Origin of the sequence: Halomonas tibetensis (assembly GCF_042643535.1) — a bacterium.
Taxonomy (GTDB): domain Bacteria; phylum Pseudomonadota; class Gammaproteobacteria; order Pseudomonadales; family Halomonadaceae; genus Halomonas; species Halomonas tibetensis.
Map to the genome: position 1 here is coordinate 1 of NZ_JBHRSQ010000017.1, position 55,095 is coordinate 55,095.

Genomic DNA, 55,095 nt, shown 5'->3' on the forward strand with positions numbered 1-55,095 from the left:
CCATGCCGAACTCAGCAGTGAAACCGCTCAGCGCCGATGGTAGTGTGGGGTCTCCCCATGTGAGAGTAGGTCATCGTCAGGCACCTATTCAGAAAAACCCCCGAACTCTTTGAGTTCGGGGGTTTTTTGCTTTCTATCACCTGGGTTTTTCAACCCCACGATCTCGTCGGAGGCCGGGGGCTGTGTTGCCCGGATCCCTCCGCATTGTGCCGTAGCCAAAGATGTTGAATGGGTGACTCAAGGAAAAGGCCCGGGCTTTTATAGCCCGGGCCTTTTTGTTCCAGTGACGTGAAGGGGAGAGATTACACCACTCCCTGGTCGATCATGGCGTCGGCCACCCTCCGGAAACCGGCGATATTGGCACCCAGCACCAGATTGGTCGGCTCGCCGAACTCCTGAGCGGTGTCGGCACACTGTTTGTGGACATTGGCCATGATTTCCTTGAGCTTGACGTCCACCTTATCCAGCGGCCATTGCTCCATGCCGCTGTTCTGGGCCATCTCGAGTTGGCTGGTGGCCACGCCGCCGGCATTGGCTGCCTTACCGGGGCCATAGGCGATCCTGGCTTCCAGGAAGAGGTCTACAGCATCGGCGGTAGACGGCATATTGGCGCCCTCGCTGATGCAGGTGATGCCGTTGTCCAGAAGGGCGCGCGCGTCGGCTACCGTCAGCTCGTTCTGAGTGGCGCTGGGGAAGGCGGCATCGGCCTTGATGCGCCAGACGGCGTGGCCATCCTCCGGGTAGTTACTGGCCGGGATATAGCTGGCCTCGGGGTGCTTGGCCAAATACTCCTCGAGAGAGGCGCGCTTTACCTCCTTGAGTTCCTTGAGCAGCTCCAGGTCAATGCCGTTTGAATCATGGATGGTGCCACGGGAGTCGGAGCAGGTAATCGGCCTGGCGCCCAGTTCGTAGAGCTTCTCGATGGTATAGGTGGCCACATTGCCGGCACCGGAAACCAGGCAGGTCTTGCCTTCGATGCTTTCGCCGCGAGCTTCCAGCATGCTCTGTGCAAAGTAGACCGCTCCATAGCCGGTGGCTTCCTTGCGCGCGAGGGAGCCGCCCCAGTTCAGGCCCTTACCGGTTAGCACACCTTCATAGCGGCCGGTAAGGCGTTTGTACTGACCGTACATGTAACCGATCTCCCGGGCGCCTACGCCGATGTCGCCGGCGGGAACGTCGGTGGTTGGGCCGATATGGCGATGGAGTTCTGTCATGAAGGACTGGCAGAAACGCATGATTTCGCCGTCGGACTTGCCCTTGGGATCGAAGTCGGAGCCACCTTTACCGCCCCCGATAGGCAAGCCTGTCAGAGCATTCTTGAAGATCTGTTCAAACCCCAGAAACTTGATGGTGCCCGAGGTGACGCTGGAGTGAAAGCGCAGGCCGCCCTTGTAGGGGCCCAGGGCAGAGTTGAACTGCACGCGGTAACCCTTGTTGACCCGCACCTTGCCGTCATCGTCGGTCCAGCAGACCCGAAACATGATCTGGCGTTCGGGTTCGACAATGCGTTCGATGATGTTGTGGTCATGGTAGTGCGGGCTGCGCTGAAACAGCGGACGCAGACACTCGAGGACTTCCTCGGCAGCTTGATAGAACTCGGTCTGGGCTGGGCTGCTCTTGCGAAGGCCTTCGAGAGTATCGTGAACATAGGGCATCAGCGTATTCCTGTGTAACAAGGTGACTTCTTGCCCGCCAGGCGCGGGTAGATTGAAAGCGATTTCCACTGGGCTGACAATATAAAGCAATGCACCATTATGCAGCAACTGTATGGGCCATGCGCTAGTTAGACATTCATATGAGTCTAAATGTCTTGAAAAAGCAGTTTTCGTCCGCACCAAAGCATTGCATTAAATATATTTCATAGATGAAAATTAAACTGTTGGTCTTTCTCGTGCCGTAACGCTCCTCGCTGGTATCATGGGATTTGATATTCGCATTGGAGAGTCCCCTTTGACGCTGACAACGCCGGCGCTTCTGTTTCCGGCCATTTCTCTGCTCTTGCTGGCCTATACCAATCGGTTCCTGGTGCTTGCCCAGCTGATTCGCAAGCTGGCCCAGGAGGAACGTGACGAGCACCTGGAGACCAACACGCGTCAGATTCTGTTGCTGCGTCGGAGGATCTCTCTTACCAAGCGGATGCAGCTCGCTGGGGTGTTCAGTTTCCTGCTGTGCACCCTGTCGATGTTTGCCCTTTTTCTGTCGCTCGAACTCACCGGTATGGTTCTGTTCGGCGTCAGCTTGGTGACACTATCGGTTTCGCTGATTTACTCACTGTGGGAGATTCAGATCTCCACCAACGCCCTGAACGTGCAGCTCAAGGACGTAGAAGATCAGATGCGGTCAAGTCGTCCCCGCGCCGGGAACCGGGGAGGTGACACTTGAGCCAGCCAGCGTCGGAACTACTGCTTTACTGCCGTCCCGGGTTCGAGCGCGACATGGCTGAGGAGGTTGCCGAAAAGGCAGCTGAAGCTGGCTGGACTGGCGAGATCATCCATGCAGCGGGGGGCGGTTTCGTCCGTTTTTGCTTGGCGGATGAGCAGCCGGCCAATGGCCTGCATCGAGCCCTGCTGCTCTGCAAACTGGTGTTTGCTCGGCAGAGTCTTGTGGCGCTTCCACCGTTGTCGATGGATCGGGAAGACCGTCTCTCACCAATCATCGAGCAGGTGGTCGAGTCCGGCTGGACCTTCGAGAGCATCTGGCACGAAACGCCGGATACCAATGATGGGAAAGCTCTGGGAGGGCTGGCCAAGGCACTCTCGCGTCCACTGGAATCGTTGCTCATGAAGCGCGGCGCTTTGCGCCGCAAGGCCGGCAGGCGTCGCCTGCACCTGCTTTGGAGTGCCGGCGACTGCGTCCAGCTCGGCATGAGCTTTCCAGGTAACCGCAGCGAGCAGCCGGGAGGAATTCGTCGCCTTCGCTTTCCCAGGTCTGCCCCGAGTCGCTCGACCCTCAAGCTCGAGGAGGCATGGCATGAATTCGTGCCGGAATCAGAATGGGAAACGCGCCTGGCACAAGGGATGCAGGCCGCCGATCTGGGTGCGGCTCCCGGCGGGTGGACCTGGCAACTTGTTCATCGCGGTATACATGTCTATGCCATCGATAACGGCCCCATGGACAAGGCGCTGATGGCCACCGGGCAGGTTGAGCATCTGCGCGAGGATGGTTTCATGTGGGAGCCTCCCTATAGGCTCGACTGGCTGGTGTGCGATATCGTCGACAAGCCGTCTAGGGTCGAGGCCATGATGGAGCGCTGGCTGGTACGGCGCTGGTGCCGCGAGGCGGTGTTTAATCTCAAGTTACCGATGAAGCGCCGCTGGCCAGAGGTATCGGCTTGTCTGGCGCGCCTGGAGAAAGCGCTGGGCAGTGCGGGTGTCTCCGCAGAGATTGGCTGTCGCCATCTCTACCATGACAGGGAGGAAGTCACGGTTCATGTGCGCCTGCGCGATTAGTCTCCGCAGGCTCCGATGGGACGGTCAGTAAGAATTGACGCCGACCGATTTCTTAGTGAGTGGTGGGTTCGTAGATGCGAATTCGCTCCTCTTCGGTGAGTATCGGCAGCAGACGCTGCATCACTCGGGAGCGCTCTTCGCTGGTGTACCATTCCTTCCAGGCGCGCAGGTCGCGCCACTTGGTGATCATCAGGCGTCTGTCGCTGTGGCCGAGTTCGACAAGGCTCTCGCCACCCACGAAGCCGCGTGCACCCAAGGAATGGCGCATGGCTTCACGAGCGGCTTCCTCATATTCTTCCTCGAGCCCCGGCATGATGCGACGTTCGATAATGATCTTGATCATCTAGCTTGCTCCCAACAGTATTTATCCAACGACGAGGCCATCGATGGTTGATTCCCGTGACGTGCTGCCCGAGGTGGCACCCGATTTTCAAGTCGAGCTCGATACCACGGGGCTCTACTGCCCCGAGCCAATCATGCTCATGCACAACAAGGTGCGCGATATGAGCTCCGGCCAGGTGCTCAAGGTGATTGCCAGCGATCCAGCCACGACGCGGGATGTGCCGAAATTCTGCCAGTTTCTGGGCCATGAACTGATTCGCCAGGACGAGTTCGAGGGCAATTATCGCTACTTTATCCGTCTGGGGTAGTTCTCTTCTGTAAGGTTCAGCCCGGAGAGTTGTTGTCGTCCTCCGGCATCACCATCAGGGCTAGCGCCTCTAGAGTCGCAGGATCTTCATGGCGGATACGGTTGGCGATCTGACGCTGGAAGAAGTAGACCATGCGGTGACGTGTATGGCCTGGGTAGAGACAGGAGTCGCCGGGCAAGATCGGAGTGGACTCGACCAGTCGTTCGTCTGCGAGCAGCGCTTCGACGGTGCCATCGCTGTAGAGCCGCCAGCCGAATACCTGCTTGAGCTGCCAGGGTGAATCACCCTCGTCCATGCACAGGGCGTGGGTGCCCTGGTTTTCCGGGATCTGTTGAATGAGGGTGACTTGATCGGTGTCTTCGTAGTCGAAGTAGGTAGCGGCGTGTTCAAGCTCGAACACCTTGTGTTCCGGAGCCTGCTCGAACAGCTCCTCGGTCTCGGGGTCACGATAGCCGACGAAGCTGCCGTACTCCGGGTCATCCAAGCGATGGCAGGGAGTCATCGCCTCCATCCAGGGCACCATTCCAACGACTTCGCCATCTTCGCGCAGCCCCCAGGCCAGCAGTGGCATTCCGTAGAGGGTGTCGGGGCTAGACGCTAGCCGATACACCATCTCGAGTCCGTCCAACTCGGGGGCCAGGCGGATCAGACGCCGTTTGGCTAACAAACGTTGGCGCATCGTTTCCAGGTCAATGACCTGTGCTGGGCGGTTTGACAGCGGGGTTCCCATGACGTCTCTCCAAATGCTGCATGATCACGGCATCGGCGCGAGGAGTCATGCTCCACGGACCGCTCGGGAGCGCACTGCGTCACTCTTGTTCTCACCAATAGCACAGACGGTGGGGTAGGTTAAGCCCTCCGGGTTCCCTGTGACTCAACGGCAGCGTCTCGCCAGGGCCTCACGCAGCTCCTGGTGGTGATTCCAGGCGGCCTCGAAAGCGGGTAGCGGTGCTGACGGGTCGTGACGCGAGAGCCACTCTCTTTGGTAGGCATCGACCGCTTCGGGCGGTGAGGCAAGTGAGTCGAACAGAGGGCCGAGCTCGGCCAGCCAAGCGTGTGCGGAACCGTTGAGCATCTCCAGCCACTGCGCGAGGTGCTCGTCGTTCGCGTTGTGTTCCAGGCCGGATGTCAGACAGCCGCCGTGGCGAGCCAGAGCACGCTCGGCCAGGTCCGATGCCTCTTCCAGGCGCTGGGTGGCCAGCGTAAGAGTGCGCAGCAGTTCGGCAGTATAGGGGCGCTGGTTGAGGGCGTGCAGGTGTCCCTCCAGGGCTTCCAGATCGGGCGGCGGGGTATCCTTCTCGCCTGTCGCCATCAGCGCCCGCAGGTAGCCGAGAGATTGCAGTTGTGCCTCGGGCGGAGAGAGAGCGTCCACAGGCAAAGGTGAACTCACTCGAGAGAAGCTGCCGGCCCACTCCTCGGAGCCAAACAGGCCGTTCCAGGTTGCCCGGGGCAGCTGCTCCGTCTTGGTGGCTGTCAGACGCTCGAGTCTCTCACGGTCCGCCTTGGCGAGGCGCTCGGGCACCTCGCTTGCCAGGCAGTCGGTCAGGCGTTGCCAGAGTGTCAATTCATAGCGCCACAGCTGGCTGGCCGGGGCGACCCTCCCCAGGGTGCTATTGCGCTCCGCGACCAGGGTGGTGACATGGCACTCCCGCAGGGCAAAGACATTAAGCATGCCTTCGCGGGTCTCGGGGATCGACACTAGCCGCTCACGCTGTTCGGGAAAGGCGCCGATATTGCTGGGTCTGGCCGGCGCCGGGGGCGCCAGATCGAGGCGCTGGGCCAGGTCTCGCTGGTAGTCGATGAGCAGTTTGTTGCTGTCGCCGTCATTGCCACAGGCGGTCAAGAGGCCGCTGAACCCCGCGATCAACAGGGTCAAACGCCCCTTTTTGCTAAATGCCCAATGCATTGTGTTCTCCTGCCGCCGCTGCTCGGCTGACGCGCCTGAGACGTTCGCCGAGAAGAACTGTCGCCACGGTGAGACCGCCGATGAGGCCGATCCAGTAGCCGTGAACGCCCATTGGCTCGATCACCCCCAAAAGCCCACGAGTTCCCAGCCAGTGGCCTCCGGCGAGGCCGACCAGCCAGTAGGAGGCCAGGGTGATCAACATGATGATGCGCGTATCCCGGTAGCCGCGCAGAGCGCCCGCCAGGTTGACCTGCAGTGAATCCGAAAGCTGGAAGATCATTGCTAATAGGACCAGCGAAAGGGCCAGGCGTTGCACCGCTACGTCGAGCGTATAGAGGCCGATCACCGATTCCGCAGTGAACCAGAGCAGGGCGCTGTTGAGCATGGCGACCAGCACGCTTGACGCGATGCCGAAGGCGGCCACTTGACGGGCATGGGTCGGACGCTGCTGCCCCAGGGTGTTGCCGACCCTTACCGTCAGCGCCATGCTCAGCGAGAGCGGCAACATGAAGAGTATTGAGGTGTAGTTGAGTGCGATCTGATGGGCCGCCACGGTGATCTCGCCCAGGCTGGCGATGAGCAGCGCGATCACGGTAAACAGGGTGACCTCGACGAAGATCGCCACGCCGATGGGTACGCCGACATACAGCAGTTCGCCGATCATCTTCAGGTGCGGCAGGGAAGGAGAGTGCCACAGCGATACCTCGCGATAGGCCCGGGCGCGGCGGGTATAGAGGGCCATGGCCAGGCACATGATCCACAGCGACAGCGCCGTGGCGATACCGCAACCCAAGGCGCCCAGCGCCGGCAGCGCTTGCACCCAGGCTGGCAGCCAGTCACCGAACAGGGCGGTGAGGCCGTCGCCCCCGTGGATCAGCACATAGTTGCTGGGAATGTTGACCGCCAGACCGATCAGGCTGATCCACAGCGAGGGGCGGGTGTGGTTCATGCCGTCGGAGAAGGCGCGCAGTGCCTGGAACAGCGCCGCGCCTGGCATGCCAAAGGCAACCGCGGCCAGATAAGCCGTTGAGCGTTTGGCTACCTCTTCGGGAACCGCCATCAGCACGAAGATCGGCTGGACGGCAAACCACAGCAGGGCTGCCGTGACCGCGCCCAGCACCAGAGACACCCACAGCGCCTGATGCACATTGGGTCGAATCTCGGTCAGGCGTCTACCTCCCATCAGCTGAGCCACGATGGGCGTCAGTCCCATCAGCGTGCCGGTCATGAACAGCATCAGCGGCATCCACAGGCTCGAGCCCACCGAGACGGCGGCCAGGTCAGTAGCGCTGAGCCGGCCGGTCATCATCACATCGGCCACGCTCATGCCGGCCTGGGCAAGCTGCGCGCCGCAGATGGGCAGCGTCAGGGCCATCAGCGGGCGAATTTCCTGGCGGCCGGTAGCGAGCAGGCGGGCGATAGGACTGAACAAGGTCGGGCGCTCCATGCGGTCGAGCTTTCGAGTAGGGCAACGAAACCGCTCACTATAGCAATGCCCAAGGGGTTTGGCCCGCTCGGCCGGAGGACTATAATGACGGCCATCCTTCGCCCATGGAGCCTGTGTGAATCATCGACTCGAGGATGTCATCGCGCTGTTCGACGGCCTGTTCCAGGACACTTTCGCCACGCGTCTGGTGCGCGGGGGCGACGAGCCACTTTACCTGCCGGCCGATGCCGACACACCCTACCACCGGGTGATCTTTGCGCGTGGCTTCTATGCCAGCGCCCTGCATGAAATCAGCCACTGGTGCATCGCCGGCGAGGAGCGTCGGAAGCGCGAGGATTACGGCTACTGGTACCTGCCGGACGGGCGTGACGCGGTTGCGCAGCGCGACTTCGAGACGGTGGAGGCGGCTCCCCAGGCGCTGGAACGGCTCTTTTCGCAGGCCTGTGGCCTGCGCTTTCATATCAGCGTCGACAACCTGGGCGGCGACGTCGAGGTGGACCGTGAGGCCTTCTGCGTCACGGTCAACGCCAAGGCCGAGCGCTACGAGCGGGAAGGGCTGCCGCTGCGCGCCGCCGCCTTCCGGCTCGCCCTGCAGCGCTTCTATCGGGAAGGCGATGCACGCAAGGCAGCCATCGCCGCGGGGCGTCGCCTGCTTGAGCCGGCCCCTGTGGCTCTGGTCTGATCGCAGGCGACCGGGGAGGGTGAAGTCGGCTAGGCTGAAGGCGTTTCCCCCAGCCGGAGTTCACCGTGGCCACCTCTTCCTCGTCTTTCTCCCGTGAGTCCCTCCCCCAGGAGCAGCGATTTCTCGATGCCCTCGACCAGGACCAGTGGCCGGAGACCGAGCGCGACTGGAGTCTCGATGAGGTGTCACTGACCCCTGAGGCACTGATCGAGCTGTTCGAATCCCAACTGATGAGTCGCCATCTGGATCTGCAGGCTCGCCGTCTACAGGCGAGAGGCGAGGCTTTTTACACCATCGGCAGTGCCGGCCATGAGGGAAATGCGGCGATTGCCCGCGCCCTGCGCCCGACCGATCCCGCCTTTCTGCACTATCGCGATGCCGCCTTCCTGATCGAGCGCAGCCGCCGGGTGCCTGGCCAGACACCGCTGTGGGACCTGCTGCTGAGCTTCGCGGCGTCCCGCGACGATCCGGTTTCCGGCGGGCGTCACAAGGTGCTGGGCTCGAAGGTGCTCAACATACCGCCCCAGACCAGTACCATCGCCTCTCACCTGCCCAAGGCGGTGGGGGCTGCTCATAGCCTGGGGCTGTGGCGGCGCCTGGGTGGCGGCGGTGAGTGGCCCATGGACAGCCTGGTGATGTGCAGCTTCGGCGATGCCTCCTTCAACCACTCCACCGCCCAGGGAGCGCTGAATGCCGCCGGCTGGGCGGCCTACCAGGGGGCGCCGCTGCCGTTGGTGATGGTCTGCGAGGACAACGGTATCGGCATCTCCACGCCCACGCCTGCCGGTTGGATCGAGGCCAGCATGCGGGCCCGCCCCGGCTTCCACTACCTGGCCTGCGACGGCCTCGACCTGCTCGACACCTGGCGTGTGGCTCGGGAGGCAGAAGTCATCGCTCGCCTGCGCAAGCAGCCGGTGTTCCTGCATATGCGCTGCGTGCGGCTGTTCGGCCACGCCGGCTCCGATGCCCAGCAGGGCTATCTCTCGGCATCGCGCATCGCCGCCGAGGAGGCCCGTGACCCGCTGCTGTTCAGCGCCGGCCTGCTGCGCCGCCACGGGGTGCTGTCGAGGGATGAAGTCGCGGACCGTTATCGGCGATTCGGCGAGGAAGTGGTTGGGCTTGCCAAGGAGGCGATTCGTCGCCCGAAGCTGGAAAGTGCATCCGAGGTGATGGCCAGCATTGTGCCGCCCTACCGTCCCGGGCGTCGTCAGCCTGCCTGGGCCGAGGACGAGGTCGAAGCCGCCCCGGGTACCATGGCGAAACTGATCAACCAGACCCTGCAGCGGCTGATGGCCAGCCATCACCACCTGGTGATGGCCGGCGAGGACATCGGCCGCAAGGGCGGCGTTTACGGTGTGACCCAGCGGTTGCAAGCCAGGTTTGGCCCTCACCGGGTGATCGATACCCTGCTCGATGAACAAAGCATCCTGGGGCTGGGCATAGGCCTGGCCCACAACGGCCTGGTGCCGCTTCTGGAGATCCAGTTCCTGGCCTACCTGCATAACGCCGAGGATCAGCTGCGCGGCGAAGCGGCCACCCTGAGCTTTTTCTCAGGTGGCCAGTTCACCAATCCCATGGTGGTGCGTATCGCCGGGCTCGGCTATCAGAAGGGCTTCGGGGGCCATTTTCACAACGACAACGCCATCGCCGTCCTGCGTGACATCCCCGGGCTGCTGGTGGCCTGCCCGTCGAACGCCTCCGATGCCGTGGGGCTGCTGCAGGAGGCGGTGCGCCTGGCCGACGAGGCGCAGCGGGTGGTGGTCATCATCGAGCCGATCGCGCGCTATCACACCCGAGACCTGTTGGAGGAGGGCGATGACGGCTGGTGCTTCCCAGACCCGGGGCCCGATTATCGGGTATCGCCCGGGGAACTCGGACAGTGGGGGGAGGGCGACGACCTGGCCATCATCACCTATGGCAACGGCGTCTATTTGTCCCGCCAGGCGGCGGCGGAGCTCGATCCGGTGGGACAGCGGCTGCGTATTGTGGATTTGCGCTGGCTCACGGGTATCAACCACGACACCGTGTACCGCGCAGTGGCCGGCTGCACGCGGGTGTTGATCGTGGATGAGTGCCGGCGCTCGGGCTCGCTGAGCGAGGAGTTGATCACCGGCCTGGTGGAGAGGGGCGTGGACGGCGAGCGGCTGGCGCGGCTGACGGCGGAAGACAGCTTTATCTCGCTGGGGCCGGCAGCCACCCTGACGCTGCCCACGCGAGTGCAGATCGCCGAGCGCATTCGGGCTCTGCTGGCCGAGGGATGAGACTGCCTCAGCTCTCGTTGTCGGGGTCGCTCATGCGCTGGTGGAGGTGCAGCATCACTTCCACCTCATGCTCCGGTCGCAGCGGTTCCAGCCCCAGTTCGCCGAACAGCTCACCCCGGGCCCGGGACCATTCCCCGGGGGCAAGGCCGCTATAGAGGCTCTCGGCGGGGGCCAACTCCACGAAGGGATCCAGTCCGTAAGTATCAAATAGCCGCGACAGGGCGGCTTCGTCGTCGCTGACGCCCGCCGTATAGAGGGTGTCGCTGAAGTGGTCGTTCTCCAGCTCACGGATGACGTCCAGCGGGCTCACTCCCATGCTGTTGAGCTCCTCCAGGCTGTATCCCCCAAGCGAGATCATTTCCGCTTCCAGCCAGTCGTCCTCGGGTTGGATCAGGGTGTGCTTGACGCGCCCGTCGGGCAGCGTCCAGGCAATGGCGAGCGGCAGGCCTCCTTCCTCGCCGGTCTCCACGGCGATAAAGCCGGGCAGTTCGGACATGATCAGTTCTCCTGGTGAATCGATTGGGGATTCGCTGGCAGTCGAAAGAAGGCGCGAGCCGTGTCGCTGGTGGCGTTAGCCAGCGCTTCCTCGCCGATGCCACGCCAGTGGGCAATCTCCCGCACGATCCAAGGCAGCAGCGCCGGCTCGTGACGCCTACCCTTGAGTTTGGCAGGTAAATTACGCGGTAGCAGGTAGGGGCAGTCGGTTTCCACCATCAGGCGGTCGAGGGGAATCTCGCCCACCAGCTCGCGCAGGTGGTGGCCGCGGCGCTCATCGCAGAGCCAGCCGGTCAGGCCGATATGCAGATCGAGATCCAGGTAGCCAAAAAGCGTGTCGCGCTCGGCGGTAAAGCAGTGCACCACGGCGTCGCCAATATCGTCTCGCCAGGCATGCAGCATCTCTCGCATGCGTTGGCCCGCGTCGCGTTCATGGATGAACAGCGGTTTGCCGCAGCTCGCCGCCAGGCCCAACTGAGCCTCAAAGGCCCGCTCCTGCTCGGCGGGCGAAGAAAAGTTGCGATTGAAGTCGAGCCCGCACTCGCCCACCGCCACCACCTCGGGCTGTCGGTGCAGATCAGCCATGGCGGTCGCAAGGCCGGCATCCCAGCGGCTGGCGTCGTGGGGGTGCACGCCGGCGGTGGCGTAGAGCGCGAGCCCGGCTTCGGTGTACTGCCGGGCCATCGCCACCGCCTGCTCGGCGTGCTCGCGGTCGGTGCCGGTGAGGATCAGGGTAGTGACTCTTGCCGCCCGGGCGCGGCCTAGCACCGCCGCAAGATCGCGGGTGAAGCTCTCGTGAGTCAGGTTGGCGCCGATGTCCACCAGTGGGGCCGCAGCGCAGAAGCGAAGCGCCTCAGGCAGGAAGTCATCAAAGGTGTCTGTTGGTTCAGCCAAGGCGAAGCTCCTCTGGTCGTGATGGCCGGGGCGTCGGGGCGCGGCGCAGTTTACTCGGGATCAGCGCTTGTCACCATGGCGACAGGGCCACGGCGGGCCGGAGTTGCGATACACTAGCCTCCTTCGAGATTGGATGAGGTGTGCGTGTGACCCTGCTACGTCTGGAACGGCTGCAACTGGCCTATGGTAACCATGTGCTGCTCAACGGCGCCGACCTGGTGTTGGAGAGGGGGGAGCGACTGGCCCTGGTCGGGCGCAACGGCACTGGCAAGTCGACGCTGCTCAAGCTGGTGGCCGGGGAGATCCAGGCCGACGGCGGCAATATCTGGCGGGCCCCGGGGCTCAAGATCGGTGTGCTCGCCCAGGACTTGCCCGATGCCTCTGGTCAGACCATCTTCGACATGGTGGCCGGCGGCCTGCCCGAGGCCGGCGAGCTGCTCTCCGAGTATCACCACCTGATTCACGATGACGACCCCGACATGCACCGCATGGCCGAGCTGCAGACACGCCTCGAGGCCATCGATGGCTGGTCGTTCCACCAGCGTATCGATGTGGTGCTGACTCGCCTGGGGCTGCCCGAGGATGCCGAGATGGCCGCGCTCTCCGGTGGCTGGCGGCGTCGCGTGGCGCTGGCCCGTGCGCTGGTCGCCGACCCCGACCTGCTGCTGCTCGACGAGCCCACCAACCATCTGGACCTGGACACCATCGCCTGGCTCGAGGAGCACCTGGCCGCCTTCAACGGCGCGGTGCTCTTTATCACCCACGATCGGGCCTTCCTGTCCAAGCTGGCCACGGCGATCCTCGAGCTCGACCGGGGGCGCCTCGGACGCTATCCCGGGGACTATGCGGCATACCAGGCCCAGAAGTCCCATGAGCTGGAGATCGAGGCCCGCGAGAACGCCGAGTTCGACAAGAAACTGGCCCAGGAAGAGACGTGGATCCGACAAGGCATCAAGGCGAGGCGTACCCGTAACGAGGGGCGGGTGCGGGCCCTCGAGCAGCTGCGTCGCGAGCGCAGCGAGCGCCGTGAACGTCAGGGCAAGGCTAACCTTAACGTGGACAGCGGTGAGCGCAGCGGCAAGCGGGTGGTGGCCCTGGAGCATGTCACTCAGCGCTTCGGCGACGAGGCGGTGATCAGCGATCTTTCGCTGGAGATCCAGCGCGGCGACCGCATCGGCTTCATCGGCCGCAACGGCGCCGGCAAGACCACCCTGCTCAAGATCCTCTTGGGTCAACTCGAACCCACCGAGGGCAAGGTGCAGCTCGGCACCAAGCTGCAGGTTGCCTACTTCGACCAGCTGCGCGGCGGGCTGGAGCCCGAGAAGACCGTCTACGACAACGTGGCCCAGGGCAGCGACCGGGTCACGGTGGGCGGTCGCGACCGCCACGTGATGAGCTATCTGCAGGATTTCCTGTTCACTCCCGAACGGGTGCGCCAGCCAGTCAAGGCGCTTTCCGGCGGAGAGTCCAACCGTCTGTTGCTGGCCAAGCTGTTCACCCAGCCCGCTAACGTGCTGGTGCTCGACGAGCCCACCAACGATCTGGACGTCGAGACCCTGGAACTGCTCGAAGAGCTGCTGCTCGACTTCGATGGCACGCTGCTGCTGGTCTCCCATGACCGTGCCTTCATGGACAACGTGGTCACCAGCGTGCTGGCCTTCGAAGGCCATGGCCGGGTGCGCGAATACGTGGGCGGCTACACCGACTGGGTCCGCCAGGGTGGCAAGCTGCCTCCGGCGCCCTGGGAGGGGGCTGCTCGTCAGCACGCCGAGCCGTCCCAGAGCGTCGACGAAGCCGAGGCTGCCCGCCAGGCCCCGCCGGCAAGGATAGACAAGAAAACGGAAAAAAAGCCCGCCAAGCTTTCCTACAAGCTTCAGCGCGAACTTGATGGACTGCCGGCTGAAATCGAGCGTCTCGAAGGCGAGGTGGCCAGGTTCGAGGCCGTGATTGCGGACCCTGGTTTCTATCAGCAGGACGCTGATACGATCGCCACCACGCTGGAAGCGCTGGGTGCCAGGCAAGCCGAACTCGACGCGACCATGGAGCGTTGGATGGAGTTGGAAGCGTTGGCCGCGGGAGAGTGATCAAACACCCATGAACAAGGCGCCCGGTGGGCGCCGTTGAACGGGGCGTGACGCCAAGACTTGTTGATTACTCGGCGCTCTCGCCTTTCTTGCCCACCCGCACGGCGAGGACATCGCACTGGGCACCGTGCAGCACGCCGGTGGAGGTGGAACCGAGCAGCAGGGCGAAGCCGTGACGGCCGTGAGAGCCGACCACGATCAGGTCCACGTCGTTTTCCTCGGCGAAGCGATGGATCTCGGTATCGGGCATGCCCACCAGCACGTGCTGGTTCTCCTTGGTCACGTGCGGGTCGGCGATCTCCGCCAGGCGCTGCTTGGCGTGCTCGTCGAGCTGGTCCTGGATGCTGGTCAGGTCCATCGGAATATCGCCGCCGTAGGCGAAGCCCAGCGGCTCCAGAGTGTGCATGATGGAAACTTTGGCGTTGTTGTTGCGCTCGGCAATCTGGGCCGCGCGCTCCAACACTTTGTGGGAGTCCTTGGTCAGGTCTACGGCGACCAGGACGTGTCGGTATTCGTTGCTCATGGTAGGGCTCCTGGGTGGATATCGAGGTGAAGGGATGTCTTCACTCTAGGCCGGCTGACTCGGCAAGACAACGACATGAATCAAGACTCACGCATCAACTCTCATGCATCAACTCTCATGCATCAACTCTTTCTGGAGATGGCGATGACCTGGCTGTTTATCCTGTTCATCCTGCTACTGGTGGTCTCGCCGGTGATGTGGCTAAAGCCCAGTCCGCGGCAGCGTCGCGTCTCGGCGCTGCGAACGGCGGCCATCAAGACCGGTCTGACCGTCAAGCTTGAGAAGCCGCCTCTACACGGCATCGACACAGCCATGCCGGTCTACCGTTGGGGGTATCCCCAGAGTCGGCCGGGACCTGATTTCGCGCTGGTGCGAGACGACCATGCCAGTGCGGCGCTGAAATCCTTCGCGTATGGCTGGCGCTGGCGATGGGAGCCACTGCGCCCACTGCCCAATGAGTTGGAAAGCCGACTCAAGGCGTTGCTGGAGCGGCTGCCCCAGGATGCGATAGTGGTGCAATCTCATCGGCATGCGTTGGCCCTGTGGTGGTGGGAGTCCCAGGACTTTTCACGTTTCTCTACCTACCTCGCGGATTTCGAGGGGCTACGCGACGGCCTGGCCGGACGGCCGGATGACACCGCCGTTGCGGTGCCCTTAGGGCAGCCGAAAGTCTAGGCGTCACTCCTGTAACTCGGCGTCGCGTGCCTGAATGGCCAGGCCGTTGTTCTCGATGCGGGTGAGCAGTTCGGCCAGCGCTGTCACATCCTGCTCACTCAGCCCACCGAGCATCTCGCCGCGTGCCTCACGCACCACGGCGTCAATGCGCTGGAGTAACGGGGTGGCGGCGGGGGTGAGGAAGACCCGCTTGGTGCGCCGATCCTGATCGCAGGGGCGTCGTTCCACCAGACCCTGGCGAGACAGCTGGTCCAGAGTTCTCACCAGTGAAGGCGCCTCGACGCCGATGGCACGCGCCAGGTCACACTGGGGCTGGCCGTCACCGAGTCGCCACAGGTGATAGAGCGTGACCCAGCGCGTCTGGGTCAGTCCCAGCGGTGCCAGGCGCTCGTCGATGATGGCGCGCCACAGACGCGGCAGGCGGCTGAGCTGAAAACCGATATTTTCGTGCATGAGCTAGGGGTTCCATAGGCGTTGACTGGATTCTGTGAACCCGATGCGTGAAATGCAAGCCGGCTTATCATATCACTCGTCAGTGCGTCGCCCTGGCACCAGCCGGCGCAGCCCTTCGATACCGATCAGCAGCTCACGACCATCGGCCAGGCTGGCGTCCTCATTGTCGGCCACCCGAAAACGCAGCACGCCGATGCGCTGCCCGCTGTCTGTCATCACGTCGATGCGCCAATGTCCCGCAGGGTCGCCCGGGAAGTTCTGTTTGTGGCTCCAGGCCCGATAGCCTGCTTCTCGTCCGCCCTCGATATTCAGCGTGATGCGATCAATCTCCTCTCCGTCGTGTCGCCAAACATGGAACACCTCCTCCTTCAGTCCTCGCGGTGCGCGAATCGCCGTGAAGGCGTAGAGCCCTTTTCCGGCCAGTGCCTCCGGCGTCAGACGCAGTTCGCCCTGGGGGCTCCTGGCCTCCTCGTCGAAGGCGGGCGAGAGCGCGGCACTGCCTAGCCACAGGTTGGCCGGCGGTACCCAGATGCGTCCCATCCAGGCCAGCCCGGCGAGCAGCGGCAGCAGGGCCAGCATCATCAGCCAGCGTTTGCCAGGCTGTTGGGCGGTAATATGCAGCAGGCTTGGCATACTGAACAGCAGCATGGCGGCCAGCGCCAGCTTGAGGCTCTGGCCGGTGGTGAGCTGCAGCATGACCGGCAGGGTAACCAGCACGACCAGAAAGACACACTGCGCATGAAAGATCAGATAGAGCCAGCGATAGCGGTTTGCCACCCGGTAGTAGAGGGGATCAACGATGGAGAACACTGCCAGCCCAACCAGCAGCAGGGTGAACAGCGCCTGGCCGCTGCTCCATACGGTGGTGGCCAGCAGAAAGGGAAGTGAGAAGAACAGCGTTTCCTGATGAATCATCTGGGCAATGAACAGGGTTGCCGCGTGGGGAAGAGGGGGGTATCCACGACGGGCCAGCAGCCGTCCGATCAGGCTCTCGAAGAGCAGCAGCAGCCAGGCTGCCAGCATGCCCAACGCCAGCAGAGCGCCCAGCCACTGCTGGCGCTCCACCATAAAGAAACTGCCTAGCCCGGCACCGAATGCCACGGGTGGCCAAAGCCAGCGCCAGGGTCGCAGACGCTCGACGAGCGCCTCGATACGCACCTGAAGTTGACTCAGCCGAGTGGCTTCCGGTTGTTCGTCAGGCCGTTGAAAGGATGGTGGCATGAGGCGGGGCTACTCTGGGTGGTGGCATGGTGCAAGCCTAACACCCGGCGCTGCGTCGAGGCAGCGACGTGGGTAGGGGTTGACGAGCCGACGTTCGTGACCCAAGCTGTGTGCATTCAAACGACCGTATGAAATCGGGAGATTCGCGGATGATCTATCAAGGCAATGCCATTACGGTGTCGCGCGACGACGACGACGACGCCGTTGCCAAGCTTACCTTCGACCTGCAGGGCGAGTCGGTCAACAAGCTCTCCGGCGCGGTGATCAGTGAGCTGGACGAAGCGGTCAAGGCTATCCAGTCTGATAAGGGCCTCAAGGGGCTCATACTGACCAGCGCCAAGGAAGCCTTTATCGTCGGCGCCGATATCACCGAGTTCCAAGCCATGTTCGGCAAGGGCGCCGAATTTCTGGAGTCGATGCTTCATCGAGTTCACGGCATTTTCAATGCCATCGAGGATCTGCCATTTCCCACCGTCACCGCCATCAACGGCCTTGCCCTGGGCGGCGGCTGCGAAGTGCTGCTGACCACCGACTTCAGGGTAATGAGCGACAAGGCCCAGATCGGCCTGCCCGAGACACAGCTGGGCATCCTGCCGGGCTGGGGAGGCTGCGTGCGCCTGCCGCGCCTGATTGGCGCCGACAATGCTATCGAGTGGATTGCCGGGGGCACCCAGAACCAGGCCGGGGCGGCCCTCAAGGTGGGGGCCGTAGACGCCGTGGTGCCCGCCGAGCGGCTCGAGGAAGCCGCCCGTGACATCCTGGCCCGGGCCATAGCCGGCGAGCTGGACTACCGGGTTCGTCGCGAAGAGAAGCAACGGCCCCTCATGCTCAACCCCATCGAACAGATGATGACCTTCGAGACCGCCAAGGGTTACGTGGCCGGCAAGGCGGGACCGCACTACCCGGCGCCGGTGGAGGCGATCAAGGTGATTCAGAAGGGGGCCGGCGAGGAGCGCTCCAGGGCCCAGGCTATCGAGGCCAAGGCCTTCGCCAAGCTGGCCATGACCGATGTGGCCTTCAACCTGGTCGGTCTGTTCATGAACGATCAGGTGGTCAAGAAGAAGGGCGGCCAATACGAGAAGCAAGCGCGCCCGGTCAAGCAGGCCGCGGTGCTCGGTGCCGGCATCATGGGCGGTGGCATCGCCTATCAGAGCGCCTCCAAGGGCACGCCGATCCTGATGAAGGACATCAAGGACGACGCCATCGAGCTCGGCCTCAAGGAGGCCCGCAAGCTGTTCGCCAAGCAAGTGGAACGCAAGAAGCTCACGACCGAGCAGATGGCCGAGAAGCTCACTAACATTCGGCCAACGCTCTCCTACGGTGACTTCGGCCATGTCGATCTGGTGGTCGAGGCGGTGGTCGAGAACCCCAAGGTAAAAGGCGCGGTGCTCACCGAGGTCGAAGGCCTGGTAGGCGAGGAGACCATACTGGCCTCCAACACCTCCACCATCTCCATCACGCGCCTGGCGAAGAATCTCAAGCGGCCCGAGAATTTCTGCGGCATGCACTTCTTCAACCCGGTACACCGCATGCCGCTGGTCGAGGTGATTCGCGGCGAGAAGACCGGTGATGCCGCGGTGGCCGCTACCGTGGCCTACGCCCGTGCCATGGGCAAGACGCCCATCGTGGTCAACGACTGCCCGGGCTTTCTGGTCAACCGCGTGCTCTTTCCCTATTTCGGCGGCTTCAGCCTGCTGATGCAGCAGGGCGCCGACTTCCAGCGTGTCGACAGGATCATGGAGAGATTCGGCTGGCCCATGGGCCCCGCCTACTTGCTCGACGTTGTCGGCCTGGATACCGCCGTGCATGCCGGCGAGGTGATGGCCGAGGGATTTCCGGAGCGCATGGGTAGCCTCGGCGGTGAAGCCAAGGGTGAAGGCGGGGGCAAAAGTGCCATCCAGGCGATGTTCGAGAACGATCGCCTGGGACAGAAGAACGACAAGGGCTTCTACGCCTACGAGGAAGACAAGAAGGGCAAGCCGAAAAAGGTCACCGACAAGGCTGCCATCGAACTGATCAAGAGCGTGGTGAAGGAGACCCGCGAGTTCAGCGACGAGGACATCATCGCCAGAATGATGGTGCCGCTTTGCCTGGAGACCGTGCGCTGTCTGGAGGATGACATCGTGGGAAGCGCTGCCGAGGCCGACATGGCGCTGATCTACGGCATCGGCTTCCCTCCGTTCCGCGGTGGAGCGCTGCGCTATATCGACGCCATGGGCGTGGACGCCTTCGTCAAGTTGGCCGACGGTCTGGCAGAAGAGCTGGGGCCGCTCTACGCGCCCACCGAGAAGCTGCGTGAGATGGCCAAGGCCGGTGAGGTCTTCTACCCCGCCCCGGTCCAGCGCTGAACCCACCACGAACAGGAGAGATGAGATGAGCTTGAACCCGAGAGATATCGTGGTGGTCGACGGCGTACGTACCGCCATGGCCAAGGCCAAGAACGGCGCCTTCCGTCACGTGCGCGCCGAAAACCTCTCTGCCGCGGTGATGGAGGGGCTGCTCGAGCGTAACGCCGGCCTCGACCCGGTCGAGATCGACGACATCATCTGGGGCTGTGTCAACCAGACCCTGGAGCAGGGCATGAACATCGCGCGCAACGCGGCGATATTGACTCGCATCCCGCGCAGCGTGCCGGCCCAGACCGTCAACCGACTGTGCGGTTCTTCCATGAGCGCGCTGCATATCGCCTCAGCCAACATCAGGGCCGGCATGGGGGACGTCTACCTGGTGGGCGGTGTGGAGCACATGGAGCACGTCGCCATGACTCACGGTGTCGACGTCAACCCGGCGGCTAGCAAGCATGCGGCCAAGGCGGCGATGATGATGGGGCTGACTGCCGAACTGCTGGGCAAGATGCATGGCATCTCTCGCGAGGATCAGGATAAGTTCGGGGTTCGCTCCCACCAGCGCGCCCAGGCTGCCATGGAGAAGGGCTACTTCGACAACGAGATCATCGGGGTGGAAGGTCACGACGAACGCGGTTTCAAGGTGATGTTCCAGCGCGACGAGGTGATTCGTGGTGATGCCAGCCTGGAGAAGATGGCCGAATTGAAGCCGGTGTTCGACCCCCGTGGCGGTACCGTTACCGCCGGCACTTCCTCGGCGCTTTCCGTGGGCGCCTCCGGCATGCTGGTGATGAGCTTCGAACGCGCCCAGGCGCTTGGGCTCGACCCGATTGCTCGGGTGCTCTCCACCGGGGTGGCCGGCTGCGACGCCTCGATCATGGGTTACGGTCCGGTGCCGGCATCGAAGAAGGCGCTCAAGGCCGCCGGGCTGAACGCCGACGACATCCAGACCGTTGAGCTCAACGAGGCCTTCGCTGCCCAGGGTCTGCCGGTTCTCAAGGACCTGGGCTTTCTCGACGCCTTGGATGACAAGGTCAACCTCAACGGTGGCGCCATCGCCCTGGGCCACCCGCTGGGCTGTTCAGGCACCCGCATCTGCACCACCCTGCTCAACGTAATGCAGCAGCGTGATACCACCCTCGGCTTGGCCACCATGTGCATCGGCATGGGGCAGGGGGTGGCCACAGTGTTCGAGCGACTGAAGTAGGCATGCGGTGCCGGCTCCGGGCCCTGGGCCGGCACTCTGGTCACTACACGTATCTTATGCACCAGCGCCGTCGGCACCCCTCGGGGTGCCGACGGCGCTGGTGCATGGCCGCGTCAGTGGGCCAGTTTCGCCGTCATGGCTTCGTCGGTGATCCACCCCTGCTCACGGTAATAGCGCAGGGCTCCCTCGTGTAGCGGGGCGGTAAGCCCATCTCGGATCATCGCTTCGGGGGTCAACATTCCGAAGGCGGGGTGGTAGGCCTTGAAGCGCTGAAAGTTATCGAAGACGCCGGCTACCAGTCGGTAGATATGGTCCGGGTCGGTGTCGGCCGAGGCCACCAGGGTGGCTCTTACGCCAAAGGTCCTGACTGGCGGCTGGTCGGGACCGTATAGGCCGCCGGCAATCCAGGCGCGACTGAAGAAAGGATAGGCCTCGACCAGCAGATCGATGGCATCGCCCTGTACGTCGATCAGGGCGGCATTGCACAGGCGAATGGCCTGGGCCACCGAAGCGTTGGGATGGCCCACGGTATAGACCATGGCGTCGATGTTGCCGTGGCAGAGTTCCATCGACTGCTGGTCGGCGGGCAGGTCGTTGACCAGTCGGAAACTGCTGCGACTCCAGCCTCTCGCATCCATCAGGCGCAGCATGGTGCCCCGCTGTCCCGAACCGGGATTGCCGATGTTAACAGAGCGTTGCACCAGGTCATCGAAGCCCTCGATACCGGCATCGCGTCTCACCACCAGGGTGAAGGGCTCGCTGTGCAGCGAGAAGACCGATCGCAGATCGGAGTCTGGACCGATCTCCCGAAAGGCCTCGCTGCCATTAGCGGCATAGAAATGGATGTCGGACTGGGCCAGCGCCACCTGCAGTTCCCCCTCTCTCAGGGCCCGGAGATTGGCACTCGAACCTTCACTGGACTCAGCGGTGCAGGGAATGTCGATGACACGGCAGATGGCTCGTCCGGCAAGGTGGTAGACCCCGGCTGGGCTTGCCGTGCCGATGGTCAGAGACTCATCTCCTTGGGCAGGGGGCGAACTCCACAGGAACAGGCTGGTCAGGCCAATGGCCAGCAGCCCAGCAGTAGGTTTCATGACTCACCTCGCATTGAATGCGTCGACCAGAGACAAGCAGGCATTGAGAGTAGATCTAAAGCCGAAGAAGGGAAGCCTTCGAATCGTGTCTTGTCGACGAGGGTTGTTGTTTTGTCGTCATTATCTTGTTGTCGCTTGATCCGGAGAGGCACATCAAATGGCCCGTACGACGCCTTGATGATCCCTGATCATGCGTGTGTTCAATCAATATAGTAGGCGCTGAAAAAGCAGCAGACGTCTTCAACGAAATTTAATCGCATAAGCTTAGAGCACGCCGGCCTCAAGCCCTGCCGCCATCGTCATGGCCAGTTCCTCCACCTGCTCGACGAATCCCTCCTGCCACTCTCCGCGCAGGATCAGTGGTTCCTGTGCCCACTTCCAGCGCAGCCCGCTGACGATACTCTCCACGGCTCGACGAGTGCCCGTGCCGTCATGGCCGGCACGCACATAGAGCGCGCAGGGCAGACCCTGCTTCTCCTCAAGGACCGGGTAGTAACTGCGGTCGAAGAAGTCCTTGGTCAGACCCGCCATGTAGCCAAGATTCTCGGTGGTACCGATGAGAATGGCGTCGCAGGCCAGCACGTCCTCGGGGACCGTCTCCAACGGCGACTTGATGGTGAGCGCGACGCCCTCGATCTCGGGGTGGCAGGCGCCACGTTCAGCGGCCTTACTGAGTACCTGGGTGTTGGGGGAGGGGGCATGGATGACGATCAGCAGACGCTTGGGCATGTTGACAGCTCCTTGTTTGTTTCCCACGCTGAACCGGCACTTACTGAGCTTCTACCTGGAGGATCACCGATGGCCTTTGCCCTGTCGACCCTGCGACTCACCAGCCCCGCCTTCGATGATGGAAGGGCGATTCCCGACAGATACACCGGTGAGGGTGACGATCTCTCCCCGGCGCTGACCTGGCGGGATGCGCCGGCGGGTACCAAGGGGTTCGCGCTGATTTGCCACGACCCTGATGCGCCGCTGATTCAGAACGGCACCTACGGCTTCGTGCACTGGGTGCTTTACAACATCCCGGCGTCCACCACTACGCTGGAGGAAGCGACCTCGGCGGGACGAAGCGGCAAGAATGATTTCGGCAAGCTGGGATACGGTGGCCCCATGCCGCCGGAAGGTCACGGTTCCCACCGTTACTATTTCTGGCTGATGGCGCTGGACAAGCCCACCGACGACCTGCCTGAAGGATTGACACTTCACGATCTGCTGGTCCGGGTCGAGCCCCACCTGCTCGGTATGAACCGCCTTGTCGGCACCTATCAGCGCAATTGACCCCCAGTCAGCGCAATTGACCCTAGCGTGGCCCCCTTGACCGTCAGTCGTTTCGATGGAGCGACTCGGTCGGCCGGGGGGAGGCGACCGCCTCGTTCTCGGTCACGATGGCCTCGATCTCCTGGCAAAAGGCTTCCAGCGCCTCGCTAGTGTGGCCTGGGCGGCGATGCAGTTCGATTTCCACCTGACCCAGGGGAGGAAGCCCCTCTTCCTCGCCGATGATTCGACACCCTTCCGGTACGCTGCGCGGTGTCTTGACCGTCATGGCCAGCCCTGCCTGCACCGGCAGGTTGATGCCTGTGGGGGACTGGCTCACATAGCGCAGCTGCCAGCGCCGTTTCGTTCGGCCGAGAGACGCCAGGGCATGGGCACGGAAGATACAGCCCTCGGGGTTGAGGGCCAGTGGCAGCACCTCCCAGTTCTCGGGCCTTACATCTGCCGCCGCCACCCATACCATCGGCTCCCATCCGAGCAGGTGTCCCGATTGACTCGGTGCGTGACGAATCGACAGCACCACGTCCAGCAGCCCTTCCTGGAAGGTCTCTACCAGCGAGGCGCTGATATTGCAGTGAACCTCGAGGCGCGCAGCCGGATAGCGCTCGGCATAGCGAGGCAGCAGCCGTGGCAGGTAGGTTGCAGCCTGCTCCTCCGAGGTTCCGAATCGAATCAGCTCTCCACGCGACAGCCCGCCCAGCGCCTCACGTGCCTCGTCCTCGAGCTTAAGCATGTGTCGCGCATAGGGCAGCAGCCGTTCGCCGGGACCTGTCAGCATCACGCTGCGGCTTGTCCGCTCGAACAGGGCCTTGCCCATCTGATCTTCCAGTCGTTTGATCTGCAGGCTGACCGCCGACTGAGTGCGGTGCAACACCTTGCCGGCGGCGCTGAAACCCTGGCACTCGGCCACGGTTACGAAGGCGCGTAGTAATTCGGTATCCATAATTGATGAGCCTTTGAAATGATTGGCATCTCAACCATTCATTTCAATTATGGGTGAGGGCTGATTACTCTGTCCAGTATCTCGACAAGACACGGTCATTCCCGAGAACAGGAGCAAAGCGTGATGCACGCCACGGCTGACACGCAACAGACGACATCCTTGCACGGCCTGATCGATCTGGGACGCTATCCCATCGACGAGCTGGAGAGCCCGAAGGGGCGCGAGCTCATCGCGAGCTGCCGCCGCCAGTTGGATAAGGATGGGTGCGTGGTTCTCAAGAACTTCGTCCCCGAAGCGGCGCTGGCGCGTCTCGAGCGCGAGACCGAGCGCCTTTCGCCGCAGGCCCACTACAACCAGACCGAGACCAACCCCTACAACAGCGCTGGCGACCCTGCTCTGCCTGCCAGCCATCCCCTCAACCGCTTCGATGATCGCACCAACGGGTTCGTGGCCGGTGACTGCATCGACGGCGACACCATTATCCGTCAGGTCTATGAGCACCCCGGATTCCAGCGCTTTATCGGCGCGGTGGTGGGCATGGAGGAGATTCACCAGTATGCCGATCCGTTGGCCGATCTGGTGGTCAACGTGCTGCGCGAGGGCTGCCAGCATCCCTGGCACTACGACACCAACGAATTCATCGTCACCATGATGACCCGCCAGTCGCACAGCGGCGGCCGCTTTGAATATGCCCCGGGCATTCGCAGCCCCGAGGGTGAGAACTTCGAAGCGGTGGAGACGGTGATCGACGGTGATCGCTCTCGCCTCAAGAGCCTCGACCTTCAGCCCGGCGACCTGCAGGTGTTCTTCGGCCGCTACTCGCTGCACCGGGTGACGCCGGTTGAAGGCGATAAGGAGCGCCACACCGTGATCTTTGCCTATGCCAAGGAGCCCGGCTTCATCGGTCGGCCCGAGCGCGCCGAGCGCATCTTCGGCCGCATGGCGCCGATCCACGAAAGAATGCTCAAGAACGGCACGAAACGCACGGACCGCCTGGCCGACTGAGCGCCGCTTAAATGCGCCTCCAGGCAAGTCCCACCCGATGGTACGCAACAGGCGGCTATCGTCCCGACGACACAGCGAGAATTCACAATGAGCATTATCGAGTCAGAAAAGCTGACCGACAGCGAACCGGCGCAGATTCCGGTCGTGCCCTCGGCCCCGATGGCCAACGGCGACAGCATTCCCACCGCCTTCGACCCCAAGCAGCTACGCGCCGGGCGTCTGGAGCGCCTGAAGGCCATGATGGCCGAGCAGGGTTACGCCGCCCTGGTGCTGTTTGATCCTAACAATCAGCGTTACGCTACCGGCTCGCGTAACATGTTCGGCTATTTCCTGCGCAACTCCACCCGCTATGTCTATGTGCCGCTGGACGGGCCGATCATCCTCTTCGAGTACCCGGGCAGCGCTCACATTTCCACCTGGCTGGAGACCATCGACGAAGCGCGCACCTCCAAGGTGGTGTGGTCGGCGGTGAACCAGCGCGACAACCTCTCTTCGGATCCCTTCGGCGTCGAGATCGCCGAGCTGGTCCAGGAGCACGGCCACGGTAACAAGAAAGTCGGTCTGGACCGCTGTGCGCTCAACCTGGCCCGCTCGCTGGAAGCTCAGGGGCTGGATGTCTACGACTGCATGCAGGACACCCTGCACTGCCGACGTATCAAGACCCCCGAGGAGATCGCCTGCCTGGCCCAGTCAATGGCGGCAAGCGAAGCCTCGGTGGCCGAGGTGGAAGCCGCTATCAAGCCCGGCGTTACCGAGAACGAGCTGTTCGCCATCATGTACGGCGAAGTGATCCGCGGGGGTGGCGAGTTCATCGAGACCCGCCTACTCAACTCCGGGCCGCGCACCAATCCCTGGTTCCACGAGGCCAGCGACCGCAAGATTCGCCCCGGCGAGCTGGTCGCCCTGGACACCGATACTATCGGCTGCCACGGCTACTACTCCGACTTCTCGCGCACCTTCCACGTCGGCCCGGGCCGGCCCAGTGCCTATCAGCGCGAACTCTACCGCATGGCCTATGACCAGGTGCACCACAATATGGGCATCCTCAAGCCCGGGATGACGTATCGCGAGATCTCCGAGCAGGCCTGGAAAATCCCCGAGCGCTTCCTGGACCGCCGCTACCCCTCGATCATCCACGGCGTCGGCATGCACGGCGAGACACCGCTGGTGGCCCACCACATGGACTTCGACCGTTTCTCCTCGGACGGCGTCCTCGAGCCGGGCATGGTGGTCTCGGTGGAGAGCTACATCGGTGAGGTGGGCGGCGCCGACGGCGTCAAGCTCGAGGAGGAGGTGTTGATCACCGACACCGGTATCGCGAAGCTCTCCCGCTACCCCTTCAACGAGGCGCTGCTCGGCCGTGAATACTGAAGCACAAGGACGCGAGATGCAGACCCTGACCCACTGGATCGGTGGCGAGCGCCTGGAAGGCGAACGCCATCTGGACGTGACCAATCCCGCCAGCGCCAAGGTGATCGGCCGCGTGCCAATGGCGGACGCCGGGATAGTTGAGCGTGCCATCGATGCCGCCCGGGCGGCACAGCCTGCCTGGCGCGACACGCCTCCTGCCAAGCGCGCCCAGGTGATGTTCCGTTTCAAGATGCTGCTGGAGCGCGACGCCGACGAGATCTGCGGGCTGATCAGTCGCGAGCATGGCAAGGTGCTCGAGGACGCCATGGGCGAACTCAAGCGAGGCATCGAGAATGTTGATTACGCCTGCGGCGTGCCGGAGCTGCTCAAGGGGGAATACTCCCATAACGCCGGTCCGGGCATCGACACCTGGTCCAACCATCAGCCGCTGGGTATTGTCGCCGGCATCACCCCGTTCAACTTCCCGGCCATGGTGCCGCTGTGGATGTTTCCCATGGCCATTGCCTGCGGCAACGCCTTCATTCTCAAGCCCTCCGAGCAGGCGCCTTCGACGTCCCTCAAGATGGCCGAGTTGCTGGGAGAGGCGGGGCTGCCCGTCGGGCTCTTCCAGGTGGTTCACGGAGACCGTGAGGCCGTCGAAGCGCTCATCGACGCTCCTGAGGTCAAGGCGCTCTCCTTCGTCGGATCGACGCCGGTAGCCAGGTCCATCTACCGCCGTGGCGCCGACAACGGCAAGCGCGTACAGGCGCTGGGCGGAGCCAAGAACCACGCCGTGGTGCTGCCCGACGCCGATCTGGATAACGCCGCCAGCACTCTGATCGGTGCCGCCTACGGCAGCGCCGGCGAACGCTGCATGGCAATCTCGGTGGCGGTCTGCGTGGGCGATGCCACCGCCGATGCCCTGGTGGCAAGCATCGGTGAACAGGCGCGCACCCTGAAGATCGGCCCCGGCACCGAGAAGGGTCTCGATATGGGTGCCCTGGTCAATGCCGCCCACCGCGACAAGGTGGCTGGCTATATCGAGCAGGGCGCCGCGGCCGGCGCCGAACTGGTGGTGGACGGCCGCCGGCACCCGCTGGTCGAGGCCTCCCCGGGCTACTTCCTGGGCGCGACCCTGTTCGACCGGGTCACCCCGGAGATGAGCATCTACCGCGACGAGATCTTCGGCCCGGTGCTCTGCGTGGTGCGTGTCGAGACCTTCGAGGAGGCCATCGCGCTGGTCAACGCCCACCAGTATGGCAACGGCACCTGCGTGTTCACCCGCGACGGCGAGGCCGCAAGGCGCTTTGCCGACGCCATCGAAGTGGGCATGGTGGGCATCAACGTGCCTCTTCCGGTGCCGGTGGCCTTCCACAGCTTCGGTGGTTGGAAGGAGTCGCTGTTCGGCGACCTGCACGCCTACGGCCCCGACGCGGTGCGTTTCTACACTCGCCGCAAGGCCATCTCTCAGCGCTGGCCCGCCCGAAACACCCAGGAAAAGGCCCAGCTGAACTTCCCGTGAACACTCCCACGCATCATGCGACGCATCGATGCGGGGCTTCAGGCTCTCGCCGCCAGAGCGTTGAGAGCGTGACCGGTGTTCTCGGTTTGCCAGGGGAGCTTCTACCCGCTGACAACTGCCCGTCCTTGCGGCGGGTCAGCTTGTGTTTCCAGGCCCAATAGCGGGCACCGATGTTGTAGCTGGCGTTGAGGTCGGCGTTGTACTGCTTGCCGCTCGGGAAGGTGGCCAGTTCGTATTGCCCCTTGTCCCGCTTGACGCGACCCGAGCCGTCGAACGCCCAGGAAGACGTGCCCCGGGCATAGACGGTGACGACCCGACCACCGGCCTCGGCCATCTTCTGCTCGACCAGCGTGGCCAGCCGGCGATGCAGCCACTGATGGAAGCGCTGGCGCAGTCCCGACCGCTTCCTGCCCGCCTTGGGTCGCCAGCCCTTCAAGTCCTCCAGCACGATCACATCGGCGCCCTGTGCCAGCGCGAAGTCAATCAGTCGGCGGGAGGTCTGCTGGGCTATCTGCTCGTTGATGTGCTGGGCCTTGCGGTACCACCTTCGCCCAAACCCCTTGGAGAGCTTGGCGGTCTTGCGCGCCTTGCGGCGAATCAGCGTGGCGCGCTTGTCACGACGGTCTATGTCCGCGGCGGGGTGGAAGAATCCACGCGCCGCGACAGTGCCGTCCGGTGTCACGATGCTGGCCGTGGCCAGCGTATTGATCCCCACGTCCACGGCGCAGACGCGCTGTTGATCGGGGAGGCTTCCTGGATTGATGTCCACTGGCACCGCCAGGTGGCAGTGCCGATTGAGCACCAGGGTAGGCGACTTCACCGTGCCGAGACGATGGCGCTGGCGCACCGCCTTGATCGCCACGTCGTGCCAGAGCCACTCCTTGCCGTCCCACAGCTTCAAACTGGCGGTGGTGAAGTCGGTGTCGAATTTGACCAGCTGCCCGCGATACATCACCGGATAGCAGCCGGCTACGGGGTTGAAGCGCGGCGGCTGGGCATTTTTCCGCTGGCGATCTCCCGCCTGCCAGGCCCGATAGCGGGTCAGGTAGCTCGATACCTGGCCCTTGACGAACTCGATGGCGGCTCGGCGCAGGTAGGACGGGAACTTGTAGAAACGCTTCACGAAGTAGTGGTGGCGAGGCGAGGGGTTCTTCTTGGTCGGGTGCATCAGCCGCTCCACGGCAGCGGCAAAGCTGGGGGCCTGCTGCAGCGACGGCCAGTTGGCCAGGACCACCACCGACAACGCACGGCAGAACTGACGGTACTCCGCCAGCGTCAGACGCATCAGGTGTCGCTGCTGCGTCGTGGCGTGTAGTGGCCATTTGTCCGTGCGAATCATGGTGCGAGTCATGAAGAAAGCCTAAGCCACTACCTGATATTTATCCAGTATTCGCCTTGGCGTTCGCCAAGGCTCGCCGCTTGACTAGCGCATCACGGCACGCGTCGATGCCTAGGATGCGCGGCCGATTTGCTCAAGCTGATGCCAACCCGAGTCTGAGCACTCATATCGCCCATCCCTCCCGGATGGGCGATAGCATTGGGTGAACTGCCCTAGATCCAGCTTCTTTCTGCAGGGTGGTGATTCGTTGTCGGGACCCATTAATGTCGCGATTCTCGGCCGATGGCGTTGTCGTTTGTCTGTGGTCAGCGATAGCCGGCCATCAGCTCGCGGATCAGCGGGGTGTCGGCATCGCGGTGGGTGGGCAGCTCGAAGCGCGCTCGGGCGATAGCGGTGCGCGATAGTTCGCAATTGATCAGCATTTCGCACTCTTCGGCCTCGGCGAGCAGTTCGCCGCGAGGGCCGAGGATCCGCGAGCCGCCCCAGAAATGGCTGCCATTCTCAGGTCCGAAGCGATTGGCCATGATGACCGGGGTGCCGTAGGTCATGGCGTAGAAACGCACGTTTAGCGCCCAATTCTGCTCGTTGGAAAAGTCGTCGCTGACGATGCCGCTGGCGGAGTTGATCGGTGCGCAGAGCACTGTGGGTCGAGGCAGCAGGGCGGCGTGAACCAGGGCCGGGTTCCACAGGTCGGCACAGATCAGCTGGGTGGCCGACCAGCCGGGGAGGATCTCGGTATGGGTCAGTTCGCTGCCGTGGGTGAACCACTTACCCTCTTCCAGGCCGCCGTAAGTGGGCAGGTTGAGCTTGCGGTGCACGGCGACGAGCTTGCCATGTTGCAGGATGGCCAGGGCATTGAAGTACTCGCCGGGGCTCGCCTCCTCGACGAAGCCGACCACCGTCTGCATGTCGCCGCAGGCCTGGGCCAGCGTTTGCAGGCGTGGGTCCTCCAGGGGCATGGCCACCTGCATCACGAGGTTGCCCAGACCGTAGCCGGTCAGCGAGAGTTCGGGGAAGACCAGCAGCGCCAGTCCCCGTTGGCGAGCTTCCTTGATGTGCTCGAGGTGGCGGTCGAGGTTGTCGTCCACGGCCCCGAGCTCGCCGTTGATCTGCGCGGCACCGACCCTGAGTCTATCCTGATAGTGCATCTCACCCCCCTCGAATGAAGAAGGCCGCCCTCGGGCGGCCTTTCTTGCGGTACGCAACGGTTGGCATTATGCCAGCCATCTGTGGATGGGTCACAGCAGCTCGTTGTCCTCGAGGAATGCCTGGGCCACGTCTTCGATGTTTTTGCGCTCAACGTCGACTCGCGCGTTGAGTGCGGCCATGGTCGCGTCGTCAAGCAGCGCCGAGAGATTGTTCATCTGGTCGGCGAGCTCGGGGTTCTCTTCGAGGGTCTCCTGGCGCACGACCGGGGTCAGGGCGTAGGCCGGGAAGTAGCCCTGATCATCCTCGAGAACACGGAAATCGAAGGCCGGGATACGACCGTCGGTGGCGAAGACAAGACCCACCTCCACATCGCCGTCGCGCAGGGCCGGGTAGACCAGGCCAGAATCCATGCGCTTGACGTCGCTGCGCCCGACGCTGAAGTCATAGGCTTCCTGCAGCGGCCGCCAGCCGTCCTCGCGTGCATAGAACTCCGCGTTCAGGGCAAAGGTCAGGTCCACGCCGTCGTTAACTGCCTGGGCCAGGCCGGAGAGAGTGGCGATGCCGCGATCTTCAGCATCTTGCTCGCGCATGGCCAGGGCATAGGTGTTGTTGGCATGGGAGGGTTCCAGCCACACCAGGCCCTTTGCGGCGTCGAGTTCCTTGACCCTCGCGTAGGTCTCCTCCGGCGACAGGCGTTCGGTGACATCGTTGTAGTTGATCAGCGAGGTGCCGGTGTACTCCCAGTAGAGATCGATCTGGCCATTTTCCTGGGCCTGACGCAGAACCGCGGAGCCCATGCCGGAGCGGTTCTGCACGTCGTAGCCCAACCCCTCCAGGTACTGGGTGGTCATGTTGGAGAGGATCTGCTGCTCGGTGAAGTTCTTTCCTCCGACGGTGATGTCGGCGGAGACGGCGGTGGTCATGGCACCGGCCAGGGCGAGGCCGGAAAGGGCAGTCATCAGGTGTTTCATGGGGTCTTCTCCTAGTGCGGTTTGTAATGGTGTGGCTTGGTTCGAACGGTCATGCGCGCGATGGGTTGACCCCGCGCGGCACCACCAGGAAGGCAATGACGGCGATCAGGGCATCGACAACGATCGCCAAGAGGGCGGTGGGAATCGCACCGGCTAACATCATCACTGGATCGTACAGGTCGATGCCGGTAAAGATCAGTTCACCCAGTCCGCCGGCACCGATCAGAAAAGCCAGTGGCACGGTGCCCACATTGATGGTCAGGGCAGTGCGCATGCCCGCGAAGATGACGTAGAGAGCATTGGGCAGTTCCACCCGAAGCAGGCGCTGCGTCGACGACATGCCGATACCGGCGGCGGCCTCCATCAAGGCGGGATCGATGCCCTTGAGTCCGACATAGGTGTTGCGAGTGATCGGCAGTAGGGTGGCGACAAACAGGCCGAACACCGCGGGCACCATGCCAATACCCAGGAAGCTCATGGAGAGTGCCAGTACGGCGAGTGTCGGGATGGTGGTGCCGACGTTAAGCACCTGCATCAGCGATTCCGCCCAGCGAGACATGCTGGGGCGCGACAGCAGGATGCCCAGCGGTATGGCCACAATAATCGCCAGGATACCCGAGATCGCTGTCAGCCACAGGTGCTGGACGGCCAGGTACTGCACATCGGGCAAATAGAAAATGAAGTCATCGATGACCCCGCTCGACTGGCTCCATACCCCGGCAAAGAAGATCGCCACCAGCAGGAGTGCACGCAGGGCCCCTTTCAGGCTCTGGATTGGCATCGGCTCACTCCTTGACGGCGCTGTCGGGATTCCGGGTAGCGGCCTCACGGGCTCGGAAGCGTGAACCCAGGTGGTGCGTCATGGCGCGCTGGGTGATCTGGCCGCAGACACGGCCTTCATCGTCCACGCAAGGCAGCCAGGTGGCATCCTGAGAGAACATCAGCGAGGCAACCTTGCGCAGGTCGTCGTCCAACGTCACCGTGCCTGGCACGTTCTCGAAGTGGTCACGACAGTAGCCCTTGGTGGTGCGCGCCTTGGCCCGAGTGATCAAACCCACCGGCTGGCGCTGGTCATTAACCATCAGGATGGCATTCTGATAACCGTAATCCTCGATCTTGGCCAGCGCCGTCTCCAGAGTATCGCCGGGGCTCACCGTGGCGATCTCGTCGGAGACCACCTCGTGCACCTTGACCAGGTTGAGACGCTTGAGCGCGCGGTCTTCACCCAGAAAGGACTCGACGAAGGCGTTTTTCGGCGCGGCCAGCAGGTCGTCGGGCGAGGAGTGCTGTACCAGCTTGCCCTCGCGGAATATCGCCACCTTATCGCCCATCTTGATCGCCTCGTCGATGTCGTGGCTGACGAACATGATGGTCTTATTGAGTTCCTGCTGCATCTTGAGGAACTCGTCCTGGATCACCGCCCGGTTGATCGGGTCGATGGCGCCGAAGGGCTCGTCCATCAGCATCACCGGTGGGTCGGCGGCCAGCGCCCGGGCAACGCCGATACGCTGTTGCTGACCGCCGGATAGCTCGCTGGGGAAGCGCTTGAGGAAGGCATCGGGTTCCATGGAGATCATCGCCATCAGTTCACGGGCTCGCTCCTTGTAGCGCGCCTTGTCCCAGCCAAGAAGTTGGGGCACCACCGTGATGTTTTCCTCGATGGTCATGTTGGGGAACAGGCCGATCTGCTGGATCACATAGCCGATATTGCGGCGCAGGTCCTGGGTATTCATTTCGGTGGTGTCCTCACCGTTGATGAACACCTTGCCGGAGGTCGGCTTCACGATGCGATTGATCATTTTCAGGGTGGTGGTTTTTCCGCAGCCCGATGGCCCGAGCAGGATGCAGATCTCGCCGCTGGGCACCTTCATGCTGATATGGTCGGCGGCGACCACCGCGCCCTTGGGCGTGTCGAAGACCTTGGTCAGGTTATCGAGTTGGATCATTTGGATATCCTTGTCGTCTCGGTCATCAGGGGCTCGCTGTCAGGCGGTTGAGGTGTCGAGTTCCATTCCCCTGGGCGTCAGGCGCTTCTGAATGAAGAGCAGGGTGTAGTCGACGATGATGGCCAGCAAACTCACCGCGATAGCACCCACGATCAGCTGACGCGGATCTGACTGGGAGATCCCGCGACTGATGAAGGTGCCAAGGCCCCCGGCGCCGATATAGGCAGCAATCGCCATGACCCCGATGTTGAGCACCACGGCGGTGCGCACCCCGGCCATGATGACCGGTATCGCCAGCGGGATTTCTACCCGCCGTAACCGCTGGTTCGGACTCATGCCGATTCCCCTGGCGGCCTCGCGCAAGGCCGGGTCGACATTGTTGATGGCGGTGTAGGTGTTACGGATGATCGGCAGCTGTGAGTAGAGCAGGACTGCGATCACCGCAGGCACGTAGCCGATGCCGTGGCCGAAGATCGATAGCACCGGAATCATGATGCCGAACAGGGCGATCGACGGGATGGTGACAATGATCGACGCCACATAGAGTACCCAGCGCGCGGCCTGTTCGTTCTTGGTAATGGCGATCCCGATGGGCACCCCCGTGAGAGTGGCAATCCCCACGGCCACGCCCACCAGGGAAATATGCTCGATGGTGCGGGTGAGCAGCAGGTCAATGTTATCCAGTGCGTACTGAATCAGTTCCAAGTCGACTCTCCTCGTGATCGCGGCGGCGCGCCGGCAAGGCCGGCATCACCCCGGGGGCACCCCGCCGCCACAAGGACGGCGGGGCACTGGCCGAGATGAAAAAACGCAGGCGAGCTGCGGCGGATTGCCTCACTCGACGGTTGAAAGCTTAACAAACCCCGCCATTTATTGTGATTGGCAATGAATGACGATGTTCAATGAGTAGAATTGATATTTCTGATGCATATCGTCATCTGCATCCGGTTAATAGACGGCCGATGTACTCGCCCGGCGTCACTCTCGGGCGCTGCTCCGAGCCTGGCGCTCCTGGGGCAGCAGGACGGTGTGGATCATGGCATTGACCGGCGTCGCCACATCGGCCTCGCGACCCAGGCGGACCACGGCGCCGTTCTGGGCCTCCAACTCCGAGGGCAGGCCCGCCATGATGTCTCGCTGCATGGAGGCGGTGCTCTCAGCAGGCAGTGCATCAACGAAACGCATGGCCTGGGCCGCGGCATCCCCGGGCAGCGCCACGCCGCGTGCGTGGGCCACCGCGGTGATCTCGATAAGTATCTGCTCGATCAGCGCGCGGGTCTCGGGCAGGGTGCGAGTCACGCCGATCGGTGCTCGTGTCACGCTGCCAATGCCGCTCATGGCGCAGATGAACAGGAATTTGCTCCATACGGCGACCTGGATATCGTCGGGGATCTCGGCGGTGAGGCCTCGCGCCTGGTCGAAGGCCGCTTTGAGTCGCTCGGCGCGCTTGCTGTGGCGGTTGTCGCGCTCGCCGAAACGCACGAAGGGCGAGACTCCGGCGTGCTTGATGTATCCGGGGCTCTCTCGCCAGGCCAGGATGCCGCACAGGCCGTCGAGCACGTGGGCGCCGCCGAGTACGGCGGAGAGAGTCTCTGCGGCCTCGACGCCATTCTCCAGCGGCACCACGAAGGTGTCGGGGCCGATCATCGGGCGTATCGCCTTGGCCGCCTCGGCCACCTGCCAGGCCTTCACGGCCACGAGAACGGCATCCATGGCACCCACTCGGGCCGGGTCGTCGGTGGCTTTTACCTTGGCCAGGTGTACGTCGCCCTCGGTGCTGGAGATCCTCAGCCCTTCACGCTGCATCGCCGCCAGGTGCTCACCTCGGGCGATGAAGGTCACGTCGTGACCCGCCTCAGCCAGGCGTGCTCCGAAGTAGCCGCCCACGCCCCCGCAGCCCATGATTGCCAAGCGCATCGTCTCTTCTCCTCTGGGTTGCCCATTACAGCAGCCTACACCCCTCGGGTCGCCAGAGCATCGTCATGACGGCATGCCGGGGGGCTGATACGATGCATTATGAGAATCCAGCATGGCCGGATGTCGTTCCTCTGACCGGCCATGCCACATGGAAGGGTGCCATGAAGAAGTCCCATTCCGAGTCGGAGGCACTGGACGATACCCTGTCGCCGCTCTCCCTGAAGCGCGTGGGCATCGATACCTACCGCGAGAACGTCGCCTATCTGCACCGCGAGTGTGACCTCTACCGTGCCGAGGGCTTCCAGGCCCTCTCCAAGGTGGAGGTGCGCGCCAACGGCCAGCGTATCCTGGCCAGCCTCAACGTGGTGGACGACACCAGCATCGTCGACCCCATGCAGCTTGGCCTCTCGGAGGATGCTTTTGCCTCCCTGGGCGCCAGGGAGGGGTACCCGGTCAGCGTCTCCCAGGCCGAGCCGCCGGCCTCGATTCCGGCCCTGCACCGCAAGCTGGCCGGTGAGCGCCTCTCCCGCGACGACTTCTGCGGCATCATTCGCGACATCGCCGAACTGCGCTACTCCAAGATTGAGCTGACCGCCTTCGTGGTGGCCTGCGATCGCGGGGAGCTTGACCGTGAGGAGGTGTTCTACCTCAGCGATGCCATGATCCGCGTCGGGCGCCGCCTCGACTGGCACGAGCACCCGGTGGTGGACAAGCACTGCATCGGCGGCATTCCCGGCAATCGCACCTCCATGCTGGTGGTACCCATCGTCGCCGCTCACGGGCTGCTCTGCCCGAAGACCTCGTCGCGGGCCATTACCTCGCCTTCGGGAACCGCCGATACCATGGAGGTGCTGGCCAACGTTGACCTTCCCTTCGACGTGCTGGGCGACATCGTGCGCACCCATCGCGGTTGCCTGGCCTGGGGCGGCACCAGCCAGCTCTCGCCTGCCGACGACGTGCTGATCTCGGTGGAGCGCCCGCTCTCCATCGACTCCCCGGGGCAGATGGTGGCCTCGATCCTCTCCAAGAAGGTGGCCGCGGGCTCCACCCACCTGCTGCTCGATATCCCGGTTGGGCCCCATGCCAAAGTGCGTTCCATGCCTGAGGCCCGCCAGCTGCGCAAGCTGTTCGAGTTCGTGGCCGGACGCATGGGCCTGACCCTGGACGTGGTGATCACAGACGGCAGTCAGCCGGTGGGGCAGGGAATTGGTCCGGTATTGGAGGCCCGCGACGTGATGCGTGTGCTTACCAACCATCCCGAGGCGCCCATGGACTTGCGCCAGAAGGCACTGCGACTGGCGGGTCGCATGCTGGAGTTCGACCCTGACGTTCGTGGCGGCGAGGGCTTCGGCATCGCCCGGGATATCCTTGATTGCGGCCGTGCCCTGGAAAAGATGCAGGCGATCATCGCGGCCCAGGGGGGTAAGCCCTTCGATCCTGACGCTCCTCCATTGGCACCCCACGCCTTCGACGTGGTGGCAGCCGAGAGCGGTGTGGTGATCGGCATCGACAACCTCAAGCTGGCGCGGATTGCCCGTCTCGCCGGGGCACCCAAGGCCGCTGGGGCCGGCGTCGACCTGCTGGCGCGCATTGGCGACCGCGTCGAGGCGGGTCAGTCGCTCTATCGGGTGTATGCGGCTTTTCGCAATGAGTTGGCCTTCGCCCACCAGTCCAGCGAGCGGGACAGCGGTTTCAGCCTCGGAGAGGCCGATCAGATTACCCGGCTCAACGTCGAGTTCTGAACGACAAATCCTTATCAGGGAGGCCCGATGACCACTTTACTGCTGCACTTTCCTGACGAGGCTGCGCCGGCCCGTCGTCTGGCCGATGCCTGTGGCCTTGCTACGCGTGAGGTCGAGTGCCATCGTTTCCCTGACGAGGAACTCAAGCTCACCCTGCCCTTCGCCGAGGCAGGGGCCTTTCCCGAGACTCTGGTGATCTATCGCAGTCTGGATCGGCCCAACGACAAGCTGGTCGAGCTGTTGCTGCTGGTGCGCCATGCCCGCGGCCGCGGGGCGAAGCGCCTGATCCTGGTGGCGCCCTATCTTGCCTACATGCGCCAGGATATCGCCTTCCACGCCGGCGAGGTCGTCAGTCAGACCATCATCGGTGGGTTCCTTGCCGAACTCTTCGATGGGGTGATCACCGTGGACCCCCACCTGCACCGCATCGATCGTCTTGACCAGGCGATTCCCATCGCACATGCCATTGCCCTCTCAGGCGCCCCGCGGCTGGCCGAGCTGATTGTCCAGAAACGACCCCGGGCGCTGCTGCTGGGCCCCGACGAGGAGGCATTGCAGTGGGTGGCCCAGGCCGCTGAGCTGACCGGCCTCGACTATGCCACCTGCCAAAAAGTGCGCCACGGCGACCGTGACGTCGAGATCCGTCTGCCCGACACGCCGCTGGCGGGCCGGGCGGTGGTGCTGATGGATGACGTGGCGAGTTCAGGCCATACCGTGGCTCGCGCTGCCGAGGCGCTGCTGGCCGCCGGGGCGGCCTCGGTGGACGTGGCGCTGACCCATGCGCTGTTTGCCGGCAATGCCCTCGAGGTGATTCGGAATGCGGGTGTCGGCGAGATCTGGAGCACTGATTGTATCGCTCATGAAAGCAACGCCATCCCCATGGCGCCGGTGTTGGCCGGAGCGCTTGCCATGCTGACATGACAGCGGGGCGAGCCTCCCGGCTCGCCCCGCGGCGTGTTGCTTTCCCGGTATCCGGCTTTCCCGGAATTCGGAGTCTACTTGCCGTTTGTCTCGGGTTTGTCGGCGCCCTGATGGCCCAGCGCCCCGGCATGGTCCAGACGCGGGTGATTGTCCAGAAATTCACGGTGGGGGTCGGGCAGGGCGTCAAGCGCTTGGAGGCTGCGGGTGATGGCGTGAATCGCCGCCATCACGTCCCGGGTGTTGCCCGTCTCCGAGATGGTATGCATGTTGCGGATCGGGAAGCCGATGGAGGTGGCCACGCAGTCCACGGAGGCAAGAACGCCCGCCATGCCGTCGGTGCCGGTGTCGGCGCCGACGACGTCGCGCTGCATGGGAATATCATGCTCGCGAGCAGTGGTCTCGACGATTCGGTTGAGCTGTTCGCTGGCGATGGCGCCTACCGACAGAGTGAAGCCCTTGCCCATTTCCAGCGATTGCATGCGCCGATCGCCGATGCCAGGAGCCGCTACGTAGTCATGGTTCACATCCACGGCGATGATGGCGTCGGGCCTGAGCTCCCCGGCCAGCACCCGACTTCCGTAGCGGCCAATCTCCTCATAGCTGGCGATGGCGAACATTACCCGGATCTGCTCGGTGCCGCCGGCTTCGGCGATCAGTCGCGCCACCTCGGCGGCGACGAAGCAGCCCAGGCCGTTGTCCAGATAGGCACCGTAAAAGGTATCGGGGCTGAAGCCGTGGCGGATGGGTCGGTTGAAGATGATCGAGTCTCCGGGACGTACGCCCAGCTTCTCTATCTGATGCTTCTTGTTCTCGCCGTGGATCTGCAGGTCCAGGTAGATCTGCTCTTTCTTGATGCCCTTGCTGCCATCTCGCTGGGCCGGGTCGGAGAAGTGGATGGCGCCCAGCGCCTCCACGGTGCCGCCCTCGATGCGCCGGTAGCTTCCGGGCGCCTCCGGATCCTCGCTGAACAGAGTGACCTCGTGACCGATCAGCACGTTGGGCAGGAAGGCGTCGGTGTTGATCCAGATCTTGCCGTCATCGCCGATGGAGCGAACCTGCATGCGGATCTTGTCGGCGTGGCCAATCAGCATCACCTTGAACAGGTCGTCGCGGCCCGGGTGGGTATCCAGCACCACGCCCGCATGGCCCTTGAACTGGTGCAGCTGCCAGCCCGCTGGGGCGAAACTTTCAAAGTGAGGCTTTAGCACCCCGTAGGTCATGGCCGCCTCCAGGCCAATCGGGCTGGGAGCGGCGAGGATGCGTTGCATCAAGTCGAACTGTGCCTCGGGCATCGGGCTCGTCCAGGGGGTGTTGCTCATGGGGCTCTCTCTTATCCGTGATAATGGCGCTAGGCCATGTTGATGGAGCTCGCGGGATGAGACCGTGCCGCCGTTGCGGCAAAGGCCATCGCCATCACGAGGCTGTCACGTCAGAGATTATCACCCGGGTAAGGTTCCGGTCTCTATCGACGGGCCGCCCTTAGGGCATACAGAATTCGCGGATCGCTATTCTTCCGCGGATCCTTCACTCGGTCGGTGCCGCTGCCTGATGAGATCGATGCCGACAAGGCAGCCGCCAGCTTCAAGAACGGCGTCCTCGAACTGACCCTGCCGAAGCATAAGAAGGCCAATCGTCGCAAGATCGAGGTCAAGTGATCTTGTTGACAAAGGCATCGCGATGGAAGGCGGCGGCCGCTTTGACCTCCGCAATGCCGCGCCGGCCGGGTTGCGGAGGTGCGTCGCCGGCCAGCACGTTCAGCACAGTTCTCACGCCGCGTGACAGAGAGATGAGGTTGTAGCCGCCTTCCAGCACGAAGACCAGTCGGCCCTCGCACTGCTGTCGAGCCAATTCTTGAAGGATTCCGGTCATGGCGGCAAAACCGTCATAGGAGACATTCATGGCCAGATCGTGCGTGTGGGGGTCGAACCCCGCCGAAACCAGTATCAGGTCGGGTTTGAACCACTCCGCCGCCGGTACCAGGATGTCACGGAAGGCCTCGAGGTAGGCGGTGTCACCGGCATCGGCAGGCAGCGGGACATTGACGTTGGTGCCTTCTCCCAGCCCTACCCCGATCTCCTCGAGGCTGCCCGTGCCGGGATAGAAGGGGGCGGCGCGATGGATATCGAAGCACAGCACATCCGGGTCGGCCCAGAAGATGTCCTGGGTACCGTTGCCATGGTGGGCGTCCCAGTCGACGATCATTACCCTTTCGCAGCCCAGCGCCTGGTGGGCATGAGCAGCGGCCACCGCCACGTTATTGAACAGGCAGAAGCCCCGGGCCCGAACCGGCTCGGCATGATGGCCTGGCGGTCTCACTAGCGCAAAGCTGCTCTCCGCCCGACCCTTGATCACGGCCTCTACCGCGGCGATGGCCGTGCCGGCGGCCACCTCGGCGGCCTCGACGCTGCCGGGTGATACCGCCGTGGTGTCCACGTCCAGCCACGCGCTTTCTCCTCGTAGCTCCAGGATGTGGTCCAGGTAGGAGAGAGTATGGACCCGAGCCAGCTGTTCCCGCGTGGCGGCCATGCCGGCCTCGAAGATCACGCCGGGCACCGGTTCGAGCTCCAGGAGGCGGCGGATCGCGGTCAGCCTGGCGGGGTGTTCCGGGTACTTCCAGGGCACGCCCAACCCGGAGAGCAGCGAGCGGACGCGTTTATCCATCCGTCCCGGAAGGAACGGCACCTCGATGTCCGGTTCATGGGCCAACATGCGCTCGTCATAGAAGGCGATCACACGGTTCTGTTTGCTCATGTTTCAGACTCCCTGATCGCTGACGTCGCCCTCGAGGAGGAGGGGGGCGCCATCCCTATCATAGCCGGTTCAGCTAGCCCAGGGCGTCGAGCAGCCGTTCCACGGCCAGAAACAGCTGGCGGCGTGGCTGGGCACCTTCGAGCACGCCGGCGTGTTCGCCATCCATGCAAAAGCGCAGGGCCGGCACGCCCTGGATGCCAAGTTCGCGGGCGACGCGCTGGTCGTCTATCACGGCTTGGCGATGATCACCCTGTTCCAGCGACCGGTGCAGTGCGCTTCCATCCAGCGATAGCGCATCGGCCAGCCCGGCGAGGGCCTGCGGGTCGGACAGATCCAGGCTCTCTTCGAAGAAGCCCCGGAAAAGAGCCGTACGCAAGGCATCGCCGGCCCCTGGATGTTGGATGGCTTGAGCCTCGGCCCAGGCGGCGGCCTCATGGGCCAGCCTTGAGCGCGGCTGGATTCTCGGAAGCCGCAGGGTCATGCCGCGTTCGGCGGCCATGGGGTAGACGGCACGTTCCCAGATGTCGTGCAGGTAGTCGCCGTCCGGGTCCAGGGTCGGCTCAGGGTCGGGGCGCAGCTCGAAGGCGCGCCAGCGGAGGGATACCCGACCGTTGAAGCGCTCGGCCAGGGCGTCGAGCTCTGGCATTTCCAGATAGCAGAAGGGGCACACATAGTCGCTAAAGACGTCAAGTGCGATACGCGGCTGGATCATGGAAGCTCCTGCGGTGAGGTTGGCCTTGATAACGCGGCGGAAAGGCGTCGACGCAGAGGCCTCAACGCCAGCACCACCAGCACGAGCAGCGCCAACGCTTCGATCCAAGAGGGCAGCAACTCCTGCACCTGTTCAACCTGGCGGGAAATGTCGAGTTGCCACCACCCGGCCAGTGCGTCGACGGCGAGCCCCAGGGCCACGGCGCTGATCATGATTCCCGTCAGATAAGCAACAAGGGCTCGGCTACCCAGCTCACGACGAAATACGCCGAGAGTCGCCAGGCTGGTCACTGGCGCGGCGATCAGGAAGACAAGCACCGTCCCCGGCGAGACTCCGGCCAGCAGCAGGCCGGCGGCGATCGGCGTGGCGGCCGTGGCGCAGAGGTACATGGGGATGCCGATGACGGCCATCAGCAGCATGGCGCCCAGGCCGCTGCCGAACTCGGCGAGCTGCTGAGGCGGCACCAGGGCAATCAGTGCGCCGGCGACCAGCAGCCCGGCCAACAGCCAGAGACTGATGTCGTCGAGAATGTCGGTAAAGGCGTAGCGAAGACCGCGAGCCAGGCGTTGACTCAGGGCGGCAGGCGGCTTGCTCGATTTGCTCTGGCCGGCGCAACCGCTGCTGCAGCTTCCCTCGCAGCTCGATGTCGACGTGGCCGCGGCCGCAACAGGGGCCTGAGTTCGACCTACCAGAAGACCGGTGACGATGGCGGTCAGCACTGCACTAGCTCCGCGCGCCACGGCCATGAAGGGGCCTAGCAGCGCGTAAGTGATGGTCAAGGAATCGATACCGATCCCCGGAGTGCCAATCAGGAAGGCGGTGGTGGGTCCCCGCTCGGCGCCGCCACGATGCAGCGCCAGTGCGGTGGGAATGGCCCCGCAGGAGCAGAGCGGCAGCGGTGCACCGATCACAGCGGCGCGAACGATACTGCCAAGACCCCGTCCGCCGACCCAGCGCGTCAGTTGATCCTCTGAGATCAGTCCCTTGATCAGTCCGGCCATGGCAAGTCCCAGCAGCAGCCAAGGGGCGGCCGAGAGAGCGATGTCGAGGATGGCCAGGGTCAGTGTCATAGGGTGGCTCCGTAGCGTTGTTACAGGGCTACTTTAACATGGAGAGCGCCGGGGTCAGGGTGCGGTCAGACAGGTCGGGAGGCTGTCGTGGAGGGTGCGGGGAACGATGCCGAGGTCGTTGAAGGTACCCACGCCGTCGCTGACGATAGTGTCCAGCTGCATCAGGATGACCTGGTCACGGGTCAACGGCGGATTGGGCAGGAGGGCGAGCATGGCGGCCGTGAGGCGCCAAATCGCAAATGGCATCGGCATCAGGGGACGGCGGCATTCCAGGTGGGCCAGTACCTGCTCCACAATCTGTCGGTAACGAAGCACCTCGGGGCCACCGAGCTCGAACAGTCGACGCGTTAGCGGGCGCATGTCGCTCAGGGAGACCGAAGCGCGCGCCACGTCTGCCACATGGACAGGCTGCAGCAAAGTATTGCCTCGGCCGAACAGGGGCATGACCGGCAGCTGTGCCAGGCGCATCAGCGCCGCTAGGAAGGCATCCCCGGGGCCGAACAGGACGCTGGGCCGTAGGATGACCGCCTTGGGCAGGGCGTCGATGACGGCTCTCTCGCCGGCGGCGCGGGCGCGCACATACGCAGAAGGCGAGGTATCTGTTGTGCCTATGCCGGAGACATGTACCAGCCGGGTCACGCCGGCCTCCCGCGCCAGCCTCGCCAATTGTCCTGCGCCAGTTACGTGAATCTCCTCAAAGGTCAGTCCCGACCGTGGCCGTTCCACATAAAGGCTCACGGCGTTGATCACCGCGCCGCTGCCCTCAAGGGCCGTGACGACCTGCTGCTTGTTCCTCAGGTCACAGGCTACGGCCTCGACACGGTCGCCTGCTTCCAGCCACTCGGGCAGCTGCGGGTGCCTAGCCGCTATGCGCACCGAGCGTCCGGCTTCCACCAATTCGCGCACGATGGCGCGGCCCAGAAAGCCGGTACCGCCGAATACCACTGTGTGGGCATCGCGCATGGCGCGTCCTTGATCATCGGGAAAAAGTCTATCCTGCCAGGCTTGGCGTGGAGCGTCATGTGTGGCGGGCCGTCGCTGGAGACCGCCGGTATCGGGGTGTAGGCTTGTCGGCCTTCTTCAGCCCTTGCCGGGGCCAACCATGAGCGATCTACCCCATTGTCCCGCCTGTGAGTTGACCTTCACCACGCACTTTCTCTATGAGAATGATTGTCGTTATTGATGCTATCGGTCCCGATCATGCCGCCATCCTATCGATTGCGACCAGGAAACATTCTCGTGGGCTTCACATCGAACTTATACAGGACTAAAATGGTCCCCAATTGAGGCGTGGCCCCTATTGGACCGCGCGCCACCGAGGAGGGTAGGCATGCTCAAGCTTTCGCGGCTGACAGATTATGCCGCCGTGGTGATGGCTCAGATCGCGCGCCACCCCGAGCAGCCCCAGGCCGCCGGGGAGTTGGCCGAGGCGGTGCAATTGCCGCACCCTACGGTCTCCAAGACCCTCAAGATGCTGGTCAAGGCAGGTCTGCTGGAATCGCGGCGCGGTGCCCAGGGGGGTTATTCCCTGGCGCGGCCCGCCTCCAGGATCACTGCCATCGATATCATCACCGCCATTGAGGGGCCGGTGGCCATGACCGAGTGCAGCCTCGCGGAAGGCGATTGCGACCTGGTTGCCACCTGTGGTGTTGCCGACAACTGGCAGCGGGTGTCGCTGGCCGTGCGCGCGCTCCTTGACAGCGTGACCCTGGCACATCTGGCGGATACCTCGCCGATAAAGCTGCCGGTGCAAATGCCCATTCAGAGCGTGACCCTGGCCGCCGACACGGCCTGAGTCGTCTTATCGAATTCAACGCGGCGAGCTTTGCTCGCCGGCCCAACTGCCCGGGGAGGGGTGACATCATGGCAAGTCAGGAAATGGAAGAGCTTGTCCGTCGCGACTATAAAGAAGGTTTCGTGACAGACATCGAGAGCGATACGCTGCCGCCTGGTCTCGACGAGGACGTCATTGCGTTCATCTCGAACAAGAAAGGCGAGCCTGAGTGGATGCTCGAGTGGCGCCTGGAAGCCTATCGGAAATGGCTGAAGATGACGCCACCCTCCTGGGCCCATCTCGATTACCCGCCTATCGACTATCAGTCGATCTCCTACTTCAGCGCGCCCAAGCGTGACGAGGACAAGCCCCAGAGCCTCGACGAGGTGGACCCCAAGCTGCTCGAGACCTATGAGAAGCTGGGCATCCCGTTGCACGAGCGCGCGGCCCTGGCCGGCGTGGCGGTAGATGCGGTGTTCGACTCCGTTTCCGTGGCCACGACCTTCAAGGAGACCCTCGGCGAGGCGGGAGTGATCTTCTGCTCTATCTCCGAGGCGATTCGCGAGTACCCGGAGCTGATCAAGCAGTACCTGGGCACCGTGGTGCCGGTCACCGACAACTATTTCGCGGCGCTCAACTCGGCGGTGTTCACCGATGGCTCCTTCGTCTTCGTCCCCAAGGGCGTGACCTGCCCCATGGAGCTCTCCACCTACTTTCGCATCAACGCCGCCAACACCGGCCAGTTCGAGCGCACCCTGATCATCTGCGAGGAGGGCGCCCAGGTCTCTTATCTGGAGGGTTGTACCGCCCCGATGCGCGACGAGAATCAGCTCCACGCCGCGGTGGTCGAGCTGGTCACTCTGGATGACGCCTACATCAAGTACTCCACGGTGCAAAACTGGTATCCCGGCGATGAGGACGGCAAGGGCGGCATCTACAACTTCGTGACCAAACGCGGCGACTGCCGTGGCGATCGTTCACGCATCAGCTGGACCCAGGTCGAGACCGGCTCCGCGATTACCTGGAAATATCCCTCCTGCGTGCTGCGCGGCAAGGATAGCATCGGCGAGTTCTACTCCGTGGCGGTGACCAATGGCCGCCAGCAGGCCGACACCGGCACCAAGATGATCCACATCGGAGAGGGCACCCGTTCCAGCATCATCTCCAAGGGCATCTCCGCCGGCCGCAGCAATCAGTCCTATCGCGGCCTGGTGAAGATCGGCCCGCGGGCCAAGGGAGCGCGCAATTTCACCCAGTGCGATTCCCTGCTGATCGGCGATACCTGCGGCGCTCACACCTTCCCCTATCAGGAGATCGGCAACAGTACCGCCACTGTCGAGCATGAGGCCACCACCTCCAAGATCGGCGAGGACCAGCTCTTCTACTGCCAGAGTCGGGGTATCTCCGAGGAGGACGCGGTGAGCATGATCGTCAACGGTTTTTGCAAGGACGTCTTCCAGGAGCTGCCGATGGAATTCGCCGTCGAGGCCGAGGCGCTGCTGAGCGTGACCCTCGAAGGAGCCGTGGGTTAAGGCGCCCAGGCGCCGGTCCGGTCAAGACAACGTATTTCGGGTCGCCGCGGCGACTCGCCAGAATCGAAAAGGTAATGAAGATGCTCGAAGTCAAGGATCTGTACGTCACCGTCGAGGGCACTGAAATCCTCAAGGGCCTCACCCTGACCATCAACGCCGGTGAAGTCCACGCCATCATGGGCCCCAATGGGGCCGGCAAGTCGACCCTCTCTGCGGTCATCGCCGGAAAGGACGGCTATGAGGTCACCTCGGGCTCGATCACCTTCGAGGGACAGGACGTGCTGGAGATGGAGGTCGAGGAGCGGGCCCTGGCCGGCATGCTGCTCGGCTTCCAGTACCCGGTGGAGATACCGGGGGTGAAGAACATTTACCTGCTCAAGGCGGCCCTCAACGCCAAGCGTTCCGCGAACGGTCAGGAGGACATCCCGGCGCCGGAGTTCATGAAGCTGATCAAGGAGAAGATCGCCGAGATGAAGATGGACGCTAGCTTCCTGCAGCGCTCCGTCAACGAGGGCTTCTCCGGCGGCGAGAAGAAGCGCAACGAGATCCTCCAGATGCTGGTGTTGCAGCCCAGGCTCGCCATGCTCGACGAGATCGATTCAGGTCTGGATATCGATGCCATGAAGGTGGTGGCCGACGGCGTCAACAGCCTGCGTGACGCCGAACGCGCCATCCTGCTGGTGACCCACTACCAGCGCCTGCTCGACTACATCGTACCGGACAGGGTTCATGTGCTGGTCGACGGTCGCATCGTAAAGAGCGGTGATGCCGAACTGGCCAAGAAACTCGAGGCACACGGTTATGATTGGGTCCAGGAGGAGTCCGCGGCATGAGCGATGTTCAGACTTTTCTCGACCGCCTGGCCGAGCGAAACGCCCAGCGCGGACGCGAGCCGACCTGGATCGCCGCCCGGCGCCAGGCCGGTGCGGCTCGCTTCGAGGCGCTCGGCTTCCCTACCCGCCGCGATGAGGCGTGGAAGTACACCGACGTGCGCGCGATTGCCCGGGGCGACTTCGCCCTTGCCGCCGACGCCGAGTTTTCCCCCGCCACCGCCGCGGCACTGACCCTGCCCATCGACGCCCATCGGCTGACCTTCGTCGACGGCGTGTTCTCGGCGTCGCTCTCACAGCTCGAGGGCCTGCCATCGGGGGTGGCACTGCTGCCGCTCTCCCGGGCGCTCGAGGAGAACCACGAAGCGGTGGGTGGCCCCCTCGGTCGACTCACCGGCGTGGAGTTCTCGCCCTTCTCTGCGCTCAACACCGCGTTCACGGAAGAGGGTGCCGTGGTGCGAATGGCGCCCGGCACCGTGGTGGAAAAGCCCATTGTGCTGCAGTTCCTTTCCCGGGCCGGTGGCCAGCCGGTAATGAGCCACCCGCGCATCCTGATCGAGGCGGCCGGGCGCAGTCAGGCCACCGTGATCGAGCATCATATCGGCGAGGAGGCGGCGGCCAATTTCACCAATCTGGTGGAAGAGATCATGCTCGACCGCGGGGCGATCCTGACCCACTACAAGCTTCAGGAGGCACCGCTTGCGGATCTGCACGTGGCCAGCATCCACGTGGAGCAGGGCCGCGACAGCACCTATACCTCGTTCAACCTGAACCTGGGGGGAAGCCTGGTGCGCACCGATCTGATCAGCGAACTCAACGGTCAGGGCGCTACCGCCAATTTCTATGGCCTGTTCTACGGTCAGGGTCGCCAGCATGTGGATAGCCACACCCTGGCCAACCACAACGCGCCGCACACCTACTCCAACGAGAACTACAAAGGCATTCTCGATGATCGCGCCCATGGCGTGTTCAACGGCAAGGTGGTGGTCAAGCGTGACAGCCAGAAGATCGAGGGCTATCAGAGCAACGCCAACCTGCTGCTCTCCGATCGCGCCGAGATCGACGCCAAGCCCGAGCTTGAGATCTACGCTGACGACGTCAAGTGCTCTCACGGCACCACCACCGGCCAGCTCGACGAAGAGGCGATCTTTGCCCTACGTACCCGCGGCATCGACCGTCAGACCGCCCGTGGCCTGCTGACCCTGGCCTTCGCTGGCGAGGTTCTCGGGGAGGTCAACCTGGATGTGGTGGCCGAGCGCGTCGAGTTGGCGGTTGCCGGCAAGCTGCCCGAACGCTTCAATCTGGCCGGGCTGGTGGAAACCGCTGCGGCCCTGGACGATGAGTGAGAGCGCCTTTGAAGAGGAGCACGCCATGACCGAACTGGCTACCCGCCGCCCTGAGGCGCCCACGCTGGACGTGATGGCAATTCGCGCGGAGTTTCCCATACTGACCCGACAGGTACACGGCCGGCCGCTGGTCTATCTCGACAACGCGGCCACCAGCCAGACACCTCGCCAGGTAATAGAGGCATTCGACGCCTACTATAGTGGCTACAACGCCAACATCCATCGTGGGCTGCATACCCTGGCAGATGAGGCCACGGCGGCCTTCGAAGGCACTCGTGAGACGGTCCGCGGCTTTCTCAACGCCGCCGAGCATCGTGAGATCATTTTCACGCGCGGCGCCACCGAGGCGATCAATCTGGTGGCCAATGCCTGGGGGCGAGCCAACCTGGAGGCCGGTGACGAGGTGCTGATTTCACGCCTGGAGCACCACTCCAATATCGTGCCCTGGCAGCTTCTGGCCAGCGAGTTGGGGTTTGTGATCAAGGTGATCCCGGTAGACGAGCGCGGCGTGCTCGATATGACCGCCTATGGTTCGCTGTTCACCGAACGCACCCGACTGGTGGCGGTGAACCACATCTCCAATGCCTTCGGCACCGTCAACCCGGTCAAGGAGATGGCGGCGACTGCCCACGCCCATGGCGCTCTGATCCTGGTGGACGGCTGCCAGGCCGCCCCCCATCAGACGGTGGACGTGCGCGATATCGACGCCGACTTCTATACCTTTTCCGGGCATAAGGTCTATGGCCCCACCGGGGTCGGCGTGCTTTATGGAAAGGCGGCGCTGCTCGAGGCCATGCCGCCCTGGCAGGGCGGTGGCGAGATGATCAAGACGGTCTCCTTTGAGGCCGGCACCACCTTCGCGGAGATCCCTCACAAGTTTGAGGCTGGTACGCCCGCCATTGCCGAGGTGATCGCCCTGGGCGAAGCGCTCAGGTGGGTCGCAGGCGTGGGCCTCGATGCCGTCGGTGCCTGGGAGAATATCCTTCTGGAACGGGCCACCGCCGCGGTGTCGCGTATCGACGGCCTGCGTGTGCTGGGCACCGCCCCGGACAAGGCCGCCGTGCTCTCGTTCGTGGTGGATGGCGCCCACGCTCAGGATATCGGCCTGCTGATCGATCAGCTCGGCGTGGCGATTCGCACCGGCCACCACTGTGCCCAGCCCCTGCTGGCTCAGTTCGGCGTGGATGCCACCTGTCGGGCGTCGTTTGCCGCCTACAACACCCTGGAAGAGATCGATGTCTTTGCCGAGTCGCTCACTCGCGTCATCGGCATGGTGAGATAAGGACGCCCATGAGCGATATCGAGCAGATAGCTAGCCTCGAGAAGGGGCAGAGCCTGCCGCTGCAGCGAGACGTGGAGGCGATCTCCATCCCCTTCGGCAAGACAGTGACCCTGGCCGAGGACAGCATCGTCAGCGTGATGCAGGCGAAGGGCAGTACGGTCAGCGTGGGCTACGAGGGGCGGCTCTACCTGATCGAGGGGGCCAACCTCGACGCCCTGGGGCTCGAGGCCCTGCCGCGGCCGACCCTTGCTGAAGACGCCTCCGAGGACGAGATCGAGCAGTTCGTCTGGGACCAGTTGCGAACCTGCTTCGACCCGGAGATTCCGGTCAATATCGTCGACCTGGGCTTGGTCTACGGCTGCCGCATCGAGCGCCTTATCACCGGCGAGCGCATCGTCACCATCCGCATGACGCTTACCGCGCCGGGCTGCGGCATGGGTGACGTGATCGCCGCCGACGCCCGCAACAAGATCCTCGGCGCGCCGCAGATCAGCAAGGTGCACACCGAGATCGTCTTCGATCCGCCGTGGAGCCGCGATATGCTGAGCGACGAGGCCAAGCTCGAACTCGGCATGTTCTAGTCTTGGGGGCTGCCATGAAGCAGGCGGTTGGGAAGGTCTTTCGGGGCCTGCTGATGTCCCTTGGGGCCTCCGCGCTGCTGGCGGCCCTGCTGTTCGTCGTGGCCAACCTGTGGGTGCTGGGGCAGACCCACTCTCGCATCGAGCATGAAGTGCCGCTGTGCTCAGGCGAGCGGGTGGGCGTGGTCTTCGGCACTTCCCACTGGACCCGCAGCGGCGTGAGAAATCCCTACTTCGATGCGCGCATGAGCGCCTCGGCGCGCCTGCTGCGCCTGGGGCGTATCGACCACCTCCTGATCTCCGGGGACAATCGCACCCGCTTCTACAACGAGCCCATTACCATGTGGCGTGATCTGCGTGGCCGCCAGGTGGCCGATGCCGACATGACCCTCGATTATGCCGGCTTCAGCACCTTCGATACCCTGTCCCGGGCGCGGGAAGTGTTTGACGTAGAGCGGGCGCTGCTGATCACCCAGGCCTGGCACCTGCCGCGGGCGCTGTTCATCGCCGACGCCCTCGGGCTGGAAGCCACCGGCTGCGCGGTGCCATCTCCGTCGCGCAAGGTGAGCGGGGAGTGGCGGCTTCAGGCGCGGGAGTGGGTGGCGCGAGTGGCTACCCTGGGAGATCTGTATCTGTGGGGGCGTGAGCCCCACTTTTTGGGGCCGCTGGAACCTCTGAATATTGCGCCACGCTCTTGGGAGGCATGGCTGTTTCCTGCGGCAGACGATCCTGATGCAGGCCAACCTGCAGAAAGCCAGAGTAAAAGCGATGAGGTATTGAAAGGCGAGGGGGAGTGACTCAGCCCTGCAGGCGCTGCTTCTGTAGGTCGTAGAGCTCTCGGATCAGCGCTCTGCAGCCCTTGAGACACTCTTCGATCACAGGCTCGATGGCGTCGGGAAGGGGATGGGTGTAGAGGGTCGAAAGGGCCTGCATCAGCACCCGCTCCTGTTCCAGCAGCTCGCCCACCACTACCTGGCTCTCATTGCCAACAAAGCTCTTCAGCCGACTCCACAGCCACATGTAGTCGTCGCGCTCAACGTCAGCGTCTCGGGGCAACATGTTGAGATGCTGACGGGCCAGCTCCTGAAGCTTGCTCATCGACCGATTCCTGGCCTCGTAATGAGGCTTCAGCGTGTCACGCAGGGACGGACGCAGGCGCTCCAGATTGTCCTGGAAATAGTCGATGCTGTCGGCCAGCGCCTCAAGGGCGCTGTCCATCGCCACTTGGCGATTATCAAGAAACATGAGCGGTCACCTCCTCCGGTGACGCAGATTGTGGCCGTGGAAACACTGTTTTACTACCCTTGGGCGGGAATAAATATTCTGATATTCAGCCTGGCCGACGCTGTTATGGCAATTACCCCTTGGGCTTAGGCGGGGCTTTGCGGTTTGGGGCGGCATTCTTTTCGATATGCTCGATGATCAGACCGGCGATATCCTTGCCGGTGGCGGACTCAATGCCCTGCAGGCCAGGGGAGGAATTGACCTCCATGATAACCGGCCCGTGGTTGGAGCGCAGCAGATCGACGCCAGCGACGCCCAGGCCCATGGCCTTGGCCGCGCGGATCGCCGTGGAGCGCTCTTCCGGGGTGATGCGGATGACGCTGGCGGTTCCGCCACGGTGCAGGTTGGAGCGGAACTCGCCTTCGGCAGCCTGGCGCTTCATCGAGGCCACTACCTTGTCGCCGATCACGAAGCAGCGAATATCGGCGCCCTTCGCCTCCTTTATGTACTCCTGCACCATGATGTTGGCTTTCATGCCCATGAAGGCCTGTATCACGCTTTCGGCAGCCTGGTTGGTCTCGGCGAGTACCACGCCGATGCCTTGGGTGCCCTCCAGCAACTTGATGACCAGCGGAGCGCCCTTGACCATGGTGATCAGGTCGGGAATATCGTCCGGGGAGTGAGCGAAACCGGTGATCGGCAGCCCGAGCCCCTTACGCGACAGCAGCTGCAACGAGCGTAGCTTGTCGCGGGAGCGGGTGATGGATACGTTGTCGTTGATCACATAGGTACCCATCATCTCGAACTGGCGCAGTACTGCACAGCCATAGAAAGTCACCGAGGCGCCGATCCGCGGAATTACCGCGTCAAAGGGCTCGAGCTCCTGGCCCTTGAGATGGATCGAGGGGTGATGGGAAGCGATGCTCATGTAGCAGCGCAAGGTGTCGACCACCCGGGCACTATGGCCCCGCTGTTCGGCGGCCTCCACCAGTCGACGAGTGGAGTAGAGATTGCGGTTGCGTGATAGCAGCGCGATATGCATCGAAAAGCTCCAGTGACGGGTGGTTCAGGGTTCGCCGTGCAGAAAGGCGCTGCCTGGCGCCACGAGAAGGCGGCGAAGAGCTCGACGGCCAAGCAGCATGGGGTGACGCATGTTGCGACGGTCGGTCAGGCTCAGCTCAACGGGAAACTCCAGGTCGCCCAGGCTCAGGGAGGTGCGAATAATGTAGCGCCACTCCTCCTGACCGTTGGAGCTGCGCACCTTGCGACGGTCATGCAGATGCATGCGGAATACATGTGGCGGGGTGTTGGGACCCCCGCTGCGGGTAGTGAAACTAACCCACAGGTGGCCATCCTCCTCGTAGGACTCGATATCCTCGGCGTGCAGGGCCGACGTGCGAGCCCCGGTGTCTACCTTGGCGCAGAGGGTCAGGTGCATCTCCGTCAGTTCCACCATCTCACGACGGCCGATCACCGCTTTGGGGGTGTAGGGCAGTTCTTTCATGCTCATGGGAATCCTTCCAGGCCTGTCAGCGGTTCAGAGCGGCTAGGCGCCGGCCGATGGGGCTTTCCGGTGGGGCTTCGCGCAAGGTCATCAATACGGGCAGCCGCAGGCGCGGCACCAGCGCCAGGTCGCGAGCCACGTTCATGAAGTCGGCGTGCTCGCAGTCTGCCAGACGGACCAGGAAGCGCGGCAGCCGTTCGGCATCCTCAAGATGGTGCCAGCCACGACCCGCCATGGCCGCAAGCATGTCGGGGCCGCAAGCGTCGGCATCCGCCAACAGCTCATCATACCAGGCGCCGACGACGTCGCTGTCGGCGCCGGCCACGGCGCGGAGGCAGGCGGAGAACACCTCGATGTCTCCGTCCCGTGCCGCCACTTCGCCCCGATCTCGCAGCGTACGGGCCAGAATGGCACCGATGGCCACATGCTCCAGACAGTAGCATAGCGAGGTGAGCACTTCGTCAGGCAGCGCCGGCAGCCGGGCAGCCAGGAGCGACTGGTCATCGTCGCCCATGCGCACGACGAAGTCGGCCAACCCTTGCAGGCCAAGGGCCTGCCAGTCGATCTTCTGTTGGCCGCTCAGGTAGGCCTCCACCGGTTCCAGATGCTGGCTGGCCACCATCCCCAAGTCCTGACTGGCACGGGCATGCAGCAGAGCCTGGAAAGGCAGTGAGGGAGTGAAGGCCAGGGGATTGTCCTTCATCAGGTTGTCCACTGCCTCGCCGTCCTTGTGGCCGATGCTGCCCACGCTTCGCCCCAGTGTTTCCAGCAAGCGCTGCAGGAAGGCGTCGCGAGGTGCCGGCACCAGCAGGCCCTGCTCGTCCAGCGGCAGGGCCAGTAGCCAGATCATCGGGTCGCGTATGTCGCCCAGGCGAAACACGAAGCCCAAGCGTGCCTGGCCCTGCCAGGGGGCCGGCCATGCCAAATCGCCCGCTTCGAAGGCCGCCAGGGTGGACATTTCGCAGGGCTCTACCCGGCGTCCCAGGTGGTAGAGGCCCACCGTGGCGCCGCTGCGCACGAAGAAGTCATGTAAGGTGTTGATTGGCTGCATGCTCTCTCCCGTCTGCGAACCGTGCACTCTACCTTGGCATCGCCCCGCTGTCAGCAGCTTAAGGGTGGATGAAGTGCGTGCCTGATCAATTCTTGAGCGTTGGAGCCAGAGGCCCATGAGGCGTGACCTCGAGCGTCCTTTCCAGAGTTTATCCACAGCCCCATGCACGAAAACTGTGTACGGGGCTTCGCGACGCCATCACCCTAGTGGCGATGTAGAGTGTCCAGTGTATAAACCCGGTGAGCACGCTGGGTAGATAAGCCCTGGTGAACTAGATAAGCCCTGGAGAACAATGTTCGGTGGGAAATAGCATGTGGTGTAGCCGTGGGATGGCCGATGGGGTGGCCGGCGAAGTAGCGCGCAGGGATAATGGTATTTTTCATGCATGCGAGGACGTCACAATGAGCGTTCACCACGAACTGGCGGCTGCCCTGCGCGAGTTGGAGGCCACCCTGCGCGCCACCGATCAGTGGCGAATGGCAAAGCCTGACCCCATCGCCTTCGAGAGTATCGAGCCATTCTGCGCCGATACCATGGCGCTTCCCCAGTGGCTGCGCTTCGTGTTCATCGTGCGCCTGGAGACCTTGGTGGAGACCCGAGCGCCGATGCCGGCCAAGTGCGACGTCGCTCCAGCAGTAGAGGCCTGGCTGGCTCAGTCCGGGGTAGGGGGTGTCGAACGGCTGATGCTGATCCAGGCCGTGAAAACGATTGATCGTCTGGTGACCGAGAACTGATGTTATGCGCCTGTTACAAAACGCACAGGGCCCGCCAATGGCGGGCCCTGTGCACCTGCTCAGCTGGGAAGATCAGAAGCGGTAGCTGACGCCGCCCATCACCACCAGGGGGTCGATCTTGACGGATCCGATATCGTTGCCGTTGAGGCTTGCATCGGTTTCGATATCAATGTACCAGGCAGCGGCATTGAGCGCCCAGTTATCATTGATCAGCAGGTCCACGCCCACTTGGCCGGCGGCACCCCATGAGTCGTCGAGGCTCAGGTCACCAAGGCCACTCTTCTCACTGGAAAAAATAGTGTAGTTGACGCCCACCCCTACATAGGGCTGCACCAGAGCTTCTGTACCGCCCAAGGGGTAGTACTGCACGGTCAGAGTCGGCGGTAGATGCTTGGTGGAAGCAACATCCGCCACACTACCACCCACGCTAAGCTCGATGTCATGCTCGAACTGTTCGGCCGCCAGCAGCTCGACGCCGATTTTGTCGTGGAAGCGATAGCCCAGAGTAAAGGCGAAACCGGTATCGTCCTGTACGTCCACATCGACGGCGCCGTTAACCAACGAACCGTTGTCGTTCTTGGGAGCCACCTTGGCCACGCCCAGGCGTGTAAAGAAGTCACCTGCGCCATAGGCCAAGACTTGGGTGCTGGTGGTGAAAGTCGCAGCGGCAAGGCCGGCGGCGAGCAGAGTGGGGAGGGTCTTGCGCATGGGGCAACTCCTTCGTTAGAGCCATGGGTGGTTGTTCTATGACTGGCTTTTTGCTTAAGTCTAGCAACTGACAGTCGACATCTTGTCGATCGATAATCCTATTTTAATCAGCATCCGACACTGCGATATTGATCCAGAGCAAGGATCCTGCATTGCAGCACGAGCCGTATCGAGACCTGGCCTGCACCGCTAAGTACCTGCTCTCGATCAGAAGCGGTAGGTGATGCCTCCGCCAATGGTCACGGGGTCAATGTTGGCTTTGCCGATTTTGTTAAGGCGCGAGTCGGGCGAGACGTCGGCGTAGCTGATGAAGCCGTTCAACATCAGACCCGGTGATACGGCCAGATCCATGCCCAGTTGACCGACGGCCCCATGGCTGTAATGCATATCGAAGCCGAGTAACTCGTCCTCGGACAAGTGGGTGTAGTGGAGACTTGCGCGCACATAAGGCTGTGCTCGGACGTTCGTGACGGCCATGGGGTGGTGGTTGACCAGCTGGTTGGCAAGCATCTGATCAACGTTGTCTATGCCCGCTT

Annotated in this window: 55 protein-coding genes and 1 rRNA gene (1 of these 56 only partly in view); 25 read left to right on the plus strand and 31 right to left on the minus strand. The window is 63.3% G+C overall.

Translation table 11 applies throughout. The features are described from left to right. Positions 1–82: ribosomal RNA gene (gene rrf / locus ACFODV_RS16810) — 5S ribosomal RNA — on the plus strand; the annotation flags it as partial. 220 nt (positions 83–302) lie between these two features. On the opposite strand, the gene gdhA is transcribed toward rrf, so the two are convergent. Continuing rightward, positions 303–1,655: an NADP-specific glutamate dehydrogenase gene (gdhA, locus tag ACFODV_RS12610; RefSeq protein ID WP_379759981.1), complete on the minus strand. Its 1,353-nt coding sequence runs from the start codon at positions 1,653–1,655 to the stop codon at positions 303–305. Positions 1,656–1,950: 295 nt separating this feature from the next. On the opposite strand from gdhA, the gene ACFODV_RS12615 reads away from it, so the two are divergent. Both ACFODV_RS12615 and rlmM read left to right on the plus strand, forming a co-directional pair. Then, complete coding sequence (locus ACFODV_RS12615; protein ID WP_379759983.1) at positions 1,951–2,382, plus strand: DUF2721 domain-containing protein; 432 nt, start codon at positions 1,951–1,953, stop codon at positions 2,380–2,382. After that, a complete protein-coding gene (gene rlmM / locus ACFODV_RS12620) occupies positions 2,379–3,449 on the plus strand; it encodes a 23S rRNA (cytidine(2498)-2'-O)-methyltransferase RlmM (RefSeq protein ID WP_379759985.1) in 1,071 nt (356 codons plus the stop codon). The genes ACFODV_RS12615 and rlmM overlap by 4 nt, the downstream gene beginning before the upstream one ends. A gap of 52 nt (positions 3,450–3,501) precedes the next feature. Here the strand turns inward: rlmM and ACFODV_RS12625 are convergent, their stop codons facing one another. Continuing rightward, a complete protein-coding gene (locus ACFODV_RS12625) occupies positions 3,502–3,792 on the minus strand; it encodes an antibiotic biosynthesis monooxygenase family protein (protein WP_379759987.1) in 291 nt (96 codons plus the stop codon). Positions 3,793–3,835: 43 nt separating this feature from the next. On the opposite strand from ACFODV_RS12625, the gene tusA reads away from it, so the two are divergent. Then, complete coding sequence (gene tusA, locus ACFODV_RS12630; protein WP_379759989.1) at positions 3,836–4,099, plus strand: sulfurtransferase TusA; 264 nt, start codon at positions 3,836–3,838, stop codon at positions 4,097–4,099. Positions 4,100–4,115: 16 nt separating this feature from the next. On the opposite strand, the gene ACFODV_RS12635 is transcribed toward tusA, so the two are convergent. The 3 genes from ACFODV_RS12635 to ACFODV_RS12645 form a co-directional block, all read right to left on the minus strand. After that, positions 4,116–4,829 (minus strand): hypothetical protein, encoded by a 714-nt coding sequence (locus tag ACFODV_RS12635; protein WP_379759991.1) that lies wholly within the window; start codon positions 4,827–4,829, stop codon positions 4,116–4,118. Between the two features lie 144 nt (positions 4,830–4,973). Beyond that, entirely contained in the window at positions 4,974–6,005 is a 1,032-nt protein-coding gene (locus ACFODV_RS12640; protein WP_379759993.1) for a DUF3080 family protein, read from the minus strand. Continuing rightward, positions 5,989–7,380, minus strand: a complete 1,392-nt coding sequence (locus ACFODV_RS12645) for an MATE family efflux transporter (RefSeq protein ID WP_379760234.1) — start codon at positions 7,378–7,380, stop codon at positions 5,989–5,991. The genes ACFODV_RS12640 and ACFODV_RS12645 overlap by 17 nt, the downstream gene beginning before the upstream one ends. A 187-nt stretch (positions 7,381–7,567) precedes the next feature. On the opposite strand from ACFODV_RS12645, the gene ACFODV_RS12650 reads away from it, so the two are divergent. Beyond that, positions 7,568–8,134, plus strand: coding sequence for an elongation factor P hydroxylase (locus ACFODV_RS12650; protein ID WP_379759995.1), 567 nt, complete (start codon positions 7,568–7,570; stop codon positions 8,132–8,134). 65 nt (positions 8,135–8,199) lie between these two features. Next, a complete protein-coding gene (locus ACFODV_RS12655; protein ID WP_379759997.1) occupies positions 8,200–10,395 on the plus strand; it encodes a thiamine pyrophosphate-dependent enzyme in 2,196 nt (731 codons plus the stop codon). A gap of 7 nt (positions 10,396–10,402) precedes the next feature. Here the strand turns inward: ACFODV_RS12655 and ACFODV_RS12660 are convergent, their stop codons facing one another. Continuing rightward, positions 10,403–10,891, minus strand: coding sequence for a hypothetical protein (locus tag ACFODV_RS12660; RefSeq protein WP_379759998.1), 489 nt, complete (start codon positions 10,889–10,891; stop codon positions 10,403–10,405). Between the two features lie 2 nt (positions 10,892–10,893). Then, the gene (locus ACFODV_RS12665) at positions 10,894–11,784 is read right to left on the minus strand and encodes a TatD family hydrolase (RefSeq protein WP_379760000.1); all 891 of its coding nucleotides are present in this window, start codon (positions 11,782–11,784) and stop codon (positions 10,894–10,896) included. A gap of 146 nt (positions 11,785–11,930) precedes the next feature. Between ACFODV_RS12665 and ACFODV_RS12670 the strand changes: the two genes are divergently transcribed. Then, positions 11,931–13,868 carry an ATP-binding cassette domain-containing protein gene (locus ACFODV_RS12670; protein WP_379760002.1) on the plus strand — a complete coding sequence of 646 codons (1,938 nt, stop codon included), beginning with the start codon at positions 11,931–11,933 and terminating at the stop codon, positions 13,866–13,868. 67 nt (positions 13,869–13,935) lie between these two features. On the opposite strand, the gene ACFODV_RS12675 is transcribed toward ACFODV_RS12670, so the two are convergent. Then, the gene (locus ACFODV_RS12675) at positions 13,936–14,391 is read right to left on the minus strand and encodes a universal stress protein (RefSeq protein WP_379760004.1); all 456 of its coding nucleotides are present in this window, start codon (positions 14,389–14,391) and stop codon (positions 13,936–13,938) included. Between the two features lie 144 nt (positions 14,392–14,535). Between ACFODV_RS12675 and ACFODV_RS12680 the strand changes: the two genes are divergently transcribed. Continuing rightward, positions 14,536–15,066, plus strand: a complete 531-nt coding sequence (locus tag ACFODV_RS12680; RefSeq protein ID WP_379760006.1) for a preprotein translocase subunit YajC — start codon at positions 14,536–14,538, stop codon at positions 15,064–15,066. A 3-nt stretch (positions 15,067–15,069) separates the two neighbouring features. On the opposite strand, the gene slyA is transcribed toward ACFODV_RS12680, so the two are convergent. Further along, positions 15,070–15,519 (minus strand): transcriptional regulator SlyA, encoded by a 450-nt coding sequence (gene slyA / locus ACFODV_RS12685; protein ID WP_379760008.1) that lies wholly within the window; start codon positions 15,517–15,519, stop codon positions 15,070–15,072. Positions 15,520–15,591: 72 nt separating this feature from the next. Further along, positions 15,592–16,740: a DUF5924 family protein gene (locus ACFODV_RS12690; protein ID WP_379760010.1), complete on the minus strand. Its 1,149-nt coding sequence runs from the start codon at positions 16,738–16,740 to the stop codon at positions 15,592–15,594. 149 nt (positions 16,741–16,889) lie between these two features. Here ACFODV_RS12690 and fadB point away from each other — a divergent pair, with 149 nt between their 5' ends. Both fadB and fadA read left to right on the plus strand, forming a co-directional pair. After that, the gene (fadB, locus tag ACFODV_RS12695; RefSeq protein WP_379760012.1) at positions 16,890–19,088 is read left to right on the plus strand and encodes a fatty acid oxidation complex subunit alpha FadB; all 2,199 of its coding nucleotides are present in this window, start codon (positions 16,890–16,892) and stop codon (positions 19,086–19,088) included. A 25-nt stretch (positions 19,089–19,113) separates the two neighbouring features. Continuing rightward, complete coding sequence (gene fadA / locus ACFODV_RS12700) at positions 19,114–20,292, plus strand: acetyl-CoA C-acyltransferase FadA (RefSeq protein WP_379760014.1); 1,179 nt, start codon at positions 19,114–19,116, stop codon at positions 20,290–20,292. Between the two features lie 113 nt (positions 20,293–20,405). On the opposite strand, the gene ACFODV_RS12705 is transcribed toward fadA, so the two are convergent. Together ACFODV_RS12705 and ACFODV_RS12710 are read right to left on the minus strand one after the other, a co-directional pair. Continuing rightward, entirely contained in the window at positions 20,406–21,386 is a 981-nt protein-coding gene (locus ACFODV_RS12705; RefSeq protein ID WP_379760016.1) for a TAXI family TRAP transporter solute-binding subunit, read from the minus strand. Positions 21,387–21,650: 264 nt separating this feature from the next. Continuing rightward, complete coding sequence (locus tag ACFODV_RS12710; RefSeq protein ID WP_379760018.1) at positions 21,651–22,115, minus strand: flavodoxin family protein; 465 nt, start codon at positions 22,113–22,115, stop codon at positions 21,651–21,653. 69 nt (positions 22,116–22,184) lie between these two features. Here ACFODV_RS12710 and ACFODV_RS12715 point away from each other — a divergent pair, with 69 nt between their 5' ends. After that, positions 22,185–22,664 (plus strand): YbhB/YbcL family Raf kinase inhibitor-like protein, encoded by a 480-nt coding sequence (locus ACFODV_RS12715; protein WP_379760020.1) that lies wholly within the window; start codon positions 22,185–22,187, stop codon positions 22,662–22,664. Positions 22,665–22,707: 43 nt separating this feature from the next. On the opposite strand, the gene ACFODV_RS12720 is transcribed toward ACFODV_RS12715, so the two are convergent. Next, entirely contained in the window at positions 22,708–23,601 is an 894-nt protein-coding gene (locus ACFODV_RS12720; protein ID WP_379760022.1) for a LysR family transcriptional regulator, read from the minus strand. A gap of 123 nt (positions 23,602–23,724) precedes the next feature. On the opposite strand from ACFODV_RS12720, the gene ACFODV_RS12725 reads away from it, so the two are divergent. The 3 genes from ACFODV_RS12725 to ACFODV_RS12735 all read left to right on the plus strand — a co-directional run bounded on the left by ACFODV_RS12725 (position 23,725) and on the right by ACFODV_RS12735 (position 27,478). Beyond that, on the plus strand, positions 23,725–24,606 hold the full coding sequence (locus ACFODV_RS12725; protein ID WP_379760024.1) for a HalD/BesD family halogenase: 882 nt from the start codon (positions 23,725–23,727) through the stop codon (positions 24,604–24,606). An 87-nt stretch (positions 24,607–24,693) separates the two neighbouring features. Continuing rightward, complete coding sequence (locus tag ACFODV_RS12730; RefSeq protein WP_379760026.1) at positions 24,694–25,977, plus strand: M24 family metallopeptidase; 1,284 nt, start codon at positions 24,694–24,696, stop codon at positions 25,975–25,977. A gap of 16 nt (positions 25,978–25,993) precedes the next feature. After that, positions 25,994–27,478 carry a CoA-acylating methylmalonate-semialdehyde dehydrogenase gene (locus ACFODV_RS12735; protein WP_379760028.1) on the plus strand — a complete coding sequence of 495 codons (1,485 nt, stop codon included), beginning with the start codon at positions 25,994–25,996 and terminating at the stop codon, positions 27,476–27,478. A 13-nt stretch (positions 27,479–27,491) separates the two neighbouring features. Here ACFODV_RS12735 and ACFODV_RS12740 read toward each other — a convergent pair whose 3' ends face one another. From ACFODV_RS12740 to ACFODV_RS12770, 7 genes are all read right to left on the minus strand, one after another. Beyond that, on the minus strand, positions 27,492–28,829 hold the full coding sequence (locus ACFODV_RS12740) for an IS200/IS605 family accessory protein TnpB-related protein (RefSeq protein WP_379760029.1): 1,338 nt from the start codon (positions 28,827–28,829) through the stop codon (positions 27,492–27,494). A 293-nt stretch (positions 28,830–29,122) separates the two neighbouring features. Then, the gene (locus ACFODV_RS12745) at positions 29,123–29,965 is read right to left on the minus strand and encodes a nitrilase-related carbon-nitrogen hydrolase (protein WP_379760031.1); all 843 of its coding nucleotides are present in this window, start codon (positions 29,963–29,965) and stop codon (positions 29,123–29,125) included. A gap of 90 nt (positions 29,966–30,055) precedes the next feature. After that, complete coding sequence (locus ACFODV_RS12750) at positions 30,056–30,937, minus strand: glycine betaine ABC transporter substrate-binding protein (protein ID WP_379760033.1); 882 nt, start codon at positions 30,935–30,937, stop codon at positions 30,056–30,058. A 49-nt stretch (positions 30,938–30,986) separates the two neighbouring features. Then, positions 30,987–31,718 carry an ABC transporter permease gene (locus tag ACFODV_RS12755; protein WP_379760035.1) on the minus strand — a complete coding sequence of 244 codons (732 nt, stop codon included), beginning with the start codon at positions 31,716–31,718 and terminating at the stop codon, positions 30,987–30,989. A 4-nt stretch (positions 31,719–31,722) separates the two neighbouring features. After that, positions 31,723–32,883, minus strand: a complete 1,161-nt coding sequence (locus ACFODV_RS12760; RefSeq protein WP_379760037.1) for an ABC transporter ATP-binding protein — start codon at positions 32,881–32,883, stop codon at positions 31,723–31,725. Between the two features lie 39 nt (positions 32,884–32,922). Then, positions 32,923–33,588 (minus strand): ABC transporter permease, encoded by a 666-nt coding sequence (locus tag ACFODV_RS12765; protein WP_379760039.1) that lies wholly within the window; start codon positions 33,586–33,588, stop codon positions 32,923–32,925. Positions 33,589–33,861: 273 nt separating this feature from the next. Then, positions 33,862–34,800 (minus strand): 2-dehydropantoate 2-reductase, encoded by a 939-nt coding sequence (locus ACFODV_RS12770; protein ID WP_379760041.1) that lies wholly within the window; start codon positions 34,798–34,800, stop codon positions 33,862–33,864. Between the two features lie 161 nt (positions 34,801–34,961). Between ACFODV_RS12770 and ACFODV_RS12775 the strand changes: the two genes are divergently transcribed. Together ACFODV_RS12775 and ACFODV_RS12780 are read left to right on the plus strand one after the other, a co-directional pair. Then, positions 34,962–36,542 carry a thymidine phosphorylase family protein gene (locus ACFODV_RS12775; RefSeq protein ID WP_379760043.1) on the plus strand — a complete coding sequence of 527 codons (1,581 nt, stop codon included), beginning with the start codon at positions 34,962–34,964 and terminating at the stop codon, positions 36,540–36,542. Between the two features lie 27 nt (positions 36,543–36,569). Continuing rightward, entirely contained in the window at positions 36,570–37,463 is an 894-nt protein-coding gene (locus tag ACFODV_RS12780; RefSeq protein WP_379760045.1) for a ribose-phosphate diphosphokinase, read from the plus strand. A gap of 74 nt (positions 37,464–37,537) precedes the next feature. Here the strand turns inward: ACFODV_RS12780 and ACFODV_RS12785 are convergent, their stop codons facing one another. Continuing rightward, entirely contained in the window at positions 37,538–38,782 is a 1,245-nt protein-coding gene (locus tag ACFODV_RS12785; protein WP_379760047.1) for a M20/M25/M40 family metallo-hydrolase, read from the minus strand. A gap of 174 nt (positions 38,783–38,956) precedes the next feature. On the opposite strand from ACFODV_RS12785, the gene ACFODV_RS12790 reads away from it, so the two are divergent. Further along, complete coding sequence (locus ACFODV_RS12790; protein WP_379760236.1) at positions 38,957–39,118, plus strand: Hsp20/alpha crystallin family protein; 162 nt, start codon at positions 38,957–38,959, stop codon at positions 39,116–39,118. Here the strand turns inward: ACFODV_RS12790 and ACFODV_RS12795 are convergent. The 4 genes from ACFODV_RS12795 to ACFODV_RS12810 all read right to left on the minus strand — a co-directional run bounded on the left by ACFODV_RS12795 (position 39,111) and on the right by ACFODV_RS12810 (position 42,959). After that, positions 39,111–40,214 (minus strand): histone deacetylase family protein, encoded by a 1,104-nt coding sequence (locus tag ACFODV_RS12795; protein WP_379760048.1) that lies wholly within the window; start codon positions 40,212–40,214, stop codon positions 39,111–39,113. The genes ACFODV_RS12790 and ACFODV_RS12795 overlap by 8 nt on opposite strands. A 73-nt stretch (positions 40,215–40,287) precedes the next feature. Continuing rightward, entirely contained in the window at positions 40,288–40,926 is a 639-nt protein-coding gene (locus tag ACFODV_RS12800; RefSeq protein ID WP_379760050.1) for a DsbA family oxidoreductase, read from the minus strand. Next, positions 40,923–41,996 (minus strand): SO_0444 family Cu/Zn efflux transporter, encoded by a 1,074-nt coding sequence (locus ACFODV_RS12805; protein WP_379760052.1) that lies wholly within the window; start codon positions 41,994–41,996, stop codon positions 40,923–40,925. The genes ACFODV_RS12800 and ACFODV_RS12805 overlap by 4 nt, the downstream gene beginning before the upstream one ends. Before the next feature lie 54 nt (positions 41,997–42,050). After that, positions 42,051–42,959 carry a complex I NDUFA9 subunit family protein gene (locus tag ACFODV_RS12810; protein ID WP_379760054.1) on the minus strand — a complete coding sequence of 303 codons (909 nt, stop codon included), beginning with the start codon at positions 42,957–42,959 and terminating at the stop codon, positions 42,051–42,053. A gap of 367 nt (positions 42,960–43,326) precedes the next feature. Here ACFODV_RS12810 and ACFODV_RS12815 point away from each other — a divergent pair, with 367 nt between their 5' ends. From ACFODV_RS12815 to ACFODV_RS12845, 7 genes are all read left to right on the plus strand, one after another. Then, positions 43,327–43,791 carry an SUF system Fe-S cluster assembly regulator gene (locus ACFODV_RS12815; protein ID WP_379760056.1) on the plus strand — a complete coding sequence of 155 codons (465 nt, stop codon included), beginning with the start codon at positions 43,327–43,329 and terminating at the stop codon, positions 43,789–43,791. A gap of 68 nt (positions 43,792–43,859) precedes the next feature. Beyond that, on the plus strand, positions 43,860–45,302 hold the full coding sequence (sufB, locus tag ACFODV_RS12820) for a Fe-S cluster assembly protein SufB (RefSeq protein WP_379760058.1): 1,443 nt from the start codon (positions 43,860–43,862) through the stop codon (positions 45,300–45,302). An 80-nt stretch (positions 45,303–45,382) separates the two neighbouring features. After that, complete coding sequence (gene sufC / locus ACFODV_RS12825) at positions 45,383–46,135, plus strand: Fe-S cluster assembly ATPase SufC (RefSeq protein WP_379760238.1); 753 nt, start codon at positions 45,383–45,385, stop codon at positions 46,133–46,135. Beyond that, entirely contained in the window at positions 46,132–47,478 is a 1,347-nt protein-coding gene (sufD, locus tag ACFODV_RS12830) for a Fe-S cluster assembly protein SufD (protein ID WP_379760060.1), read from the plus strand. The genes sufC and sufD overlap by 4 nt, the downstream gene beginning before the upstream one ends. 25 nt (positions 47,479–47,503) lie before the next feature. After that, positions 47,504–48,760, plus strand: a complete 1,257-nt coding sequence (locus ACFODV_RS12835; RefSeq protein WP_379760062.1) for a cysteine desulfurase — start codon at positions 47,504–47,506, stop codon at positions 48,758–48,760. Between the two features lie 8 nt (positions 48,761–48,768). Further along, positions 48,769–49,341, plus strand: coding sequence for a putative Fe-S cluster assembly protein SufT (sufT, locus tag ACFODV_RS12840; RefSeq protein WP_379760064.1), 573 nt, complete (start codon positions 48,769–48,771; stop codon positions 49,339–49,341). A 14-nt stretch (positions 49,342–49,355) separates the two neighbouring features. Continuing rightward, positions 49,356–50,135: a SanA/YdcF family protein gene (locus ACFODV_RS12845; RefSeq protein WP_379760066.1), complete on the plus strand. Its 780-nt coding sequence runs from the start codon at positions 49,356–49,358 to the stop codon at positions 50,133–50,135. A gap of 1 nt (position 50,136) precedes the next feature. Here the strand turns inward: ACFODV_RS12845 and ACFODV_RS12850 are convergent, their stop codons facing one another. The 4 genes from ACFODV_RS12850 to ACFODV_RS12865 form a co-directional block, all read right to left on the minus strand. Next, complete coding sequence (locus ACFODV_RS12850; protein WP_379760068.1) at positions 50,137–50,583, minus strand: hypothetical protein; 447 nt, start codon at positions 50,581–50,583, stop codon at positions 50,137–50,139. A 112-nt stretch (positions 50,584–50,695) separates the two neighbouring features. Next, positions 50,696–51,604, minus strand: coding sequence for a 30S ribosomal protein S6--L-glutamate ligase (gene rimK / locus ACFODV_RS12855; RefSeq protein ID WP_379760070.1), 909 nt, complete (start codon positions 51,602–51,604; stop codon positions 50,696–50,698). Positions 51,605–51,628: 24 nt separating this feature from the next. After that, the gene (locus ACFODV_RS12860) at positions 51,629–52,066 is read right to left on the minus strand and encodes an ATP-dependent zinc protease family protein (RefSeq protein ID WP_379760240.1); all 438 of its coding nucleotides are present in this window, start codon (positions 52,064–52,066) and stop codon (positions 51,629–51,631) included. Positions 52,067–52,091: 25 nt separating this feature from the next. Then, complete coding sequence (locus ACFODV_RS12865) at positions 52,092–53,117, minus strand: DUF3549 family protein (protein WP_379760072.1); 1,026 nt, start codon at positions 53,115–53,117, stop codon at positions 52,092–52,094. A 401-nt stretch (positions 53,118–53,518) separates the two neighbouring features. Between ACFODV_RS12865 and ACFODV_RS12870 the strand changes: the two genes are divergently transcribed. After that, entirely contained in the window at positions 53,519–53,851 is a 333-nt protein-coding gene (locus tag ACFODV_RS12870) for a YqcC family protein (RefSeq protein ID WP_379760074.1), read from the plus strand. A gap of 72 nt (positions 53,852–53,923) precedes the next feature. On the opposite strand, the gene ACFODV_RS12875 is transcribed toward ACFODV_RS12870, so the two are convergent. Both ACFODV_RS12875 and ACFODV_RS12880 read right to left on the minus strand, forming a co-directional pair. Further along, the gene (locus ACFODV_RS12875; protein WP_379760076.1) at positions 53,924–54,559 is read right to left on the minus strand and encodes an OmpW/AlkL family protein; all 636 of its coding nucleotides are present in this window, start codon (positions 54,557–54,559) and stop codon (positions 53,924–53,926) included. A gap of 207 nt (positions 54,560–54,766) precedes the next feature. After that, a protein-coding gene (locus tag ACFODV_RS12880) for an OmpW family outer membrane protein (RefSeq protein ID WP_379760078.1) crosses the window boundary here: on the minus strand, positions 54,767–55,095 show its 3' portion. 76 nt of this gene lie beyond the right edge of the window; the window shows 329 of its 405 coding nt (coding positions 77–405); the start codon falls outside the window, past its right edge; its stop codon occupies positions 54,767–54,769.

Coding starts and splice junctions, on each gene's coding strand:
- ACFODV_RS12810 (WP_379760054.1), bottom strand. CDS start 42,959: ATGCGCGATGCCCACACAGTGGTATTCGGCGGTACCGGCTTTCTGGGC.
- ACFODV_RS12645 (WP_379760234.1), bottom strand. CDS start 7,380: ATGGCCCTGACGCTGCCCATCTGCGGCGCGCAGCTTGCCCAGGCCGGC.
- ACFODV_RS12795 (WP_379760048.1), bottom strand. CDS start 40,214: ATGAGCAAACAGAACCGTGTGATCGCCTTCTATGACGAGCGCATGTTG.
- ACFODV_RS12720 (WP_379760022.1), bottom strand. CDS start 23,601: ATGGATACCGAATTACTACGCGCCTTCGTAACCGTGGCCGAGTGCCAG.
- ACFODV_RS12730 (WP_379760026.1), top strand. CDS start 24,694: ATGAGCATTATCGAGTCAGAAAAGCTGACCGACAGCGAACCGGCGCAG.
- ACFODV_RS12755 (WP_379760035.1), bottom strand. CDS start 31,718: ATGCCAATCCAGAGCCTGAAAGGGGCCCTGCGTGCACTCCTGCTGGTG.
- slyA (WP_379760008.1), bottom strand. CDS start 15,519: ATGCACGAAAATATCGGTTTTCAGCTCAGCCGCCTGCCGCGTCTGTGG.
- tusA (WP_379759989.1), top strand. CDS start 3,836: ATGGTTGATTCCCGTGACGTGCTGCCCGAGGTGGCACCCGATTTTCAA.
- ACFODV_RS12760 (WP_379760037.1), bottom strand. CDS start 32,883: ATGATCCAACTCGATAACCTGACCAAGGTCTTCGACACGCCCAAGGGC.
- sufD (WP_379760060.1), top strand. CDS start 46,132: ATGAGCGATGTTCAGACTTTTCTCGACCGCCTGGCCGAGCGAAACGCC.
- ACFODV_RS12835 (WP_379760062.1), top strand. CDS start 47,504: ATGACCGAACTGGCTACCCGCCGCCCTGAGGCGCCCACGCTGGACGTG.
- ACFODV_RS12860 (WP_379760240.1), bottom strand. CDS start 52,066: ATGAAAGAACTGCCCTACACCCCCAAAGCGGTGATCGGCCGTCGTGAG.
- gdhA (WP_379759981.1), bottom strand. CDS start 1,655: ATGCCCTATGTTCACGATACTCTCGAAGGCCTTCGCAAGAGCAGCCCA.
- sufB (WP_379760058.1), top strand. CDS start 43,860: ATGGCAAGTCAGGAAATGGAAGAGCTTGTCCGTCGCGACTATAAAGAA.
- ACFODV_RS12740 (WP_379760029.1), bottom strand. CDS start 28,829: ATGACTCGCACCATGATTCGCACGGACAAATGGCCACTACACGCCACG.
- sufC (WP_379760238.1), top strand. CDS start 45,383: ATGCTCGAAGTCAAGGATCTGTACGTCACCGTCGAGGGCACTGAAATC.
- ACFODV_RS12660 (WP_379759998.1), bottom strand. CDS start 10,891: ATGTCCGAACTGCCCGGCTTTATCGCCGTGGAGACCGGCGAGGAAGGA.
- ACFODV_RS12865 (WP_379760072.1), bottom strand. CDS start 53,117: ATGCAGCCAATCAACACCTTACATGACTTCTTCGTGCGCAGCGGCGCC.
- ACFODV_RS12745 (WP_379760031.1), bottom strand. CDS start 29,965: ATGCACTATCAGGATAGACTCAGGGTCGGTGCCGCGCAGATCAACGGC.
- ACFODV_RS12850 (WP_379760068.1), bottom strand. CDS start 50,583: ATGTTTCTTGATAATCGCCAAGTGGCGATGGACAGCGCCCTTGAGGCG.
- ACFODV_RS12640 (WP_379759993.1), bottom strand. CDS start 6,005: ATGCATTGGGCATTTAGCAAAAAGGGGCGTTTGACCCTGTTGATCGCG.
- ACFODV_RS12780 (WP_379760045.1), top strand. CDS start 36,570: ATGACCACTTTACTGCTGCACTTTCCTGACGAGGCTGCGCCGGCCCGT.
- ACFODV_RS12785 (WP_379760047.1), bottom strand. CDS start 38,782: ATGAGCAACACCCCCTGGACGAGCCCGATGCCCGAGGCACAGTTCGAC.
- ACFODV_RS12710 (WP_379760018.1), bottom strand. CDS start 22,115: ATGCCCAAGCGTCTGCTGATCGTCATCCATGCCCCCTCCCCCAACACC.
- ACFODV_RS12680 (WP_379760006.1), top strand. CDS start 14,536: ATGACCTGGCTGTTTATCCTGTTCATCCTGCTACTGGTGGTCTCGCCG.
- ACFODV_RS12815 (WP_379760056.1), top strand. CDS start 43,327: ATGCTCAAGCTTTCGCGGCTGACAGATTATGCCGCCGTGGTGATGGCT.
- ACFODV_RS12735 (WP_379760028.1), top strand. CDS start 25,994: ATGCAGACCCTGACCCACTGGATCGGTGGCGAGCGCCTGGAAGGCGAA.
- ACFODV_RS12715 (WP_379760020.1), top strand. CDS start 22,185: ATGGCCTTTGCCCTGTCGACCCTGCGACTCACCAGCCCCGCCTTCGAT.
- ACFODV_RS12625 (WP_379759987.1), bottom strand. CDS start 3,792: ATGATCAAGATCATTATCGAACGTCGCATCATGCCGGGGCTCGAGGAA.
- ACFODV_RS12805 (WP_379760052.1), bottom strand. CDS start 41,996: ATGACACTGACCCTGGCCATCCTCGACATCGCTCTCTCGGCCGCCCCT.
- ACFODV_RS12775 (WP_379760043.1), top strand. CDS start 34,962: ATGAAGAAGTCCCATTCCGAGTCGGAGGCACTGGACGATACCCTGTCG.
- ACFODV_RS12870 (WP_379760074.1), top strand. CDS start 53,519: ATGAGCGTTCACCACGAACTGGCGGCTGCCCTGCGCGAGTTGGAGGCC.
- ACFODV_RS12635 (WP_379759991.1), bottom strand. CDS start 4,829: ATGGGAACCCCGCTGTCAAACCGCCCAGCACAGGTCATTGACCTGGAA.
- ACFODV_RS12690 (WP_379760010.1), bottom strand. CDS start 16,740: ATGCCACCATCCTTTCAACGGCCTGACGAACAACCGGAAGCCACTCGG.
- ACFODV_RS12705 (WP_379760016.1), bottom strand. CDS start 21,386: ATGAAACCTACTGCTGGGCTGCTGGCCATTGGCCTGACCAGCCTGTTC.
- ACFODV_RS12675 (WP_379760004.1), bottom strand. CDS start 14,391: ATGAGCAACGAATACCGACACGTCCTGGTCGCCGTAGACCTGACCAAG.
- ACFODV_RS12845 (WP_379760066.1), top strand. CDS start 49,356: ATGAAGCAGGCGGTTGGGAAGGTCTTTCGGGGCCTGCTGATGTCCCTT.
- sufT (WP_379760064.1), top strand. CDS start 48,769: ATGAGCGATATCGAGCAGATAGCTAGCCTCGAGAAGGGGCAGAGCCTG.
- fadA (WP_379760014.1), top strand. CDS start 19,114: ATGAGCTTGAACCCGAGAGATATCGTGGTGGTCGACGGCGTACGTACC.
- ACFODV_RS12800 (WP_379760050.1), bottom strand. CDS start 40,926: ATGATCCAGCCGCGTATCGCACTTGACGTCTTTAGCGACTATGTGTGC.
- ACFODV_RS12770 (WP_379760041.1), bottom strand. CDS start 34,800: ATGCGCTTGGCAATCATGGGCTGCGGGGGCGTGGGCGGCTACTTCGGA.
- ACFODV_RS12875 (WP_379760076.1), bottom strand. CDS start 54,559: ATGCGCAAGACCCTCCCCACTCTGCTCGCCGCCGGCCTTGCCGCTGCG.
- rimK (WP_379760070.1), bottom strand. CDS start 51,604: ATGCATATCGCGCTGCTATCACGCAACCGCAATCTCTACTCCACTCGT.
- fadB (WP_379760012.1), top strand. CDS start 16,890: ATGATCTATCAAGGCAATGCCATTACGGTGTCGCGCGACGACGACGAC.
- ACFODV_RS12750 (WP_379760033.1), bottom strand. CDS start 30,937: ATGAAACACCTGATGACTGCCCTTTCCGGCCTCGCCCTGGCCGGTGCC.
- ACFODV_RS12725 (WP_379760024.1), top strand. CDS start 23,725: ATGCACGCCACGGCTGACACGCAACAGACGACATCCTTGCACGGCCTG.